The sequence below is a fragment of the Enterococcus sp. AZ119 genome (assembly GCF_050546175.1).
Taxonomy (GTDB): domain Bacteria; phylum Bacillota; class Bacilli; order Lactobacillales; family Enterococcaceae; genus Enterococcus; species Enterococcus faecalis.
The window spans coordinates 1,095,858-1,153,528 of the sequence record NZ_CP172951.1 but is presented as its reverse complement, the minus strand read 5'-3'; the positions used below and the strand labels follow the sequence as shown (position 1 = coordinate 1,153,528).

General features: G+C 37.8%; 50 protein-coding genes and 1 riboswitch (2 of these 51 cut by a window edge). Of the genes, 14 read left to right on the top strand and 36 right to left on the bottom strand.

The window, feature by feature from the left end; all coding sequences use genetic code 11:
• From IGL37_RS05625 to IGL37_RS05560, 14 genes are all read right to left on the bottom strand, one after another.
• Nucleotides 1-266, bottom strand: partial view of a complex I 51 kDa subunit family protein gene (locus IGL37_RS05625; protein ID WP_002371208.1) — the start only. 1,033 nt of this gene lie to the left of the window's left edge; the window shows 266 of its 1,299 coding nt (coding positions 1-266); its start codon is at nt 264-266; its stop codon lies off the left edge, out of view.
• Nucleotides 267-277: 11 nt separating this feature from the next.
• The gene (locus IGL37_RS05620) at nt 278-766 is read right to left on the bottom strand and encodes an NAD(P)H-dependent oxidoreductase subunit E (protein WP_002357722.1); all 489 of its coding nucleotides are present in this window, start codon (nt 764-766) and stop codon (nt 278-280) included.
• On the bottom strand, nt 754-1,335 hold the full coding sequence (locus IGL37_RS05615; RefSeq protein ID WP_002357724.1) for a hypothetical protein: 582 nt from the start codon (nt 1,333-1,335) through the stop codon (nt 754-756). The genes IGL37_RS05620 and IGL37_RS05615 overlap by 13 nt, the downstream gene beginning before the upstream one ends.
• Nucleotides 1,325-2,149, bottom strand: a complete 825-nt coding sequence (locus tag IGL37_RS05610) for a formate/nitrite transporter family protein (RefSeq protein WP_002360424.1) — start codon at nt 2,147-2,149, stop codon at nt 1,325-1,327. Before IGL37_RS05610 ends, IGL37_RS05615 begins: the two co-directional genes overlap by 11 nt.
• 15 nt (nt 2,150-2,164) lie before the next feature.
• Entirely contained in the window at nt 2,165-2,740 is a 576-nt protein-coding gene (mobA, locus tag IGL37_RS05605) for a molybdenum cofactor guanylyltransferase (protein WP_002361748.1), read from the bottom strand.
• 139 nt (nt 2,741-2,879) lie between these two features.
• Nucleotides 2,880-3,908 (bottom strand): lysylphosphatidylglycerol synthase transmembrane domain-containing protein, encoded by a 1,029-nt coding sequence (locus IGL37_RS05600; protein WP_002360426.1) that lies wholly within the window; start codon nt 3,906-3,908, stop codon nt 2,880-2,882.
• A 19-nt stretch (nt 3,909-3,927) separates the two neighbouring features.
• Entirely contained in the window at nt 3,928-4,194 is a 267-nt protein-coding gene (locus IGL37_RS05595; protein ID WP_002360427.1) for a DUF1294 domain-containing protein, read from the bottom strand.
• A 145-nt stretch (nt 4,195-4,339) separates the two neighbouring features.
• A complete protein-coding gene (gene pepT / locus IGL37_RS05590; RefSeq protein WP_002357731.1) occupies nt 4,340-5,569 on the bottom strand; it encodes a peptidase T in 1,230 nt (409 codons plus the stop codon).
• 29 nt (nt 5,570-5,598) lie between these two features.
• A complete protein-coding gene (locus IGL37_RS05585; RefSeq protein WP_002397248.1) occupies nt 5,599-6,717 on the bottom strand; it encodes a Nif3-like dinuclear metal center hexameric protein in 1,119 nt (372 codons plus the stop codon).
• The gene (locus IGL37_RS05580; protein WP_033918072.1) at nt 6,701-7,417 is read right to left on the bottom strand and encodes a tRNA (adenine(22)-N(1))-methyltransferase; all 717 of its coding nucleotides are present in this window, start codon (nt 7,415-7,417) and stop codon (nt 6,701-6,703) included. The genes IGL37_RS05585 and IGL37_RS05580 overlap by 17 nt, the downstream gene beginning before the upstream one ends.
• 202 nt (nt 7,418-7,619) lie before the next feature.
• On the bottom strand, nt 7,620-10,262 hold the full coding sequence (gene alaS / locus IGL37_RS05575; protein ID WP_033918071.1) for an alanine--tRNA ligase: 2,643 nt from the start codon (nt 10,260-10,262) through the stop codon (nt 7,620-7,622).
• 345 nt (nt 10,263-10,607) lie between these two features.
• Nucleotides 10,608-11,291: a helix-turn-helix domain-containing protein gene (locus tag IGL37_RS05570; RefSeq protein WP_002381934.1), complete on the bottom strand. Its 684-nt coding sequence runs from the start codon at nt 11,289-11,291 to the stop codon at nt 10,608-10,610.
• A 546-nt stretch (nt 11,292-11,837) separates the two neighbouring features.
• Complete coding sequence (locus IGL37_RS05565; protein WP_002385937.1) at nt 11,838-13,196, bottom strand: DEAD/DEAH box helicase; 1,359 nt, start codon at nt 13,194-13,196, stop codon at nt 11,838-11,840.
• Nucleotides 13,197-13,249: 53 nt separating this feature from the next.
• Entirely contained in the window at nt 13,250-14,431 is a 1,182-nt protein-coding gene (locus IGL37_RS05560; RefSeq protein ID WP_002377637.1) for a VanZ family protein, read from the bottom strand.
• Between the two features lie 55 nt (nt 14,432-14,486).
• Between IGL37_RS05560 and IGL37_RS05555 the strand changes: the two genes are divergently transcribed.
• Nucleotides 14,487-14,885, top strand: a complete 399-nt coding sequence (locus IGL37_RS05555) for a hypothetical protein (protein WP_002403193.1) — start codon at nt 14,487-14,489, stop codon at nt 14,883-14,885.
• 60 nt (nt 14,886-14,945) lie between these two features.
• Here IGL37_RS05555 and IGL37_RS05550 read toward each other — a convergent pair whose 3' ends face one another.
• The 5 genes from IGL37_RS05550 to IGL37_RS05530 form a co-directional block, all read right to left on the bottom strand.
• Nucleotides 14,946-15,284 carry a zinc ribbon domain-containing protein YjdM gene (locus IGL37_RS05550; protein WP_002357741.1) on the bottom strand — a complete coding sequence of 113 codons (339 nt, stop codon included), beginning with the start codon at nt 15,282-15,284 and terminating at the stop codon, nt 14,946-14,948.
• A gap of 113 nt (nt 15,285-15,397) precedes the next feature.
• On the bottom strand, nt 15,398-16,351 hold the full coding sequence (locus IGL37_RS05545; RefSeq protein WP_002357742.1) for a DHH family phosphoesterase: 954 nt from the start codon (nt 16,349-16,351) through the stop codon (nt 15,398-15,400).
• Between the two features lie 13 nt (nt 16,352-16,364).
• Complete coding sequence (locus IGL37_RS05540; RefSeq protein ID WP_002357743.1) at nt 16,365-17,684, bottom strand: DRTGG domain-containing protein; 1,320 nt, start codon at nt 17,682-17,684, stop codon at nt 16,365-16,367.
• 9 nt (nt 17,685-17,693) lie between these two features.
• Entirely contained in the window at nt 17,694-18,368 is a 675-nt protein-coding gene (locus IGL37_RS05535; protein ID WP_002377640.1) for a metal-dependent hydrolase, read from the bottom strand.
• A 204-nt stretch (nt 18,369-18,572) separates the two neighbouring features.
• Nucleotides 18,573-20,006 carry an MFS transporter gene (locus tag IGL37_RS05530; protein ID WP_002357746.1) on the bottom strand — a complete coding sequence of 478 codons (1,434 nt, stop codon included), beginning with the start codon at nt 20,004-20,006 and terminating at the stop codon, nt 18,573-18,575.
• Between the two features lie 191 nt (nt 20,007-20,197).
• Between IGL37_RS05530 and IGL37_RS05525 the strand changes: the two genes are divergently transcribed.
• From IGL37_RS05525 to IGL37_RS05505, 5 genes are all read left to right on the top strand, one after another.
• Nucleotides 20,198-20,548: a helix-turn-helix domain-containing protein gene (locus tag IGL37_RS05525; RefSeq protein ID WP_002365589.1), complete on the top strand. Its 351-nt coding sequence runs from the start codon at nt 20,198-20,200 to the stop codon at nt 20,546-20,548.
• Between the two features lie 336 nt (nt 20,549-20,884).
• Complete coding sequence (locus tag IGL37_RS05520) at nt 20,885-22,006, top strand: hypothetical protein (protein WP_002365588.1); 1,122 nt, start codon at nt 20,885-20,887, stop codon at nt 22,004-22,006.
• Nucleotides 22,007-22,303: 297 nt separating this feature from the next.
• Nucleotides 22,304-22,504: a cold-shock protein gene (locus IGL37_RS05515; protein WP_002357750.1), complete on the top strand. Its 201-nt coding sequence runs from the start codon at nt 22,304-22,306 to the stop codon at nt 22,502-22,504.
• Nucleotides 22,505-22,659: 155 nt separating this feature from the next.
• Entirely contained in the window at nt 22,660-23,865 is a 1,206-nt protein-coding gene (locus tag IGL37_RS05510; RefSeq protein WP_002382277.1) for a YdcF family protein, read from the top strand.
• 16 nt (nt 23,866-23,881) lie between these two features.
• A complete protein-coding gene (locus IGL37_RS05505) occupies nt 23,882-24,934 on the top strand; it encodes an AI-2E family transporter (RefSeq protein ID WP_002357754.1) in 1,053 nt (350 codons plus the stop codon).
• 19 nt (nt 24,935-24,953) lie between these two features.
• On the opposite strand, the gene IGL37_RS05500 is transcribed toward IGL37_RS05505, so the two are convergent.
• Nucleotides 24,954-27,365: a hydroxymethylglutaryl-CoA reductase, degradative gene (locus IGL37_RS05500; RefSeq protein ID WP_002393211.1), complete on the bottom strand. Its 2,412-nt coding sequence runs from the start codon at nt 27,363-27,365 to the stop codon at nt 24,954-24,956.
• Between the two features lie 185 nt (nt 27,366-27,550).
• Here IGL37_RS05500 and IGL37_RS05495 point away from each other — a divergent pair, with 185 nt between their 5' ends.
• Entirely contained in the window at nt 27,551-28,702 is a 1,152-nt protein-coding gene (locus IGL37_RS05495) for a hydroxymethylglutaryl-CoA synthase (protein WP_033918070.1), read from the top strand.
• Nucleotides 28,703-28,774: 72 nt separating this feature from the next.
• On the opposite strand, the gene IGL37_RS05490 is transcribed toward IGL37_RS05495, so the two are convergent.
• The 5 genes from IGL37_RS05490 to IGL37_RS05470 all read right to left on the bottom strand — a co-directional run bounded on the left by IGL37_RS05490 (nt 28,775) and on the right by IGL37_RS05470 (nt 32,830).
• Nucleotides 28,775-29,557, bottom strand: coding sequence for a hypothetical protein (locus tag IGL37_RS05490; RefSeq protein WP_002397245.1), 783 nt, complete (start codon nt 29,555-29,557; stop codon nt 28,775-28,777).
• A 123-nt stretch (nt 29,558-29,680) separates the two neighbouring features.
• Entirely contained in the window at nt 29,681-30,283 is a 603-nt protein-coding gene (gene dhaL, locus IGL37_RS05485; RefSeq protein WP_010819369.1) for a dihydroxyacetone kinase subunit DhaL, read from the bottom strand.
• Nucleotides 30,284-30,295: 12 nt separating this feature from the next.
• A complete protein-coding gene (gene dhaK / locus IGL37_RS05480) occupies nt 30,296-31,279 on the bottom strand; it encodes a dihydroxyacetone kinase subunit DhaK (RefSeq protein ID WP_002363860.1) in 984 nt (327 codons plus the stop codon).
• Nucleotides 31,280-31,678, bottom strand: coding sequence for a dihydroxyacetone kinase phosphoryl donor subunit DhaM (gene dhaM, locus IGL37_RS05475; RefSeq protein ID WP_010819368.1), 399 nt, complete (start codon nt 31,676-31,678; stop codon nt 31,280-31,282).
• Between the two features lie 12 nt (nt 31,679-31,690).
• A complete protein-coding gene (locus IGL37_RS05470) occupies nt 31,691-32,830 on the bottom strand; it encodes a glycerol dehydrogenase (protein ID WP_033918069.1) in 1,140 nt (379 codons plus the stop codon).
• A gap of 160 nt (nt 32,831-32,990) precedes the next feature.
• Here IGL37_RS05470 and IGL37_RS05465 point away from each other — a divergent pair, with 160 nt between their 5' ends.
• Nucleotides 32,991-33,977 (top strand): PocR ligand-binding domain-containing protein, encoded by a 987-nt coding sequence (locus IGL37_RS05465; protein WP_002382271.1) that lies wholly within the window; start codon nt 32,991-32,993, stop codon nt 33,975-33,977.
• Between the two features lie 112 nt (nt 33,978-34,089).
• On the opposite strand, the gene lpdA is transcribed toward IGL37_RS05465, so the two are convergent.
• The 9 genes from lpdA to IGL37_RS05420 form a co-directional block, all read right to left on the bottom strand.
• Nucleotides 34,090-35,496, bottom strand: a complete 1,407-nt coding sequence (lpdA, locus tag IGL37_RS05460) for a dihydrolipoyl dehydrogenase (protein WP_002357765.1) — start codon at nt 35,494-35,496, stop codon at nt 34,090-34,092.
• A 7-nt stretch (nt 35,497-35,503) separates the two neighbouring features.
• Nucleotides 35,504-37,123, bottom strand: coding sequence for a dihydrolipoyllysine-residue acetyltransferase (locus IGL37_RS05455; RefSeq protein ID WP_002357766.1), 1,620 nt, complete (start codon nt 37,121-37,123; stop codon nt 35,504-35,506).
• A 142-nt stretch (nt 37,124-37,265) separates the two neighbouring features.
• Entirely contained in the window at nt 37,266-38,243 is a 978-nt protein-coding gene (locus IGL37_RS05450) for an alpha-ketoacid dehydrogenase subunit beta (RefSeq protein ID WP_002357767.1), read from the bottom strand.
• A gap of 2 nt (nt 38,244-38,245) precedes the next feature.
• A complete protein-coding gene (gene pdhA / locus IGL37_RS05445) occupies nt 38,246-39,361 on the bottom strand; it encodes a pyruvate dehydrogenase (acetyl-transferring) E1 component subunit alpha (RefSeq protein ID WP_002357768.1) in 1,116 nt (371 codons plus the stop codon).
• Between the two features lie 598 nt (nt 39,362-39,959).
• Nucleotides 39,960-42,572 (bottom strand): magnesium-translocating P-type ATPase, encoded by a 2,613-nt coding sequence (mgtA, locus tag IGL37_RS05440; RefSeq protein ID WP_002388982.1) that lies wholly within the window; start codon nt 42,570-42,572, stop codon nt 39,960-39,962.
• Between the two features lie 223 nt (nt 42,573-42,795).
• Nucleotides 42,796-42,963: riboswitch (M-box (ykoK) riboswitch) on the bottom strand.
• An 81-nt stretch (nt 42,964-43,044) separates the two neighbouring features.
• Nucleotides 43,045-43,626: a TMEM175 family protein gene (locus IGL37_RS05435; RefSeq protein WP_002407466.1), complete on the bottom strand. Its 582-nt coding sequence runs from the start codon at nt 43,624-43,626 to the stop codon at nt 43,045-43,047.
• 170 nt (nt 43,627-43,796) lie between these two features.
• Nucleotides 43,797-45,410 (bottom strand): glycoside hydrolase family 13 protein, encoded by a 1,614-nt coding sequence (locus IGL37_RS05430; protein ID WP_033918068.1) that lies wholly within the window; start codon nt 45,408-45,410, stop codon nt 43,797-43,799.
• 1 nt (nt 45,411) lies between these two features.
• Nucleotides 45,412-47,037, bottom strand: a complete 1,626-nt coding sequence (locus IGL37_RS05425) for a glycoside hydrolase family 13 protein (protein WP_002357772.1) — start codon at nt 47,035-47,037, stop codon at nt 45,412-45,414.
• A 27-nt stretch (nt 47,038-47,064) separates the two neighbouring features.
• Nucleotides 47,065-48,831, bottom strand: coding sequence for a glycoside hydrolase family 13 protein (locus IGL37_RS05420; protein WP_002357773.1), 1,767 nt, complete (start codon nt 48,829-48,831; stop codon nt 47,065-47,067).
• Between the two features lie 259 nt (nt 48,832-49,090).
• Here IGL37_RS05420 and IGL37_RS05415 point away from each other — a divergent pair, with 259 nt between their 5' ends.
• The 3 genes from IGL37_RS05415 to IGL37_RS05405 all read left to right on the top strand — a co-directional run bounded on the left by IGL37_RS05415 (nt 49,091) and on the right by IGL37_RS05405 (nt 52,637).
• On the top strand, nt 49,091-50,341 hold the full coding sequence (locus IGL37_RS05415) for an extracellular solute-binding protein (RefSeq protein WP_002382263.1): 1,251 nt from the start codon (nt 49,091-49,093) through the stop codon (nt 50,339-50,341).
• 85 nt (nt 50,342-50,426) lie between these two features.
• On the top strand, nt 50,427-51,770 hold the full coding sequence (locus IGL37_RS05410) for a carbohydrate ABC transporter permease (protein WP_002357775.1): 1,344 nt from the start codon (nt 50,427-50,429) through the stop codon (nt 51,768-51,770).
• A gap of 3 nt (nt 51,771-51,773) precedes the next feature.
• On the top strand, nt 51,774-52,637 hold the full coding sequence (locus IGL37_RS05405) for a sugar ABC transporter permease (protein ID WP_002360454.1): 864 nt from the start codon (nt 51,774-51,776) through the stop codon (nt 52,635-52,637).
• A gap of 37 nt (nt 52,638-52,674) precedes the next feature.
• On the opposite strand, the gene IGL37_RS05400 is transcribed toward IGL37_RS05405, so the two are convergent.
• Nucleotides 52,675-53,184 carry a MarR family winged helix-turn-helix transcriptional regulator gene (locus tag IGL37_RS05400; RefSeq protein WP_002365578.1) on the bottom strand — a complete coding sequence of 170 codons (510 nt, stop codon included), beginning with the start codon at nt 53,182-53,184 and terminating at the stop codon, nt 52,675-52,677.
• Between the two features lie 124 nt (nt 53,185-53,308).
• Between IGL37_RS05400 and IGL37_RS05395 the strand changes: the two genes are divergently transcribed.
• From IGL37_RS05395 to IGL37_RS05385, 3 genes are all read left to right on the top strand, one after another.
• Complete coding sequence (locus IGL37_RS05395; RefSeq protein WP_002360456.1) at nt 53,309-55,648, top strand: ATP-binding cassette domain-containing protein; 2,340 nt, start codon at nt 53,309-53,311, stop codon at nt 55,646-55,648.
• A gap of 118 nt (nt 55,649-55,766) precedes the next feature.
• The gene (gene camE, locus IGL37_RS05390; protein ID WP_002358931.1) at nt 55,767-56,267 is read left to right on the top strand and encodes a plasmid sex pheromone cAM373 precursor; all 501 of its coding nucleotides are present in this window, start codon (nt 55,767-55,769) and stop codon (nt 56,265-56,267) included.
• A gap of 196 nt (nt 56,268-56,463) precedes the next feature.
• Nucleotides 56,464-56,925 carry a hypothetical protein gene (locus tag IGL37_RS05385; RefSeq protein ID WP_002355960.1) on the top strand — a complete coding sequence of 154 codons (462 nt, stop codon included), beginning with the start codon at nt 56,464-56,466 and terminating at the stop codon, nt 56,923-56,925.
• A 42-nt stretch (nt 56,926-56,967) separates the two neighbouring features.
• Here the strand turns inward: IGL37_RS05385 and trxB are convergent, their stop codons facing one another.
• On the bottom strand, nt 56,968-57,671 hold the 3' portion of the coding sequence (gene trxB, locus IGL37_RS05380) for a thioredoxin-disulfide reductase (RefSeq protein WP_002357780.1). 211 nt of this gene lie beyond the right edge of the window; 704 of the gene's 915 nt are visible here — the last part of the coding sequence; its start codon lies off the right edge, out of view — the gene reads right to left on this strand; the stop codon is at nt 56,968-56,970.

Sequence of the window (57,671 nt, the reverse complement as noted above, 5' to 3'; positions counted from 1 at the left end):
TCGCCTTCATCAGCATTACAAACAATGTACTTTGTGGTTCCTTTTGCATGATAAAGATGGCGCCATTTTTTTCCTAAAGGATAGGCTGCTCCACCGCGACCTCTTAAGTGCGCAATATCCAGTTCGTTTAAAATTTCTTCATCCGATAGTGAAATTGCTCTTTTTAAACCATCAAATCCATCGTATTTACAATATTCAGCAACATCGGTCGCAGATTGCATTTTTCCCATTCTCTCTAATAACATTGGTTGGTTTCTCTTAAGCATTGACTCACCTCCTACAGTCCTTCATAGCAATCATTTTGTAAATGTTGAATTAATTGATAAATTTTCTCTTCTGTTAGTTGACTAAAAACGGTGTCCTTAATTTTAATTACTGGACCTAAATCACAAGCCCCGATACAAGGAATACTGTGATACATAAATAAGCCATCTGGTGTCGGCTGATTCTCTGGCACTTCTAAAATGGTTTCTAAAACTTCGGCAACCATCGCCCCACCAGTATAATGACACGGTGTGCTGTTACAAATCTTCAAGACATACTTCGCTTGCGGTTCCGTCTTTAAAATGGCATAAAAACTGACGATTTCATAGACTCGCGCTTCCGTTAAATGTAGATGCTCTGCAACTAATTGAGCTGTCTCCTGATCGATATACCCTTCTTCTGAAGCAAATTGTAATTCAATTAAAATATTTAAAATTCGTTGTGGATCAGCATCGTTTTCTAGAATAATCGCTTCTTTTTCAATTAAGCTTAATGCACACATTCCTTTTTATTCCCCCTTTTTAGTGAAACTTGAAGTTGTTCTCCTTGATAATAGATACGCAATTCTTTTGGTATTTCAGCAGATAGTAAACAAAAATCGGCTTTATCTATAACTTTTTTTGCTGATTCTTTTTGGCGATTCTGGTTATTCATCATAAGAAATAGTCCTGGCTGCACAACATTACGTAATGAATTTGATTCACAAATGATTAATGCTTGGGCCGGCACAGCTTTCAGAAATTGCTGAATGGCTTCCGCCAAATTTTCTTGAAAAACTTTCAATAGAAAAACTTTTTGACAACCTGCAGCTAATAATTTCATGGTATCTTTATTGCCAATCGTCTCTTGCTCTTCTACTAATTCATAACCAGCTGTAATACTGGTACAAATTCCGCATCCTTTTGTGCCTCGTTGACACACCCCTCGTTGACCACTAATCGTAATAATCTTCAAGCCATAAATTGGATAGACTTCTTGGTACTGTTTAATAAGGGCTTCGGCTAATGTCGTTTTGCCACTATTCCGACCAGTAGAACCAATTTGAATCATGTTTGGTATCTCAATTGCCATAGAGCTCCTCCGTCTGAATCGTTTTCTCAACTCTTGGTTTGACAGTTGCTGGTTTTGTCATAAAGATCAATGGTACGGCCATAAAAAGACTGCCCCCTACTGCATTGCCTAAAAATACCCATAATGTATTCTGCAAATAATCCCACCAACTGATTGTGGTACTTTGTGAAAAAATTGCCGCTGGAATAATAAATGCATTGGCGACCACGTGTTGAAACCCACAAACAACGAAAACCATGACAGGAAACCATAAGCCAAACATTTTACCTAAATATGATTTTGCCAACGCTCCGAGATAAACCGCTAAACAAACAAAAATATTACAGCCAATCCCTGAAACAAAAGCAACTATCGGTGGATCAGCAATTTTCGCCTGAGCAACTGCGACTGTTTTATCCAGAAACGCACCTTCAGTTAACCCAACAATATGGCCAAATAAATACGCCACAAGAAATCCGCCTAGACAATTGGTCAATAAAACAACTAGCCAGTTATAACAAAGAGCGCCCACTCGAACCTTTTTCTGTAATACGCCTAATGTCATTACCATCATATTGCCTGTTGCTAACTCACCACCAACAAAAGTAAGCGCTATCAATCCAACTGGAAATAAAGCTCCACCCAGAAAGTTGTTAAAACTTCCCCATTCTGTGGGGGCAGTTCCAGTGATACGAATAAACGCCAAGTAACCCAGTGCAATACAAAAACCAGCCATGATGCCTAAAATACAGAGTCGAACAAACGATAATTTCCCTTTCATTTCTGCCTTATCACCTAAGCTTGCAACTATTTCTTCACTACTGAAAAAATCCATTACGATTCCTCCTTTTTATCGATACCACTGAGACAATTCTTCTTTTCGATTGACATTTTTAAGTTGATTCTCTTTTGATAGTTGCACCGTTTTTACAGATAGATGCTCAAATTCTTGCCGAATCTGATAGTTATTTTGCGCAAGCTGTTTTTGAAATGTTGGTAAACAAGAACATCGATAAAAGCCAAATAATGGTTCTTGACGACCTTCAAAGTCAAAGATTGTTACTTGATTTTGTCCACGCTTAGAGGCTAACTGATACACAAGTTTAGGAGAAAAAGTTGGTATATCACAGGCAATTACAAACACTTCAGCTTTCTGAGTATAGTTCATTGCTGTCACAATCCCACCTAATGGCCCCTTTCCAAGATACATATCTTGAATGATTGTGCATTTTCTAAACGCCTTAGGAAATTTTTGACTATCATTCGTTACTAAAATAACCTCTTCGAACAGTTCCATTAACTTTTCAGCTGTTTGCAAGATCACGTATTGGCCTTGAATTTTCAATAATGCTTTATCAAATCCCATCCGTGAACTTTTCCCGCCGCATAACAGCACTGCTGTACAATCAGCAATAATTTTCGCCACCCCTTTACCATAATTTTTATTAGTTCAAAAAAATATTTTTTAGTCATGTATTAAGTCTATTATAAGACATCCCTCGTACAAGTCAATTCCTTTTAAAAAAAAGAACGAGAAAAAGAGTCGCTCTTTTTCTCGTTCTACCTTATTCATCTGTTTGACGTTTTATTTCTTCAATCTCAATGCGTAATGATTTTCGTTTCTCAATGGCGACATAAACCAAGCCAATCAAAAAGGGTAACACAAAGCTACCAAATCGATACAGTAAAACAGATGCTACAGCATCAACATTGCCGACCAATGGTTTAAACAACAATAAGTAAACAAATTCAAATGGACCAATGCCAGCAGGTGTCGGAATAACTCCTGAAAGAATAACAGCAAAACTGGTAAAGGACATCACTAATAATAAATCAATATTCGGGTGATTTTCTACTAAAACAATGTAAGGAATAATGTACCAAAATAATAATTTAAATACATTCCATGAAAAGATTCGAAGCAACGCTGAGCGATCTTGTGTAATTGTTTGGACAGCTGCCCGCAAGGAATAGATTTGTAAATTACAATTATCCACCCAATCTCTTAGTTTTGGTCGTTTAAACCAACGATTGGCAAACTTAACCAATAAAACTTGCAACTTTAAGCTACTAGATAAAATAAGTAATGCTGCAATTATTACTAATGTTAAAATAACACCTGCTAAAATGAATGGAATCATCTTAGGCGCATTTTCATAAAACAGGGAAAATTGAATAATCAAACCAATAATTGCTAAAAAAATCACGGCTGCTTTGTACATAATCATATGTAATGCCGTTATCCCTACACTTTTAGAAACAGGAATTCCCTTTTTCTTATAAAAATAAATTTCTGAAAGCAAGGTTCCCGTGCCAAATGAAATAATCCGATAAAATGCTACATAACAAGAAGTAAAAAAACCATCCACTGTTGTAAAGTCTTTGTTAAAATAACGAGCTATTTCCTTGATTGAGCGCCCTTCTGCAAATTGATAAACTACACCAAAAAAAATAACAGCAATCAGCACCAGCCAACTTGTTTCCATCAGTTGAGCAAAAATATCACTTAATGAATTATCCATGACATAAAAGATTACGCCTAAAACGATAATCATTAACAACATATTTAAGCCAATTTTTACTTTTCCTTTCATCGCTTCTCCTTTTTTGTTCTTACTTAAACGTTAGATAGATGCAACTAATCATCGCGATTACGCCAATTGAATAACACAATGCAAAAACTGGTTTTTGGGTTTTATGATGAAATTTCTTTTGTCCCATTAGCCCACCTAGACCGCCACCGACAAGTCCTATCGTCAATAAGCGGCGTTCTGGAATACGCCAGTTCCCACGTTTTGCTTGTTTTTTATCATAACCCATCATACTAAACAATACTAAATTAATGACGAGGAAATAAATGATTACTATCCACTGAAGCATTCTTTCTGGCCTCCTAACTAGTTACTGTACTAGGATACCTTGTTCTGATTCTAATTGCAAAAAATTTTTCAATGACTCATGAAACTACAACAGGAAAGTAAGTTCTCGGTTGCCCGTTTTCTTACTTTCCTATTGAGTGCCTCATTTATTTTGCATTTAATTCAGCAATTTTAATAATCACATTGGTCGCTTTTTCCATGGCTTGTAATGAAACAAATTCAAAACGGCCATGCATATTTTCGCCACCAGCAAAGATATTTGGTGTTGGAATCCCTAAATAAGAAATTTTTGAGCCATCCGTTCCACCGCGAACAGGTTCAATAATTGGAAGAATTGACAATTCTTCCATTGCTTGTTTAGCAATTTCGACAATGGACATATCTTTTTCAATCACTTCTCGCATATTATAGTATTGATCAAATAAATCAACTTTGATTCGTTCTTCATCAAATGGTGCATTCAATGTTTGCTGAATTTCTTTAATTTTAGCTTTACGTGCTTCAAAAATCTCGCGATTGTGATCGCGAATAATATACGTCATTGTAGCTTCTTCTGGCGTTCCAGCAAACGCTGCTAAATGATAAAAGCCTTCTTCACCTGCTGTTTTTTCTGGAACTTCGTCAGCAGGTAAGGCATTATGGAAATCAATTCCTAATTGTAACGCATTAATCATTGTATTTTTTGCTGTTCCTGGATGAACGTTTTTCCCTTGAATTGTAATTTCTGCTTGCGCCGCATTAAACGTTTCAAATTGTAATTCACCTACTGGTCCGCCATCCATTGTATAAGCAAAATCCACGTTAAATTGAGCGACATCAAATTTGTCGGCACCTACACCAATTTCTTCGTCAGGACCGAAAGCCACACGAATGGTGCCATGTTTAATTTCTGGGTGATTAATTAAATATTCCATGGCTGTCATTATTTCCGCAATACCTGATTTATCATCAGCTCCTAATAAAGTGGTACCATCGGTTGTGATAAGTGTTTCACCACGATAATTTTTTAAGTTAGGAAAGTCTTTCGTATTTAAAGTGAATTTGCCTTCTTTATCTAAAGGAATCGTTGATTCTCCGTCATAGTTCTCAACAATTTGCGGAGAAACATTCACTGCATTAAAATCAGCGGTATCCATATGGGCAATAAAGCCGATTGAACGAACGTCTTTCTCCACGTTACTAGGTAACGTAGCAATCACAAAACCATTTGTTTCGTTATAAATAACATCGCTCATCCCTAATTCTTCTAATTCTTTTTTTAAGGTTTGTGCAAAGGCTACTTGCGTTTGTGTTGATGGTGTCGTTGTGCTTGTTGCATCTGAGCGTGTTTCTGTTTTCACATAGCGTAAAAAACGAGGTAATAGATTTTCATACATAAAAGAACACTCCTTTAATCTTCATTTTTTTATTTAAAACGAAATGGGTTGGTATTCGCTTCTGATTCAAAAATGGATACAGCCCACTCATTTTCTTGTTTCCATTGATTCATTAATTCCACAAGTTTTGGCTTACAAAGCGCTTCAATGTAATGACCAGGATCGATGACTGGTAAATCTTCAGCAATCATGTCATGTGCCGTATGATAATACACATCACCAGTAATATAGACATCGGCTTGTTTACGTAATGCATCATGATAGAACTTTTCACCACTTCCACCACAAATGGCTACCCGTTGAATCATTTTAGTATCATCTTTTGCAATGACCCGCAAGCCGTCCAATTGGAAAGCTTCCTTGACTTGCTGTACAAAATCAGAGAGTCTCACAGGCTTGTCTAATACTCCAACCCGACCTAAACCAAATTCTTTTGATTGATTTTCAATGGTATAAACATCATACGCCGGTTCTTCATAAGGATGCGCCTGTAACATAGCTTCAAGAACTTGTTCTTGCTTAGTTTCAGGGAAAATCACTTCGATTTTTGCTTCTTGGACGACACTTTCTTGACCAATTTCGCCAATCGTGGGATTTGCTCCTTGTGTTGGTGTAAAACGTCCTGTTCCAATTAAAGAGTAACTTGTTTTAGAATAATCACCTTGAGCTCCAGCGCCAGCTAGACCTAAAGCTTCTCTCATTTGCTGAGCTTCATCAATTGGCACAAAAACGGCTAATTTTTTATAAGGAACAGTATGTGTTTTAGTTAAAAAGGTGGTCTGTTTAATTCCCAATAATTCACAAAACCAATCATTTAGCCCATTGTCAATAATATCCATGTTAGTATGCGCTGCGTAAACAGCAATATCGTGTTTTAATAAATCAGCGTACATTTTTTCTTGAAAATTATCTGTGGTTAATCGCTTAACTGGGCGGAAAATAGGTGGGTGTTTCGCAATAATTAAATCAACCTGCTTCTCAATTGCTTCTGCAACGACCTCAGGACGAACATCTAAGGTAACCATCACATTTTCAATTGGTTTATCTAACGTACCAATGTGCAAGCCCACAGGATCTCCCGTTTCAGCTAGCCACTCGGGACAATAGTCATTGAAGCGTCGAATCAAAGTCTTACCGTTCACAGCCATTGGCCAGCACCTCCTCAATTAATTGTTGGTCTTGCTGTAGTTTCGCTTGTTTTTCAATATGGTCTTCACTTGCCTTTGCTAGTTGTGCAAGAACAGTTTTGCGCTGTTTTAATTCTCGTTGCCATTTTTTGGTAAAAACGGGTCCTTGTTTTTTAATTAAAACTGGCCCAAATAGTAATTCTTGGTCCGTATAAGAAACGGATTGCTCTGTTTTTTCGGCTACGATAATTTCATACAACTTACGGTTTTCTTCCACGATTGTTTCATCAATAATACTGTAGTCGTTTGCCATTAACCAGCGGCGTAAAGTTGGTTCACCAATATTCGGTTGTAAAACAAGGCGTTCCTTCCCTGTTAAACGATTTTTTTTGCGTCCAGCTTCTAAAATATCTCGGATTAATGTGCCGCCCATTCCACAAATACTAATGACGTCTATTTGATCTTCAGGTTCAATTGCATCTAGCCCGTTCGCTAAACGTACGATAATTTTATCCGTCAAATTGGATTTACTGACTTGGGTTTTGGCAGATTGATAAGGGCCTTCTACCACTTCCCCAGCCACAGCAAAAGACAGTTTATTTTCTAACATTAAAGCAACTGGTAAATAAGCATGGTCTGAACCAATGTCTGCTAAGCGACTTCCTCTAGGGATTAAATCACCAACCGTTGCGAGACGTTTTGATAATTGATTTTCATTCATATTTTTGATTCCTCCGTTGCTTATTATACCATTGTCAATTGAAGATGAAAACTTACACATTCGTGCAATCTACTGTTTCCTCTCCTTAATCATTTAAAAAAAAGAACCCCCTTCAAAATCAATTTCATAACTTTGAAGAGGGCTGTCATTATTGCTATAAAGAGCATTCTCCTTATATTAATAATAGGGAAAACATTTTTAATTAGGCATTTGCCAACCAGTTTTCAACTTCTGCTAAGGCATCCGCAATCCCTGCTGGATTTTTCCCACCAGCTTGAGCCATATCAGGACGACCACCGCCGCCACCGCCAACTTTTGGCGCAATTGCTTTGATTAAGTCACCGGCTTTTAAGCCTTTTCCGTTCATGTCTTTTGTCATAGCCGCTAACAAGCTTACTTTTTCATCTTGTGCAGTTGCCAGAACTAGTACATCAGACAATTCTTTTTGTTTCCATTGGTCAGCCAATTGGCGTAATTGATTCATGTCTTTAACATTGACTTGAGCGGCAATATAACGAACACCGTTGACGTCTTTGACATCTTTAAAAATGTCACCAGCTTGTTGATTCGCTAATTTGCCTGCCAATTGTTCGTTTTCTTTTTGTAGATCACGTAATTGTTGTTGCAATTGCTCTGTTTTCGTAACCACTTCTTTTAATTGAGGTGATTTAACTAATGTAGCAATCTCTTTCAATTGACGTTCTTCTTCTTGTAAAAGTTGATACGCTTCTTTACTCGTCACTGCTTCAATACGGCGTACTCCTGCACCAATTCCAGATTCAGAAACAATTTTGAAAATCCCGATATCTTCTGTATTAGCAACGTGTGTTCCACCACATAATTCGATAGAGTAATCCCCAATATTAACTACACGGACTTCTTTGCCATATTTTTCGCCAAATAACGCCATTGCGCCCATGTTTTTCGCTGTATCAATATCTGTTTCAATTGTGACAACAGGAATAGCTTCCCAGATTTTTTCGTTAACGATGGCTTCCATCCGCGCTAGTTCTTCTGATGTAACTTGCCCAAAATGAGTAAAGTCAAAACGTAGATGTCCTGGTGCAACTAATGAGCCTGCTTGGTTGGCATGCTCCCCTAACACATCTTTTAAAGCACGATGCAATAAATGGGTTGCCGTATGGTTTTTCAAAATACGTGTCCGCATCCGTTCGTCCACTTGCAATTGATAAATTTGACCTTCTGCTAATGGGGCCAAAACTTCTACTTTGTGTAAAAATTGACCGTTTGGTGCTTTTTTCACATCCACCACGTTGGCAACGACTTCCCCTGCGGTATTTTTTACATAGCCGCGGTCAGCAATTTGTCCACCCATTTCAGCATAAAATGGTGTTTCAGCAAAAATTAATTCGGCTGTTCCTGCAGATGCTTCATTTACTAGTGCGTCACCTTGAATAATAACAAATAATTCACTATCATGTGTTAATTCTGTATAGCCAACAAATTTACTTTCTACTTTAATATCTGTTAATAAAGCAGATTGAACACCCATTGAAGTTTCTTTACTGCGGGCAGAACGAGCACGTTCACGCTGTGCTTCCATTTCTGTTTCAAACCCAGCATGGTCGACTTTCAAGCCTTCATCTTCTGCAACTTCTTCCGTTAATTCTACGGGGAAGCCAAAAGTATCATAAAGTTTGAAGATAATTTTTCCATCTAATGTATCGCCTTTTGCATCTTTAACTTCTTTAATAACCTCATTTAACATGCTTAAACCTTCATTGATGGTTTCATGGAAACGTTCTTCCTCTGTCCGAACCACTTTTTCGATGAAGTCTTTTTGTTGTAATACTTCTGGATAGTAGCTTACCATGATTTCGCCAACAACAGGCACTAATTTGTATAAAAAGGCTTCATTAATGCCTAATTTTTTCCCGTGCATTACCGCACGACGTAATAAACGACGTAACACATAGCCACGACCTTCATTTGAAGGAAGCGCACCATCACCAATTGCAAAGGATAAAGCACGAATATGGTCAGCAATCACTTTAAAGGAAACATCCGTTTGTGGTGCATCTCCATATTCCACGTTGGTTCCTAAAGCTTCTACCGCATGAATGATTGGCATAAATAAATCAGTTTCAAAATTTGTTGGTGCATCTTGAATGATAGATACAACACGTTCCAAGCCCATGCCCGTATCAATGTTTTTATGTGGTAATGGTTCGTACGTATCTTCTGGTGTATGGTTAAATTCAGAGAACACTAAGTTCCAAATTTCTAAATAGCGTTCATTTTCGCCACCAGGATAATTTTCTGGATCATCTTCTGGAATATCTAAAAATTCTTCGCCGCGATCATAAAAGATTTCCGTATCCGGACCACTTGGACCAGCACCGATATCCCAGAAGTTATCTTCTACATCAATAATATGGTCTTCAGATAAACCAACTTCATCACGCCAAATGCGTTTTGCTTCTGTATCTTTCGGATAAACAGTCACATATAATTTTTCTGGGTCAAAAGCAAGCCATTCAGCACCAGTTAAGAATTCCCAAGCCCAGTGAATCGCTTCATTTTTAAAATAATCTCCAATTGAGAAGTTCCCTAACATTTCAAACATTGTATGATGACGAGCCGTTTTCCCAACATTCTCAATATCATTTGTACGAATAGATTTTTGAGCATTCGTAATTCTTGGATTTTCTGGCACAACAGAGCCATCAAAATATTTTTTCAAGGTTGCAACACCAGAGTTAATCCATAATAATGTTGGATCGTTTACTGGTACTAAAGAAGCACTTGGTTCTACTGAATGTCCTTTAGACTTAAAGAAGTCTAAATACATTTGACGAACTTGACTACTTGTTAATTCTTTCATTGATTTTCCTACTTTCTATTAATAATTAACTATTTATGTTTTGTACCCTCTTAAGCGGCAGACTGTGAACACAAAAAACACCATTGCAGTCAAGGACGATTGCTCGCGGTACCACCTTGATTGCAATGATGTTGGATCATTACCTCTTAAGCTCTATAACGCAGAGTCGCGTTGATATTTCTATCAAGTCCATCTAAAGGGAGCAAGTAAATTTATCTGATGCCCTTCTCTCAGCAATGAACGGCTTTCTGTGATCAAAATAAGATTCCTCATATCCTTTAGCTTATAGTCAAAAGTATAAGAAAGATCTGCTAAAAAGTCAATTGTTTTCGTAGGAATCTTTCCTTACTGAGCTGTTTCAAATAACGTTTGCTCTAAATAAGGCAAAATTTGTTCATTTATTTGATACCCTTTTCCCCAAGAGGTTGTAATAATCTCTTCGTTCATACCTGCATCACTAAATTTTTGTTTCACTCGTTTACATACGAAAGACAGCTGCGATTTTGTAGAAGCATCTGGTTCTTTCTGCCAAAGTAAGCGACAAATTTGATCACGATCCAACCCTTCGTGGGCATGCTGATACAAGATTTTTAAAAAGCGTTGCTCGTTTTTTGTAAAGCGAATCTTTTTTACTTGGTCATCAAGTAGCTCGGCTGTTACTTCGGCAAAACTTTGATCGACAGTGTCAATTTTTTCACGAATATCTTCCAATGAATCTTTGAGGCCTAACCACCGGATAATACCTCTTTCCTGCCAAATCTCTGCTTCACGTTTATTACACATCGATTGTGAACGTCGATAAATCGGCTTCTCTAACGATGAAAGACTTCCTAATAATCTCAAGCAATCGTTCTGAGAAAGTGTTTCGCTTAATACAATTGCATCAAAATAATTAAAAAAAGTTAACTCATGTTCTATAGTTTCTTCACAGCAGTTCGTACAAAAGACTTCATAATTTAAATGTTGTAATTGCTGCTGAAATGTTTGCTCAACTAAAATGTTCTTTGTTAATACCAAAATCCTTCTCATTTCTTCTTTCCTCCTAGAACTCTTTCTGCTACCAATAACTAAACGCACCAATCAAACTACGTTACCAAATCGCATGTTTTCTCCATCGATTGGTTAATAAACACCTTTTTATCTTCATCTCTCTTCGCTCCTTTATTCTTTATTTTGGTGGTTATTTATATTATATTAGAAAATGATTTTTTTTGTGTGTAAAATTTTTTTATCCTCCGTAAAAAAAAATGAATTTCCTTTAATATCAACTAATAAAGCTGATTTTTTAACAAAAAAAGTGCCGAAACTTCCTACTTTTTGCTAAAACACGCCAAAAATTCTGTAATTTTATTATTTTTTTCTCGAGAAAACATCAAAATGTTGATGTTTAACACTAACATTTTGATGTTTTCGACAAAAATCTTTACAATTAATCGGTAATTTTCTCTACTTTTAACGATAACTACTTTTAAAAAAGAGTTATTTTAAAAGTGACTTAAATATTTATCATATAAAAAGTAAGGGACTAAAATCTTTACGATTCTAGTCCCTTACTTTTTATAATCCACAACGTTTTTAGTTAGAAGAATTCTTTTTTGCTTTCCTAGCAGAACGATCTTTTTGACGACGTTCAATTTTACGTTTTTTCTTATTGCTGTCTTCAATTGCCCAATTAATTTTTTTCTTGTATCCTGGTTTAATTTTTTTCTTTTTCTTTTTCACTAAACCAATTAACGTTGGGTCTAATTCTTCTCGAGATTTTTCTCGTTTTGTTCGACGATTACGATCATACGTCTCTACAATCTCACCATTTTTAATTTCTTTTGGTTTGAAAGAAACACCTAACTGCTCAATCTGAGTAATCGCTTCATCATCTGCTGGTGAATATAATGTTATGGCAGTCCCATTCAATCCATTACGTCCTGTGCGGCCAACCCGATGGATAAAGAAGTCCAATTCATGTGGAACTTCTGCATTGATGACATGTGAAACCCCTTCAATATCAATCCCACGTGCGGCTAAATCAGTAGCTACTACATATTGGTAGTCAAGATTTTGAACTTGACGCATCACACGTTTTCTTTCGCGTGGTGTAATGTCTCCATGAATTTTGGCAACTTTTAGGCCCTGATCTTTTAAGTAATCGGTGATTTCATCAACTCTTTGTTTAGTATTTGCAAAAACAATCGCTAAATAAGGATGCCCGATAGTCAATAATTGATAAATTATTTGATTGCTGTTTTTTCCTTTGGTGGAAATCAACCAATTGTCAATTGTTTCTGAAATAACTGCTTTTGGTTTGATATGTTCAATCACTGGATTTTCTAAATATTTTTTTAAAAATGGTCGTAATTTTTCTGGAATGGTTGCAGAAAAAACGAGCATTTGTAATTTTTCTGGCAAACGACCAGCAATTTGATCGACTTCTGCTAAAAAGCCCATATCTAATGTCATGTCTGCTTCATCGACAACAAAGGCAAAAGCCGTATGCACTTTCAAGGCTTGTTCATTCATCATATCTAAAATCCGCCCTGGTGTACCAATCACCACATGAGGTTGCTGATGCTTTAATTTATTTAATTGACGTTGTTTATCTGTTCCGCCAACAAAATTTGACACTCGAATTTCTGGTTGACTGAAACGAGCCAATTGCTGCGCTTCTTGATAAATTTGATTGGCTAATTCACGACTAGGCGCAGTAATCACAATTTGTACTTCGTCGATAGTTGGCTTAACTTTATCCATTAATGGAAGTAAAAAAGTATGCGTCTTTCCACTTCCTGTTTGCGATTGTCCAATGACACTTTTCCCTTTCTTAATGATTGGGATTAATTTTTCTTGGACTTCTGTTGGTTCTTCAAACCCTTTTTCTGCGAGTGCTTCGTTGATAAAAGGTTGAAATTGAAATTGTTTAAATGAAGGCACTTGCCTCACCTCTTCTCGTTAAATTCTTTATGCACTTTGGCATTATAACACAAAAACAACTTTTACTCACCTGCTGATTCCTTTGTTTTCGCAACTTCTAATGTACTGACTGTATAAGTATGGCTGGCTTTTTCATAAAACAAACGCCGTTTTTTACGAATCAAGGTTAACAAAACGTTGATCAAAAACAGTAAATATAAAATTAAACAGAACAAATACAGAAGCAGTGACACCATTTGCAACATCCGATTAGAAGAATTCAATAAATCAGTGGCATTGGCTAGATAAATACTAATTAAACCATACACAAAATACAAATAACCGTAGCGAACAAACAAGGCTTTTAAACGAATTTTTTCATGTCCTGTTTCAACCACCCGAATGCGAACAACTTTTTTCCCTAACGTTTGACCATTTGTCAGTTTCATCATGACGATAAAGACCGCAAACACCATGATAAAGAACCACATCCGATCTGAAAAAATCGGATAATTGGTTGCCCAATTTTTATAAGCTGGAATGAAATTTAGTCCAAAAACGAGCAGGCCTTGCACAAAGCCAATCACCAACCAATCAATCCCCCATGCAAAGAAACGTCTTAACAGGCTAACTGTCTGCCCTTTTTCATAAGAGGTGGCATCAATTTCTTCTCGTGTTGGCAATAAAAAGGTAAAGAGTGGCGTCAACCAATAACCGACCATGCCTCCGACGGTATTATTAATTAAATCATTGACATCCGCCAAGCGATACGAACGTGGATAAATAAAATAAAGGCCAGATAACTGTGTTAATTCAAAAAATAATGACAATAAAAAACTCGCAAGAACTGTTTTTAAAAATGAACATTTGAAATAATACCGTAAATACACACCAAAAGGTAAAACTAATAAAACATTAAACAGTGGTTCTAAAACGGCATGCTGTTTTAATGCTGGCAAATACGTACTAGGATCTTTGAGCGAAAAAACAGTTTCGTTTAAAATCCCTGAAATAAAATGAAAAGGCCGCAGTTCCATTGTCGGTCCTGTGTATTGAGCCACTTCTGCCCGAGATGGCAACGGTAAAATTACCAAGAAATAGGCACATAATAAATAAAAAACAAATGAATACAAAATCATTGCTCGTGTCCAAACAAATGAACCATATTTGCGGTATTCATAGATTAATAATGCCCCAGAAATAAAAAATGCTAGAAACGGGAAAATAATGATTGCCCATTTAATTGGTTCGCTATATACTGCCATAAAAATTCCTCCAAGATAAACAATTTCAAGTATGAATGCCTCAATAACACTATACTTGTTTCTAAAAAAATGTACCAACAATAAATTTTATTTTGCAAATCCTCTCCTTTGCAGTATCATTAAGAAAAAGGAGGACGTTCTCATGTTACAGCCATATTTTGCGTTTGGAGTGCCGCTATTTTTACTTGTGCTCTACTTACTCTTTGCACTGATTCACCGTCAAACAACGATTCATTATTTACGGTTTATTTTGTTACTTATTTCAACATTTCTCATGATTTTTAGTTTCCAAGTATTGCAAGAATCATGGACCATCAACCCTGAAACGTTAAAAGATGCCGCTTATTCTCCGCAATGGTTATGGATTCCTTTAGGTATCGGGTTAATCCTCACACTTTACAACGCTTGGCACGGCCTTCGTACAATGATAAAATACAAGACCGATAAACATTAGTAAGAGTCTAGGACGATGGTTGTGTCCTAGACTCTTACTGTCTCATCATTCAAATGAAATTTAATTTTTCTTAACAAACTCTGATTTTAACTTCATTGGACCAAAGCCATCTACCTTACAATCGATGTTATGATCACCTTCCACTAAACGAATGTTTTTCACTTTTGTGCCTTGTTTAATTGCGCCACTGGCACCTTTAACTTTCAAATCTTTGATTACAGTAACACTGTCACCATCCGCTAAAAGATTGCCATTTGAGTCCTTGACTACTAAGCCTTCTTCTGCAACTTCTTCTGTTGGTGACCATTCATGACCGCATTCTGGACAAATAAATAATCCGCGATCTTCATAGGCATATGCCGACCCACATTCAGGGCAGTTTGGTAATTGCTCTGTCATTAACGTTCTCCTTTGTAAAAAATAATTCTTTTTCATTTTACCTTATTTTCTAGTGAATGAAAAGTAGTCCTAATGATTTATCAACGTCCGATAACTACTTTCTAATTACTTATTTATTTTTGAGCCCACTCTTGGCAAGCTGCTTGGATTTCTTGGTAAATCACTTCAATTTCAGCTGCATCACGGGCATTAGCGCCACTTGCCAAAGGATGGCCACCGCCATGATGTTTTTTAGCAATTGTATTAATGATTGGCCCTTTGGAACGTAACCGAACGCGATAATAACCTTCCGGCTGTTCAACAAAGATTGCCCATGAGAGAACATCTTCAATTTTTCCTGGCATTGAAACAATGGCTGCCGTTTCAGAATCGACAATATCATAACTGTTTAAAATACTTTGTGGTAAAACGACACGAGCAGCGCCATTTGCGTCGATTTCTAAATTTTGATAAATATAACCCGCTAATTTAGCAACCTTTAAAGGCATTTGGTCTAACTCACGATTTAAGTCTGCGGCATTAAAGTTAAACGTACGCAATTGCGCAGCGACAGCGAGTGTATGCGCCGAAGTGGAAGGATAAAGAAAACGTCCTGTATCCCCCACAATCCCAGCATACAATAAACGAGCTGCATTATCTGTCATCGTTAATTCTGCTAAATGCTGTTGCCAAAAATCAACAATAATTTCACTACAACTACTTGCATTTGTATTCACCCAAACTAAATCTCCATAAGGTTCATCATTCGGATGATGATCGATTTTAATTAATTGATCGCCTAAAGAAAAACGCGCATCACTAATTCGTGGAGCATTTGCAGTATCTGTTACAATGACTAATGCACCTCGATAGACATCGTCAGTAATAACGTCCATTTCAGCTAAAAACTCTAAGCCTTCCACTGGTCCGCCTACTTGATAAATATTTTTTTCAGGAAAGCTCGCTCTTAAGAGTTCTGCTAACCCAACCTGTGAGCCAATTGCATCTGGATCGGGCCTTTGATGTCTATGAATAATAATTGTTTCATATTGTTTAATTGCTGCCATAATTTCTTTTACTACGTCCATTCTTTGTAGCCTCCTACGTTCTCTCCATCACTTGGCAAACAACAATTGCTTTTGCCACAATGACATTTTCTAAATAAACTTCAATATCTAATTTTGCAGAGCGACGACCAATTTCTAAAATTCGTGGACGAATGTCCAATTCACTTTCCAACTGGATTAGCCGCAAATAATGTAGATTCACTTGTTCAATTAGTACATTTCTTTTTTGATTCATCAACATTGTTCGTTGTGTCACGTTAGAAATAATTTCACTTAGGACACCGAACGAGATAGTACCAACACTGTTAACCATTTGGGGCGCAACCGAAAAACGAAAACGGGTTGTTTCTTTGCCATTTTCTTCAACAGGCATCACTTCCCCGGAAATTTGATCTGAAATTGTATCTGCAATTTGTGGTTGTCGTTGCACCAATTGCATAGCTTTCATCACATCTTGGCGAGAAACAATCCCAACAAGCGCTAAATCATCTTCCACCACCGGCATGACTTCTAGACCATCCCAAATCATTTGATGACTGACACTCGCTACACTCATCATCTTTTTCACAACATTGGGGTCCTTTGTCATGACTTTATCCACGGTTAAATGTTCACTTTTACCAATGACATCTTTGGCTGTGACAATCCCCACTAAACGTAATTTCTTATTTACTACTGGGAAACGAGAATGATGGGTACTTTCAGATAATGCCTGATAATCTGCAATCGTTTGAGTTGTCAACAAATAATTGGTTTTTTCAAGCGCTGTATAAATATCACTGACGAGTAAAATGTCTTTTTTAATCAGCTGATCACTTAAAGCACGGTTAATCATAGTAGCCACAGTAAATGTATCATATGTGGTTCTCAAGACAGGCATACCCAGACGATCTGCTAACTGCGCAATCTCTTCAGATGTTTCAAATCCACCTGTAATTAAAACGGCTGCCCCATTTTCTAAAGCAAGCTTTTGCACACCTTGGCGGTTACCAACAATCATTAAGGATCCGGGAGTAATATATCGCGTCATCGCGGTTTCTGTCATCGCACCAATTACAAATTTATTAAGGACTTTGTCTAGACCAGAGCTACCGCCTAACACATCCCCTTCAATAATCCGGACCACTTCACCAAATGTTAATTTTTCAATATGTTTTTTTAACTTCCGCTCAATTCGTATCGTACCAACACGTTGAATGGTGGAAACAAGCCCAATATTTTCTGCATCTTTGATGGCCCGATAGGCTGTTCCTTCACTAACACTTAAACTTTTGGCAATGCTTCGAACAGAGATTCGATCGCCAATTGGTAATTCTTCAATATGTTTTAAAATTTGATCATGTTTCGTCGCCATAATTTCCTCCTAAACTAGGATCGTCTCTCCTGGGTTTAATACTTTCCCGCCAACCACTTGCTCTACAAATATTGCTGGATTTTGTTGGATAACAGGAAAGGTATTGTAATGAATTGGAATGGTTATTTTGGGATTTAAGTAAGAGACTGCTTCTAGCGCATCCTCTGGTCCCATCGTGTAATTATCACCAATTGGTAAGAACGCTACATCAATGGATTTGTCTTTTGCAAAAAGGCGCATATCTGAAAACAACGCCGTATCACCAGCGTGATAAATTTTTTTATCTTCTGCTTCTAAAATAATCCCACTTGCTTCGCCCATGTAGGTCATTACGCCGTCTATTTCATAACCGGAACTATGCAAAGCTGGCACAAATTTAACCGAACCAAAAGGAAAGACATAACGCCCACCTAGATTCATTCCATGCGCTTTTACCCCTTGCGACTGTGCATACGTAGCCACTTCAGCTATCGCAATAATCGTTGCCTTGTTGGCTTGAGCAATTGCTAGCATATCGCCAATATGATCGCTGTGTCCGTGGGTGATTAAGATGTAATCAGGGTGTAAATCTTCAAGTGAAACGTCCGCTAAAGGGTTGCCATTAATAAAAGGATCAAATAAAAGGTTCGTGCCGTCGTTTAGACGAATTTCAATACATGAATGTCCATGTCCTATCAGTTCCATTTGTATTCCTCCTACGGTATTTTCTACACACTCTTATGATAATTAATCGTCAAATTCATTCTTAAAAGTAGTACAGTTTAGTACAGTTTACTTTCTTTATTGTAACAGAGAATTAGAAATATACAATCGCATTTGCTTATTTTCTTAGCTAGTAAAGAAACAGACGAGAAAAATCATGAATCTTTCTCGTCTGCTTCTTTTTACTTATTTGGTTGTTTTCCGAAAACGTAAAATCGTTAATATAAAGGCCGCCACACATAATAGAAAGGCGACAAAAAAGGTTTCACGCATTCCCACAATAAATATATCTGGGCGATTAGCCAGATACGTGGTTACTCGTTCACCATAGGCTTCGCTCATACCACGATATAAAATGGTCGTTGACAACGCAATCCCAATGACCATCCCTAAGTTTCTAGCAAAAGAATTCATACTTCCTGCTACACCTAAATCTTGCTTTTCAACACTGCTCATAACCATTGTATTGTTTGGAGACTGGAAAAGTGCATTTCCCAAGCCCATAATGGCTGTTGCAATCACATAATACCAGATAGGCGAATTCATATCTAAAAACATATACATTAACGACGTACAGCACAAGAGCAACAATCCGCCAAATGTTAAAATACCTGGGCCAATTTTATCCGTCAAATAGCCACTCAGAGGAGCCCCAACCACCATTAATAACGGAAATACCATCATTAATAGACCAGCATAACTAGCACTTAGTTTGCGTGCATCCTGCAAATAAAATGGAATGACAACATTTACAAAAAAGTTTGAGGCAAAAATTAAAACGGCGGACAATAAACTTAAAGTAAAAATTTTGTTTTTAAAAATTGCGAACTTAATAAGTGGGCTTTTTCTTTTCCGTTCAACCATTATAAATAATCCTAGTGCGATTACTGCAATAATGAACAATAAATAGGATTGTAACGAGCCAAACCCGCTCTCTTGTCCGAGGAAAATCCCGCCGAAGAACGTCATAATCGCAATGGCAATACAAGCAAATCCTGAAAAATCGATTTTTTCTTTTGTTTTTGTAATATCTTTTGGTAGAAACTTTTCGCCAATTAAAATTGTAACTAGCCCCACAGGAACATTAATCCAAAAAATATACGACCAAGAAAAGTTTGATAAGATCAATCCACCAATCCCAGGACCAGCAATCGCGCCTAAAGAGACAAAGGCACCTACTGCACCAAGCGCCCGCCCTCTTTCATTTAAAGGGAATACTTCCGTAATAATTCCTGAATTGGTCGCCATGGTCATGCTAGCACCAATACTTTGAACGACTCGCGCAAATAATAGAAAGCTCAGCGATTGATTAAAGCCACAAAGTAACGAACCAATCGTAAAAATAACCGTGCCAATTCGATAAACTTTTATTTTTCCAAAACTGTCGCCAATTTTTCCAAATAATAATAAACAAGCACAGACAACCATTAAATAAATAGATACGACCCATTCCGCTTGATTCATGGGTACGGACATTTCTTTTGAAATAGTCGGTAAAGCAATATTTACAATGCTGGAATCTAATGTAGACATGAAGGTAAACATAGCCACAGAAACTAAGATCCACCAACGATTTTTCTGCACTTCAGAATCCTCTTGGTAACTTTTAATTTTCTCCATTGATTCATCCCCTCTCGCTCCAAAACAGTTTACTTACTAATAATAACTCTATTTCTTCTTTTTTTCATCGGAAATTTTCTAAAAAATCACTCATGAGATGTTCACCTTCTTATTACACGCTCGCAATTGACAACCATTCGCTTTTACGCTAATTTAAAATTAGCAAACGGAAAACACAAGGAGGACTTGAAATGACCTTAATTTCTCGCATTAAACAATTAGCTCAGTCAAGGCAACTAACCCTCGCCCAATTAGAAAGAAACGTCGGCATTTCCAATGGACAAATTCGTCGTTGGGATACCTCTTCGCCTAAAGTAGAGAATCTTTTAAAAATAGCAGACTATTTTTCTGTCTCCTTGGACTATTTAATGGGTCGCACCCAACAAACAGAGATTAATCATCAGGCACCTATGACAAGCACACAAAAAGAGTTACATATTCACATTACTACGGAAGAGTTAACAGAAGAAGAAATTACTCAGTTAGAGGAAGAAGCAAATCGTTTCTTGCGGTTCCGTAAATTTGAAATGACAAATTCTTAAAGAACGTTCACTTCTCCTAGTCAATTGATAGCAAAAACTAGAACCTAAACAAAAAAAACCACCACGACCGTCGTCTGTGGTGGAAATGAAGGTTGTTATTTACTCTTGGTAGGAGTAAGTATGAAAAAACCAATTCGGGATAATTGGCATAACGTAAGTATAGTAGTTTGTGCCTTTTTTATCATGAGTTTCAGCTATATTTTTTATAAAACTTTTATTAGAACACCATTAACAGTCCTTTATTTAAATTCTTTAAAGCGTTTTCTTTTATTGAACATATTGTTTTAAACATTCGATTTCCTGTGCTACACTTACTTTTAGAAGGGGGATTTTATTATGGCAAATCAAAAAAAAGATAGCTTATCAACATTATTTTCTGAAGAAGTTCATGGACCGTTTGTTACTTTCTTGTTTAACACCCATGTCGCTCATCAAAACGTAGAAAAAGATTCGCTTGTTTTGAAAAATTTTGCAAAAGCGGCAAAAACACGCTTTGAAAAAAAATTTCCTGAGGAAAAATGGTCTGTTTTCCAAGAAAAAATTGACGCACTTCTAGCTGATGCTTCCTTCTGGCGCAACGGCACAGCAAGTGTTTCAATCATCTTATCTCCAGAAAACACCTTTGTTCAACGATTAGATGTGCCCGTTGACGATCAATATTACGTGGACACGATTCCTTATTTACTTGGACTAGTCAAAGACAAACAATTTAACTACCATTATTACCTACTTGCTCTAAATCGCGATTCAATGAAACTTTACAAGGTTGATCATACGACTGTGACTCCTGTTGAATTGCCTAAAGACGCGCCAACAGACGTGGTCACAGCTTTAGGTGATGAATTAACGGGTGGTAATTTAAACTTTTCAACTCAAGGTAGTTCTAACGGTTCTAAAGAAGGTGTCGCTTATCATAGCATCAATACTAAAGATAAAGAAGTTGAAATTGATTGGGTGAACTACTATCAAGCAGTCGATACTTTCTTAAAAGATCAACTGGATAATCCTGAAAAATTACCGCTTTATCTTTATGCTTTACCAGAAAACCAAACACTCTTTAAAAAGATTGCTAAAAATCCTTATTATGATTGCTCAATTTCAGTTGCTGCTTCACCTGCACAAGCAACCATTCAAGATATCCGCAGCGCTAGTGAAAAAATAGCTGCAGAGTTAACAGAAAAAGAAACAGCTTCTTATAACAAATTACTAGATCGTAAATTCTTAGATCAATTTACAGATATTTCGCCAGCGGCAGCTGACGGCAAAATTTCCCATCTTTTTATTGCAACATCACTCTTTGTTACTGAAAACAATGAAATGTCATCTGAAGAGTATGATCGTCGCAAACTTTTAAACACCATTGCTTACCAAGTCATTCAAAACGGCGGTCAAGTTTTTGTTTTAGACCAAAAAGCTGCACCAGATGAAAAATCTTTAGCGGCTATCCTCCGTTATTAAAAACAGGCAAAAAGCCCATTGTAAGAAAGCGCCTTACAATGGGCTTTTTTTCTGAGCCTTATTGAAACAGCACTATAACAGCCTTATCTTCACTTTCTAGTTTTTAAAAAACATCCGATAAAAAAGAAAATAAGGTTATCGCTATACAAAAACCAGTTAGTATGCTATAGTAATAGATGTAGTTTTTGTTCGGTAATATGGGTAGCTGTTTCAAATAAACATCTTCCACATTTTTCACCTTTCAAGTAATTGCAAAATATGAATGTGTTATAACACACATCTAGGAGGATATTTATTATGGAAACAGGTACAGTAAAATGGTTTAACTCAGACAAAGGCTTTGGCTTCATCACTGCAGAAAACGGAAACGATGTATTCGTACATTTCTCAGCTATCCAAGGTGACGGCTTCAAAACTTTAGAAGAAGGTCAAGCAGTAACTTTCGAAATCGAAGAAGGTCAACGTGGCCCTCAAGCAACTAACGTTACTAAAGCTTAATTAAACAATACTGACTCAAAAACCTGACGTTAATCGTCAGGTTTTTTTTATAAAAAAAAGAACAAGAAAACTTTCTGAAACTAAGTGCTTCCTCTATTTTTTTTGAAGAGTTTTCGTTATACTGAAGAGGAAAAATGTTTTAAAGGAGTTTATTTATGCAATTTTATGGTGATTTAACCTTTTTAGGTGTTTATTTATTGGGTCTCTTTTTCATTCCCTCGTGGCGGAAAAAGAAAAAAGAACACGATTGGTTGCCGTGGATGTTTGGCTGGACTGTCTTTATGTTCTTCTCATATGTTTTATATTTAGAAATCATTCGTGGCACAGCCTTCTTTTTAATTCCCATTGCTTTTTTTGGCTTGTTTGCGCTCTTCTACTTCAAAGAAAAAAGGCGTTTACTGAATGGAACATTATTTAATATTTTTCTTGTGGTTCTAGCGACTTATTTAGGGATTACTGCGATTCGTACAAACAACTACTTTCTAATCACCTTAGCAATTATTGCCCTGCTGGCAATTTTTATCGCTTTGGCTTTAGGACTCTATGCCTTAATTATTTTCCTCTATTGGAATGCGGTCGTTGTTATGAGAAAAGAAGGTCGGTCTCTAGGGAACTTGTTGACGTTGTTGCTGGCAATTGGCTTAACATTACTATTAATTTATAATTTCTTTTTTCAATCGTTGTTACCAACGTGGCTCTCCTTACCATTAACTATTGCGCCATTTATTTTGACTTATTTCGCGTTTGTTTTTTATAATTTTTTAACTGTTTCTACGTTGTATCAATTTAATCAGCCAAAATATACACAGGATTATATTGTTGTGTTAGGTTCGGGGTTAATCAATGGTGAGATTGTGCCGCCGTTATTGCAAGCCCGCATCAACAAAGCCATTCAATTTTACAAGGCTCAAAATCGCGCAACGTTAAACCCACCAAAAATCGTCATGTCTGGTGGCCAAGGCCCTGATGAATTACTTCCTGAAAGTGTCGCGATGAAAATGTATGCTTTGACACAAGGTATTCCTGATGATGATATTTTAGTAGAAGCTCATTCAAAAAACACACTAGAAAATATGCGTTTTTCCAAAGAAACAATGATTGAGGATTTTGGAAATGCTAATTTCCAAGCCATTTTTACTACAAACAATTATCACCTTTTCCGAGCGGGTCTTTTCGCTCGAATGGCTGGCTTAAAAGCTGATGGCATTGGTGCAAAAACCGCTTTTTATTTTTTACCTAACGCGTTTATTCGAGAGTTCATCGCCATTGTAGTGATGTACAAACGCCGCCATATTATTGTTTGCGGCCTAGCTGCCATCGGTATGGTTATGTTATTCTTAACAGGATTGATTATTCAGTAAAGAAGGAGTTTCCCCTATGAGTTTGTATCAAAAATTTATTCAAAATGAACGTTTGCGACGTTTTTGCGTCCTTGCTTTGATTATTTTTGTGCTTTATTTATCCAGAAGCATGATTACAACAATTCTTTTAACATTTATCTTTACCTATTTAGCTGTTCGTTTGGTCCATTTTGTTCAACGCTATATGAAAATCCCGACGATTGTCATCGTTCTCTTAACCTATGCATTGGTTGTTTTTCTAATCTATTTAGCGATTACTAAATATGTTCCCGTTCTAGTTAACCAAACGACTCAAATGATTAATTCTGTAGTTGATTTTTATCAAAGTCCACATACAGATACAAATCAAGTATTGCAATTTATTGATCAATACTTGGAAAAATCTAACTTACTCTCTCAACTCCAGAATGGCGCTTCAATGATTTTACGCTACATTCAAGATATTGGCGCTGTCGGCTTATCATTTGTCATGTCCTTTATTTTAAGTTTCTTCTTTATGATTGAGAAGAAGCAAATGGCTGATTTTTCTAAGTTATTTTTAAAAAGTGATTTTGATTGGTTTTTTCAGGATATCTATTATTTTGCCAACAAGTTCGTCAACACATTTGGTGTCGTAATGGAAGCTCAGTTTTTCATTGCTGTGGTGAATACAGTCATTACTACCTTGGCCTTGGCGATAATCGGCTTTACTCAGTTACCTAGTTTAGCCATTATGATCTTCATTTTGAGCTTAGTCCCAGTTGCTGGTGTGATTATTTCCTGCATTCCGCTAAGTTTCATCGCTTATTCCCAAGGTGGCTTGAACGATGTGATTTATATCTTAGCTTTAATTACAATCGTTCATTTATTTGAATCTTACGTGCTAAATCCTAAATTCATGTCTAGTAAAACAGAGTTACCAATCTTTTATACGTTTGTCATTTTATTAGTTAGTGAGCGTCTCTTTGGTGTATGGGGACTTATTGTAGGAATCCCTGTGTTCACTTTCTTCTTAGATGTCTTAAAAGTAAAACCAATTCGTGGCCTGAAACGTCTACCTAATGTGAAAAAAAATAGTTCAGCAGAATAATTTCTGCTGAACTGTTTTTTTATTGTTTTCTTAAATCATTTAAAATAGCCAAGGCTCGGTCTTGGTTCATCGTTTTTTGACGTTTTAATTGTTGAGCGACTGCCTCAACTTCTTTACCAGTAGCTCCGACCGTCATCGCTAAAGAACGTGCTTGTAGAGCCATGTGTCCTTTTTGAATTCCTTCAGAGACTAAGGCCCGTAACGCCGCTAAATTTTGTGCCAAACCAACAGCCGCTACTACTCGACTTAGTTCTTTTGCATCCGTCACTGCTAACAAATCAGCAGCTGCTTGAGATTTAGGTAAGACTTTTGTGGCACCGCCAACCGTGGCTAACGCAAGCGGAACTGAAATTTCACCAATTAGTTGTTCGCCATCCAGCGTCCAACTAGTCAAACCTTGGTAGCGACCTTCCTTCACCGCAAAAGCATGACAAGAAGCGCTAACAGCGCGTGTATCATTTCCTGTAGCTAAAACGACAGCTTCAATGCCATTCATGATCCCTTTGTTATGCGTGACTGCCCGATAAGGATCTAATGAAGCATAGCGTGAAGCTAAAACAATTTTTTCAGCAATTTCCCGGCCATTGCTCCCCTTACTTAAACGTGAAACTGGAATAGCCGTTTTCATCGTAACAACCGACTCCGTTGCGTAATTGCTTAAAATACTGAATAAAATCTTTTGCTCCGCAAACCATTCACGGAACAACTCGGCCACACCTTCCAACATAGCATTAACGATATTTGCCCCCATTGCATCCTTAACATCTACTAAAAAGTCGACAGATATAAATGATTCATCAAAAGCACGATACTGCAAATCTCTTAAGCCGCCGCCCCGTTTTACGATAGATGGATAACTTAACTCTGCTTGTTGAAAAATTTCCGCTTCTCTTACTTGTAGTTTATCAATCAATGACTCGGGATCTGCAACATCGTAAAAAACGATTTGTCCACGCATTAAGCGTTGTTGATTCACTGTTTTAAATCCTTGTGCTATTTTTGCACCATTACTCAAAGCCGCAATAACTGAGGGCTCTTCTGTCGCCATTGGTACCAAATAATCAGTTTCGTCCACTGTTAAATGTAAGCCAACGCCCATCGGCACTTCTGTTTCACTGATTTGATTTTCAATCATATGATTGGCAATCTGCGAAGATAAAGCCGTATTTTCAAATTCTTTTTTTGTATCAGCAGAAATCTGGCCTTCATTAAGAAGAGAAGCCAGGCGTTCCTCAGGACTCATTTGATAAAATCGGCTGTTTTTTTTTTGCTGAGGTCTCTCTAGTAGCATAGCGAGTCCTAAGCCACCGCCGATACATAAAGAAGCCACTCCATATTTCTTTTCTTTTTGATTTAATTGATAACTTAAACTCGTTAATAAACGAGCACCTGTGGCACCAATCGCATGACCTAATGAAATACCGCCACCATAAATGTTGACCTTTTCCTCTGGTAAAGCCAGTTCTCTTTGGACCACGATTGAAGTTGCTGCAAATGCTTCGTTGATTTCATACAGATCAATTTCTTCCGTAGTAAGTTGATTGCGCGCTAACAGTTTTTGAATGGCTTTAATCGGCGAAATTCCCATATAGGCTGGATCAATACCGACTTCCACACTGTCTCGAATAATAGCTAAATAAGGAAGACCGTGTGCTTCGGCATATTCTTGTGAAGCAATAATCAAAGCAGAAGCCCCATCATTAATGGTTGATGCATTCCCTGCTGTTACAGTACCGTCTTCTTTAAAAACTGTTTTAAGCGTTCCTAGCTTCTCAACGCTCGAATTAGGGCGAATCCCTTCATCTTTCTCCACAAGCGTTCCTGATACTTCTAATGGGGCTATTTCGTCAGCGAATATCCCTTCTGCTTGTGCTTGAGCTGCTTTTAATTGTGAATGTACAGAAAATTGATCTTGCTCTTCTCTAGTTACATGATACTTTTCGGCCACATTTTCAGCAGTTAAGCCCATTGCCTGACCACTAAAGGCATCCGTTAACCCATCGTACATCATACTAGAAAAAGGCGCATCATAGCTTTCTGTTTCGTAATTAAATCGTTGTAATTTAGGTGCTTGGGACATATTCTCAATCCCGCCAGCAATTAAAACTTCCGCTTCTCCTAATTGAATCAATTGTTTCGCCAAAATAACGGCCTTCATTCCTGATCCGCAGACCTCATTAACCGTCATTGCGGGAATTTCATGAGACAAACCGCTATTTATTGCTATTTGTCGTGCGGGATTTTGGCCATTTCCAGCTTGTAAAACATTTCCAAAGATTACTTGATCAATTTCTTCAGAAATAGTGGAATGTCTTTTTAAAAGTTGTGTTGTAACATGTGTTCCTAAGTCTACGGCACTTACTTGACTTAAGCTGCCTTTATATTTTCCAATTGGTGTTCGTAATGCATCAATAATAACTACTGTTTTCAACTAAATGCACCTCCATCTTGAAATATATCATAAAATCCCAGAATCACAAGTGCCAATTACTGAATGTTAACAGACTTATAAGATATTTTTTAATAATCTATGAAGTTAATACAAAAATTCCCCATTTTGGTTCATTTCGTGCTATTTTATATAATGAATCTATTTATCGTAAAGGAGTTAAAGAAATGACAATTGGGATTGATAAAATTAGTTTTTTTGTGCCCCCTTATTATATTGATATGACGGCACTGGCTGAAGCCAGAAATGTAGACCCTAGAAAATTTCATATTGGTATTGGGCAAGACCAAATGGCGGTGAACCCAATCAGCCAAGATATTGTGACATTTGCAGCCAATGCCGCAGAAGCGATCTTGACCAAAGAAGATAAAGAGGCCATTGATATGGTGATTGTCGGGACTGAGTCCAGTATCGATGAGTCAAAAGCGGCCGCAGTTGTCTTACATCGTTTAATGGGGATTCAACCTTTCGCTCGCTCTTTCGAAATCAAGGAAGCTTGTTACGGAGCAACAGCAGGCTTACAGTTAGCTAAGAATCACGTAGCCTTACATCCAGATAAAAAAGTCTTGGTCGTAGCGGCAGATATTGCAAAATATGGCTTAAATTCTGGCGGTGAGCCTACACAAGGAGCTGGGGCGGTTGCAATGTTAGTTGCTAGTGAACCGCGCATTTTGGCTTTAAAAGAGGATAATGTGATGCTGACGCAAGATATCTATGACTTTTGGCGTCCAACAGGCCACCCGTATCCTATGGTCGATGGTCCTTTGTCAAACGAAACCTACATCCAATCTTTTGCCCAAGTCTGGGATGAACATAAAAAACGAACCGGTCTTGATTTTGCAGATTATGATGCTTTAGCGTTCCATATTCCTTACACAAAAATGGGCAAAAAAGCCTTATTAGCAAAAATCTCCGACCAAACTGAAGCAGAACAGGAACGAATTTTAGCCCGTTATGAAGAAAGCATCATCTATAGTCGTCGCGTAGGAAACTTGTATACGGGTTCACTTTATCTGGGACTCATTTCCCTTTTAGAAAATGCAACGACTTTAACCGCAGGCAATCAAATTGGGTTATTCAGTTATGGTTCTGGTGCTGTCGCTGAATTTTTCACTGGTGAATTAGTAGCTGGTTATCAAAATCATTTACAAAAAGAAACTCATTTAGCACTGCTAGATAATCGGACAGAACTTTCTATCGCTGAATATGAAGCCATGTTTGCAGAAACTTTAGACACAGACATTGATCAAACGTTAGAAGATGAATTAAAATATAGTATTTCTGCTATTAATAATACCGTTCGTTCTTATCGAAACTAAGTATTTAAATCCCCCGATTCAATCAACAAAAGAGCTAGACATTCAAGCAAAAACTTGAATGTCTAGCTCTTTTTATGAAAGCCAAACTTCTTTGACCCCGTCTGTCACGGCGATACCATCTGTCAAAGCTAAACGTTGTGAATAAGAAACGTAGCCATAATAAACATCAACACCGCCGCCATTGTTCCAAGTAACAGTGATTTTAACATTTGGAGTAATCGATTTTGTAGCTGGTTGGGTCGTCGGGCGATAACTAGTCGTATCATAACTTAAAATAGTGCCCGAAGCTCCACTTATTTCGGCTTTTCCTGTGTAAATTTCGCCATTCGTATTCGTCTGCGTGACCGCTCCATTCGCTTCAATGATTAAACCCGCTTGCTTTTGATCTCCTCGTGGATAATAAAAAAGATACGTGGTTGCCCATTTAGCAAATTCATCTGGAATTGGTTTAAGTGATTCCGTTGGAGCCGGACTCGACTTCGTTTGCTTTTCAACTGCGACTTCTTCTTGTCTTTTTAAGCCTTCATTATTTTGATTATTTAGTTTCTCAACCGTTTCTTTAACGATTGAATAGTGAGGTTTCCCTAAATCGCTAACAGGGATCGTAGCTAATTTTTCTTCTGATTCTTTATATTGCCCCTCTGCCGTTAACTTTTTAGCTTCTGTAATAATGGCATCATACTTGGTTTGGTCTACAGAAGAGGATGTGCTTTGTCCCGTAGCTTCGACTTGTTTTGTGACACTGGTTTTTTCTGTGGTCACGTCTGATGAATTTCCACAAGCACTTACAAACATTGTGCTAACGATTAATAAACATCCCACAATCACATGCTTTTTCATTTTTAAATCCCCCATTTGTCTATCTTTGTTATTTTTTGTTACTTAAATTATCCCATAGATGAACAAAAGAAACCATTATTTATAAAAAAGCTTAGCAAGCGCTTCAAGAGAGGCACTTGCTAAACTTTTTTCTCACTGTTATTGATTGATTACTTTGACTAGTTCTTCAAATAATAATGCACTAGATGCTGCTCCTGGATCAATATGACCAATTGCTCGTTCCCCTAAATAAGAGGCACGTCCTTTTTTCGCCACCCAATCTTTTGTTGCTTCAGCAAATTGTTCAATTTTTTCTTCATTAAATTGTTCCGTTCCAATTACTTCAGCAACAGGTGCCCAGACATCAACCATCGTTTTATCTCCTGGTTCAGCTTTGCCGCGCATCTGAATCCCAGCTAGACCTTGCTGAACAATTTCTTTTAATTGCTCTGGCGAACTGATGGTTTCCAAATCTTTTGTCGCTTTAGTCATATTCATAAACGCAGTACCATATAAAGGACCAGAAGCTCCGCCAACTTTTGAAATCAAAGCCATGGATAGGACTTTAAATGTCTCCGTGATTGTTGTTGGTACTTTTTTGTCAAACGCAATTTTGTATTCAGCCATACCACGAGCCATGTTGTTACCGTGATCCCCATCACCAATCGGCGTGTCTAATTCACTTAGATAGTCTTTTTCTTCTTCAATAACTTTTGAATAATTGTCTAACCATGTTTGAATGTCTTTTACTGTTAATTCCATCTTTTATCACCCTTACCAAGAAATTGTTGTTACATTGCTTTCTAGCGCTGTTTGCCAGTCTTTTGTCGCCAAGTCAATCATCGTTAAAGATAATCCTTGCATGTCAATAGACGTCATATAGTTACCCACCTTATGGAAGGTCACTTGAACACCTTTATCTTCTAACAATGTTAGCACGTCGTTCATAAATACAAATTGTTCCATTAATGGCGTGCCACCCATGCCATTGACAAGTACCCCTACTGTTTGTGGTTGTTGCTCATAGCTACTTAATGTTTTTTCAACTAATTCTTTCGCTAACTCTTTCGATGGTTGGATTTTTTCACGACGATAGCCTGGTTCTCCGTGAATCCCTACGCCAAATTCAATTTCATCTTCTGGTAAAGTAAAACCTGGTTTGCCAACTTCAGGCACAGTGGCTGCTTTTAAAGCCACTCCAATTGTTTTCGTGGCTGATACAATCTTTTCTCCTAAAGAAACGAGCTCTTCTAAAGAAGCACCTTGGCGGGCATGGTGTCCTAAAATTTTATGGACAAGAACAGTCCCGGCAACGCCGCGTTTTCCAGCGGTATAGGTGCTATCTTCGACAGCAATATCGTCATCGACAACGACCATTTCTACATGAATGTCTTCCATATCAGCCATATCTTTGGCCATTTCAAAGTTCAAAATATCGCCTGTATAATTTTTTACGATTAACAGAACACCGGCCCCTTGGTCTGCCGCTTGGATCCCTGTTAAAATTTGATCTGGTGTTGGTGAAGTAAAGACATCACCTAAAACTGCGGCATTTAACATTCCATCACCAACAAACCCAGCATGTGCAGGCTCATGACCACTTCCGCCACCAGATACTAACCCAACTTGTTTGTTTGAGTCGTTGCGAGCAATCACGCGAGAATCTTCGACTTGATGAACAAGGTTTCCATAGCTTTTCACAATTCCTTGGAGCATTTCTTCGACAATTTTACCAGGTTCATTAATAATTTTTTTCATTTAGTTCCACCCTTTCTTACCAGCATTTTGAGCTTCTGCTAAAATTTGCGTCAAATCATCTGAGACACCTGCAGTAATTGCTGCCGCAAAGGCACCTTCAACCAATGGTGCATCGACTAAATGATAATGTTTCTGTTGGTCTTCTTCTAGCATATCAAAAGCTAATTCTGAACTTAAAACGGCACTGCCTAAATCGGCAAAAATTAAAAATTCTCGGTCAGAGTCCACTTCGTTAATCGTGTCAATGATTTTCATTGGATCTGAACCTAATGAACCATCTGATGTGCCACCAAGTGAATGAATCGTAATTTCTTCACTGGCATTCATCTGTTCAATCATCTCTTTAATACCATCTGTAATCATTTTGCTATGTGAAACGAGTAAAATATCTGCTTTCATGTGGACACTTCCTTAATCTAATTTATGTCTTGTTTTATATTCTTGTCCGACTTTATCTGCAACAATGATTGCATTCGCTACTTCTTCAACGACAATTGGGAATGGCATTGAATGAATTGATTCTTCTGGAATGCAAGCAATTTTGGCTACTTCCAATGCTTCTTCATAAGTGATTTCATCGACACCAATGTCTGAAAGCGTTAATGGTAAACCTACAGAAGCGCTAAAGTCTAAAACAGCTTCTAATTCGTCTTTTGCTGCATCTTCTAATACAAGTTGTGCAATCGTTGCAAAAGCTACTTTTTCACCATGTAAATAACTGTGCGCACCAGGTAAGACTGTCATACCGTTATGAATCGCATGCGCTGCAGCTAAACCACCACTTTCAAAACCTAATCCTGAAAGTAAGATATTTGTTTCAATGATCTTATTCAATGATTCAGTAACCACATTTGCATCACAAGCTAATTTCGCTTTTAACCCATCTTCCTGGAGGTTTTCCCAGCAAAGTTTTGCCATGGCCAAAGCTGCATATGTGCCGCTAGCAACGGGCGTTAAGCCTTCTCTTGAACCCATTGGCAAACTAGCATTAACCCGAGAATATGAATTGTGTGTTGCGCGTGCTTCAAAATATGTGGATAAGGCATCCCCCATTCCAGCAACTAAAAATCTAGTTGGCGCTTTGGCAACCACTTTTGTATCAACCATAACGACGCTTGGACTTTGTTTAAAGTAAGCATAATCATCAAATGAGCCATCTTCATGATATAGTACAGCTGAATGCGAAGTTGGTGCATCTTGAGCCGCAATCGTTGGTACAATAATTAAGTTTTCACCTTCTGCTACGACTTTTGAAGCATCGATTGCTTTACCGCCACCTAAACCAATGATACAGTCTGCTTGTTCTTTTTGTCCAACGTTTTGCAAGCGCTTTGTTTCTTCACGCGTTACTTCTCCACTAAAGCCACCCTCTACGAAGGTAATGTCAAACTTTTTCGCTGTTTCTTCCAATTGTGGACGTACACGATCAACGTCAGCAGGATTTGCAATTAGTAACGCTTTTTTTCCAAAAGTTGAAACGAAGTAACCTAAGTTTAGTAATTCATCTTCCCCTTGAACATATTTCGTTGGTAAAATCAATGCTTTTCTCATGTTGATAGCCTCCTATATTTTGTTTACATACATAGTATAAAACGCTTTCATCCAAAAAGCATTGAACTTTTGGTATCGTTTTCTTGCAAAAAATGATAGAATTATTTTGTGAAATAATAAAATATTATGATTTTTAAACTTTAGATTGAAGGATTGCCTTATGACTGTAGAATTAAAAAATATTTTAGATTTAGAAAAGTGGGAAAAATTGCAAGAATCATTGGCCTTAAGCACTCGTTTAGCCATTATTTTAGTCGATTATAAAGGTCGTCCTGTGACGAAACATAGTCAAGTTCAACCCTTTTGCCAACTGGTACGTCACTCCCCTGAGCTCTCGAAACTTTGTGAAAAATGTGATGCTCGTGGTGGCTTGGAAGCTGTTCGCACTGGTCAGCCTTTTATCTACCGTTGTCACTTTAACATCGTTGATATGGCCATCCCCATTATTGTTGATGACCAGTATGTAGGAGCCATTATGGCTGGTGAAGTTTTGCTCGAAGATCACCAAGAAGAGTTAGAACAGGTTTTAACCATGAATGATGCCTTCATTCAAGAATTTTTAGTAACACACCAAGAGCTGTATCAACAATACCCTGTTTTAGAACTAGCAGACTTAGAAAAGAGCGCGACATTAATCGCTGATCTAAGCCAATATATTATTTCTGAAGCCATCAAAAAAGATTATTTAATCAATACGTACAAACAATCCTTACAGATTAGTTCGCGAAAAGAAGAGCTGGAGCCATTGAATATGATCCAAAAAGATATTCAACAAACTTTATTAACTGCTCAATTAACTCCTTCAAGTGCCTATCAAACTAAAAATAAGCAATTACAACCGGTTTTAGATGCCCTTTGGGAAAACAAATCGCTGCGTTTAAATTTACAAGAACTGGCAGACCTTGTTCATTTGACACCGACGTATTTAAGTCGTTTATTAAAAGAGGAGTTTGGTATTCCCTTTAGTCAATTTTATCGACAATTAAAAATCACATGGGCTAAACAGCTTCTTTTGGAGACAGATAAAACAATTGCCCAAATCAGTGAAGATTTAGGGTTTGTTGAAGATAGCTATTTTGTCCGGATCTTTAAACAAGAAACGGGTGAAACACCCCTTAAATACCGTAAAAGAAAGAACAGAGCATAAAAAAACAACGACTCCTAGAAGTCGTTGTTTTTTTACACCTTTTGCTCTTGCTGTGGCTAATGCAACAAGTGCAAAAGGCGCATTATATCTGTCGTGCGACAAAGTGATACTATTATATATGAATTGGTAAACCTAAAGCCAATTCAGCTGTATCCATAGTAATTTCGCCCAATGATGGGTGTGGGTGGATTGTTAAAGCAATGTCTTCTGCATTCATGCCAGATTCAATAGCTAAAGCTAATTCAGAAATCATGTCACTTGCACCGACACCGGCAATTTGTGCACCGATGATGACATTGTCTTCTACAGTTGTAACTAAACGCATGAATCCTTCAGTTTTATCTAAAGAGATTGCACGGCCGTTACCAGCAAATGGGAATTTGTAGCCTTTTGCTTCGATTCCCGCTTCTTTTGCTTCTGCAACAGTCATACCAACGCTTGCCAATTCTGGATCAGTAAAGGCAACAGCTGGCATTGCTTTGTAATCAACTGCAACTTTCTTACCAGAAATTGCTTCAGCAGCAATTTTTGCTTCGTAGCTTGCTTTATGCGCTAACGCAGCACCTGGTACGATGTCGCCGATTGCGAAGATGTTTTTCACGTTAGTACGTCCTTGGTTGTCAACTGGGATTAAACCACGTTCGCCAATTTCAACGCCCGCTTGTTCTAAGCCTAAGTCGTCTGTGTTTGGACGACGTCCAACAGTGACCATTACGTAATCTGCTTCAACACTTTCTTCTTTTCCGTTAACTTCATATTTAACAGTGACGCTATCGCCATTGTCAACAGCTTCTTTAGCCATTGCAGAAGTCACGATTGTTACGTTTTTCTTCTTGAAGTCGTCTGTGACAACTTTAACCATATCTTTTTCATAAGTTGGTAAAATTGATGGGCTACCTTCTAAAATTGTTACTTCTGAACCTAAGTTAGCATAAGCGCCACCTAATTCAGCACCGATGACACCGCCACCGATAATAACGAATTTTTTAGGAACTTCTTTTAAGTTTAAACCGCCTGTAGAATCTAACACGCGTCCGCCAAATTTGAATCCTGGGATTTCAATTGGACGAGAACCTGTTGCTACAATAGCATTATTGAATGAGTAAGTTTGTGCTGAGTCTGGGTGAATAACACGCAATGTATTTTCGTCAACGAAGAATGCTTCGCCTTCAATAATTTCCACTTTGTGTTTTTTCAATAACATGCCAACGCCGCCTGTTAATGATTTTACAACTGTGTTATCTTTCCAGTCTTGTGTTTTTGCAAAGTCTAATTCGACTCCTTTAGCTGTTACACCAAAAGTTGAAGAATCTTGTGCTTCTTGGTAATGATGTCCAGCAGCAATTAAAGCTTTTGAAGGAATACATCCAACGTTTAAACAAACGCCTCCGATGTATTCACGTTCGATAATCGCAACTTTTTGACCCATTTCTGCGGCACGAATTGCAGCAACGTATCCTCCAGGACCAGCTCCGATTACGACTGTATCTAGTTCAATGGCGAAATCTCCTACTACCATTTGTTAATCATCCTTCCATTAATAGTAATTCTGGATCAGCTAATAAGCGTTTAATGTTGTTCATTGCTTTTTGAGCAGTTGCGCCGTCAACGATACGGTGGTCAAAGCTTAATGATAATTTCATCATGCGTCCCACAACGATTTCGCCGTCTGCATTAACAACTGGTTCTTGTGCAATTGTACCAACGCCTAAAATAGCAACTTCAGGGTAGTTGATTACTGGTGTAAACCAGCCGCCACCGACTGAACCAATGTTACTAATTGTGATTGTACCATCACGCATATCTTGTGCAGTTAATTTGCCTTCGATAGCCAATGCTGCTTTTTCGTTGATTTCATCAGCGATAGCAAACATGCTCTTCGTATTAGCATTTTTAACATTTGGTACATATAAGCCATGATCTGTATCAGTAGCGATACCAATGTTAAAGTAATTTTTGTAAACAATTTCTTGTGCTGCGTCATCAATTGATGCATTCAAGATTGGGAATTTTTGAACAGTTGAAGTCAATGCTTTTACAACGTATGGTAAGAATGTTAATTTTGTACCATTTGCAGCAGCAACATCTTTAAATTTCTTACGGTGATCCCATAATTTAGAAACTTCTACTTCATCATGTAATGTTACGTGAGGAGCAGTGTGTTTGCTGTTAACCATTGCTTTAGCAATTGCTTTACGTGTTGGTGTCATTTTTTCACGTGTTTCCATTTCGCCTAAATCAGAAGTAAAGGCTTTTGGCGCTGCTTTAGGTGCAGCTGCTTCCGCTTTAGGTGCTGCTTCTGTTGCGGCAGCTTCAGTAGCTGGTGCTGCTTGAGAGCCACCAGAAACAAAGGCATCAATATCCGCTTTAATGACACGGCCACCTTTACCAGTTGCAGTTACTTGTGTAATATCAACGTCTTTTTCACGCGCATACTGACGAACAGATGGCATTGCTAAAACGCGTTTGTTTGGATCAGCGGCTGCAACTACGCCTGTTGAAGCGGCTGGAGCTGATGCTTCCGCTTTAGGAGCGTCAGTAGCTGGTGCTGCGGCTGCCGGTGCTGCTGAATTATGACCAGGTGCGTCAATTTCAACTAACACGTCACCCACATTGGCAACTGTTCCTTCTGGTACAACGATATTTTTTACAGTACCTGTTACTGGTGATGGAATTTCTTCTACTGATTTGTCATTTTGTACTTCTAATAATGAATCATCTTCATTAATTGTGTCGCCCGCTTTAACGAACCATTTAACGATTTCGCCTTCGGCAATTCCTTCACCGATGTCTGGTAATTTGAATTGGAAAAATCCGCCAGCTGCTTCGGTTGTTGGTACAGCAGCAGGTTGTGCTGGTGTTTGTTCTTGTGCAGGAGCTGCTGGTGCTGCATCGTTATCTTCGTGACCAGGTGCGTCGATTTCGATTAACACGTCACCAACGTTTGCAACTGTTCCTTCTGGTACAACGATATTTTTTACAGTACCTGTTACTGGTGATGGAATTTCTTCCACTGATTTGTCATTTTGTACTTCTAATAACGTATCGTCTTCGTTGATTGTATCGCCAGGTTTCACAAACCATTTAACGATTTCGCCTTCGGCAATCCCTTCACCGATATCCGGTAATTTAAACTGATAAGCCATTTTTTAAGTCTTCCCTTCTTCGTTGGATCTGTCTATTTTCTTAGGAGCAAAACGCGGGGAAACGACTATAGTAGCTGAACATTTCATGCCTATAGCCGTAATCCACCTGTTTAATTCTTCGTTTATCTACTTCGAATAACTATTAAAATTCGACGATTTCTCTAGCTTTTGCTTCGATATCTTTCGCATTTGGTAACCAGATATTTTCTGCTTGTCCGAATGGGAAGATTGTATCTGGAGCAGATACACGTCCGATTGGTGCTTCTAATGATAATACGGCACGTTCAGAAATTTCAGAAACAACCATAGCGCCAACGCCAGCTTGTTTTTGTGCTTCTTGAACGACAACCACACGGCCAGTTTTTTCAACAGAGTTAATAATTGTTTCCACATCTAAAGGAGCCACTGTACGTAAGTCAATGATTTCTGCTGAAATATTGTCTTTCGCTAAGCTATCAGCTGCTTTAATCGCTTCACGAACCATAGCACCGTAAGTGATGATTGATACGTCTGTTCCTTCACGAGTTACAGCCGCTTTATCTAAAGGCACTTCATAAGCTTCGTCTGGCACTTCCTCACGGAATGAACGGTATAATTTCATGTGCTCTAAGTAAACAACTGGATCGTTGCTACGAATAGATGAAATTAATAGTCCTTTTGCATCGTAAGGGTTTGATGGAATAACAACACGAACACCTGGTGATTGTGCGATTAATCCTTCTAAGTTATCTGAGTGAAGTTCTGGTGTATGAACACCACCACCAAATGGGGCACGAACAGTAATTGGCATATTACGAGTTCCACCCATACGGTAACGCGTACGAGCCATTTGACCAACGATTTCGTCAAATACTTCAAAAACGAAACCAAAGAATTGGATTTCAGGAACTGGACGGTAACCTTGCAAGGCAAGACCGAAAGCCAATCCACCGATACCAGATTCAGCTAAAGGTGTATCGAAGACGCGGTCTTCACCAAATTTTTCTTGTAAACCTTCAGTTGCACGGAAAACCCCACCGTTGTTACCAACGTCTTCACCGAAGATTAAGACATTTTCGTCTTTCTCTAATTCAAGAGCTAAGGCATCTGTAATTGCTTGGATCATAGTTTTTTGTGCCATTTTTATTTCGACTCCTTCGCTTCATAAAATGCAATTTGTTCTTTAATTGTTTGAGGTTGAACTTCAAACATATTTTTCAAGAAATCAGAAACTTTTTGTTTTGGCGCTTTATCCGCTTCTGCAATCGCTACTTTGATTTCTTCTTTTGTTTTTTCAATAATTTCTTCTTCTTTTGCTTCAGACCATAAGCCTTTATCTGTTAGATATTTACGGAAACGAGTCAATGGATCTTTTTGTACCCATTCGTCATCCATTTCTTTTGAACGGTAACGTGTTGGATCGTCTCCAGATAAAGTATGTGGACCATAACGATAAGTTAATGTTTCAATTAAAACTGGACCATTTCCTGCAGCTGACCAATCACGTGCTTCTTTTGCAATTGCGTAAACTGCTAATGGATCCATACCATCAACTTGAATACCAGGAATTCCTGCTGCAACAGCTTTTTGAGCTAAAGTTTTAGCCGCTGTTTGTTTTTCACGAGGTGTAGAAATCGCAAAACCATTGTTTTGGATAATGAAGACACCGTTTGCTTGGTAAGCACCAGCAAAGTTAATTGCTTCATAGAAGTCCCCTTGTGAAGAACCGCCGTCACCAGTATAAGTGAAGACAACATTTTCTTTTCCACGTTTTTTCAATCCTAAAGCAACACCAGCTGCTTGGATGTATTGAGCACCAATGATAATTTGTGGTGGTAATGCATTTAAATCTTCCGCGTAGTAGTTCCCTGCTACGTGACCACGAGACCATAAGAAAGCTTCTCTTAATGGTAAACCATGTTGTACTAATTGAGGTACATCACGGTAACCTGGTAGTAAGTAGTCTTCTTTTTCCATTGCAAATTGACTTGCCAATTGGCTTGCTTCTTGTCCAGCTGTTGGCGCGAAGAATCCTAAGCGTCCTTGACGGTTTAATGCAGTAGAACGTTGGTCTAACACACGAGACCAAACCATGCGTGTCATTAATTCAACTAATTCCTCATCCGATAAATCAGGTACTAAATCTTCATTCACAATTTTTCCATCTTGATCCAAGATTTGGAAAGTTGGGAAATCAGCGTCGACTTTAGCCATTAGCTCTTTAAAGTCAATAGGTTTTTGTTTCTTAGCCTTTGCCATTTTGTCACACAATCCTCTCTATTACGTTTCTTTAATTTCGATAAAAGTAAAACAGAGTGCGAAACTGTATTACTTTTTATCGACTACACTTAACAAATTATCACTAAATTCGAAAAAGCGCAAGAAAAAAACTCTAATTTCTTCATTTTTTCACAAAAGAGCAAAACCGCATGTTTTTGCGGTTTAGTGATAATTTTCACAAACAAGAAAACGGTTTCTGTTCCACACTTCTTCTGTACTATTTTTCTCCTAACTGTTATATTCTATTTTGAAAATATTATATAACAGTTCTATTAATTCGAGCCCCCTCATCCCCGAGCTGGCTAGTAATCTGATTTCCGAACTTTGCGTTTTCATGAAAATTATCTTGAAAAAACCAAAAAATAAAAACCGTCAGCCGAGTAACCTACTCAGCATGCGGTTTTTTATTTTTTAGAGAACAAAGTTTTTTTCGTTAATTTTTATTTTTTTTGGCTCGTTTTTTTGCCAAATACTTTGCCTTAGGTTTTATCACGAACATTCATTGCTTAAAATCACCAAATTTTCGCAAAACGAGTAATACAGCTTAGCAATTTCTTTTCTCTTTCAGTAGATTTTACTAAATCCATTCCTTAGTAATTTTAATATATAAACGTTTAGCTACTTCAACAGTTAACATGTACGCAATGATGATTCCAAAGAACCATGGCCAGTAGTTAGCCGGAAGTTTCACAAAGTCAAAAACCTCTCTTATAGGCGTTGCTACAATCAGGAAACCGAGTAAAATTGCGCCTAAACTACTTAACATCACAGGCATTGACGCACGACTTTGAATGAATGGTATTTTCCGCGTCCGGACCATATGAACAACTAACGTTTGACTAACAAGTCCCACCATAAACCAACCTGTTTGGAATAAATGTTGAGTTGCCAAACTATTGGCGCTAAACACAAACCACATGACAAGATACGTTAGAATATCGAAAATACTACTTACCGGGCCAATACATACTGTAAATTTCGCTAGTCCGTTCGTTTCCCACCGAACAGGGCTTAATAACTCTTCTTCATCGACATTATCCCAAGGAATTGTCAACTGAGCCACATCATAAATCAAATTTTGAATCAAGAGTTGTAAGGAAAGCATTGGTAGAAATGGTAAAAAGGCACTGGCTACTAAAATTGAAAAGACATTCCCAAAATTGGAGCTGATGGTAATTTTAATATATTTCATCATATTGCTAAATACTTTTCGTCCTTCAATCACACCAGATTCCAGTACATTTAAACTTTTTTCCAGTAAAATAATCGAGCTAGCATCTTTAGTAATATCAGCTGCAGTATCTACTGAAATGCCCACATCAGCTTTTCGTAATGCCGGTGCATCATTAATGCCATCCCCCATAAAACCAACCGTATGACCTTTTGCTTGTAGCAATTCAATGATTTTAGATTTTTGCATCGGATTTAATTTGGCAAATAAATTAGTTTCTTCTACTTGCGCCCGCAACTCTTCATCTGTCATTGCTTCAATTTGAGAACCTAATAACACATGGGAAACTTCAATACCTACATCTTTACAGACTTTTTTGGCGACAATGTCATTATCGCCCGTTAGCACTTTCACGTTGACACCATGTTCATGTAAGGAGCGGATAGCGCTGACGGCTGACTCTTTTGCTGGATCAAGAAAACCCATAAACCCAATCAATGTCATCTCTTTTTCATCTTCAACTGAATAAACTGCTTCTTTATGGACATCTTTTTTTACAGCTACCGCTAACACACGCATCCCTTGTTTGTTCATTTGAACATTCACTCGGCGTAGTTCTTCTCGTACAGCAGTGCTTAATGGTACAATTTCGCCATTAATTTGCGCATGCGTACACACTTCTTCCATTTCTTCCACGGCGCCTTTCGTAATCATCAATTGATGATCATCTGCATTTACGACAACCGTTAAGCGGCGTCTGGAAAAATCAAAAGGAATTTCATCAATTTTAGTGACATTTTTAAACGGCGTTTTCCATTGATGCTCTTCATAAAAATTAATAACGGCAATATCCATTAAATTTTTCCAACCTGTTTGATAAGAAGAATTTAAGTAGGCTAAATTTAGAACCTCGTCACTCAAATCACCTAATGGATTCAAATGTTGAACCAAAACTACACGATCTTCGGTAATCGTTCCAGTTTTATCTGTACAGAGCACATCCATACCACCCAAATTTTGGATAGCCGCTAATTCTTTAACAATGACTTTATGTTTCGATAAGGATAATGCACCCTTGGCTAAGTTACTCGTAACAATCATTGGCAACATTTCTGGTGTCAAACCAACTGCAACGGCAATCGCGAAGAAAAACGCTTCGCCCCAAGCACCTTTAGTTAAACCATTAATCAAGAAAACGATTGGAAACAAAATCATTACCATTCGTAATAAAAACTTACTGACTTTTGCTAAGCCTAAGTCAAAACTAGTTTTTCCTCGTTGTGTTGTAGCATTTTTAGCAATATCACCAAAAAATGTATGTTGCCCAGTTTTTAAAATAATCGCTTTTCCTTGTCCACTCAAGACATCTGTGCCCATAAACACTAGGTCTTGCATATCTAATGCAGAAACCTCTGTTTGTTGACGATCCACACCTGCATCCACAAATTTTTCGACAGGCATGGATTCGCCTGTTAGCGACGATTGATTAACGAATAAATCTTTGGTCCAAATCAACACGGCATCTGCAGGAATCATGTCTCCTGTAGCTAAAGTTACAATGTCTCCTGGAACAATTTCGTCCATTGGAATTTCTTTCGTAATCCCTTCCCGTGTCACTGCAGCGGTATTTTCAATTAATTCTTTTAAATCCAAACTCGCTTTTTGAGAACGATACTCTTGTATAAAAGCAATCAAGACACTGGCTAAAATCATCACGCCCATCACGATAGCGGCTTCGAAATCTTTCGTTAAAGTTGAAACGACCATCAATAAGGCTAAGACATAGACAAACGGATCTTTGAATGCACTTAAAAATAAAATAATTGCTGGGGTTGGCTTTTGTGCAGAAACTTCGTTTGGTCCAAATTCCTCTAATCTTTTTTCGGCATCTTCATTCGAGAGTCCTTTTTCAGATGTCCGTAATTCCATCATTAATTCCCGTTCAGAAAGCAAAGCCAATTTACGTAATTCTTGATCTTTGGTTGCTTTTCTCATATCCATTGTTTTTTTGTTCATCATTTTCTTTTCCTCCAAGGTTGTGGTCACCTGCCGAAAAGAGCGCTAAAATCTTCTCCTTTCGTTGGTGACTGTATTTTGTTTCTCTGTTCACTTCCAGGGTCTTCCATGACAGTCATCCTTTCTTTTTCTTATTTATACTTCCAGTGAATAATTGCTTTTTTGCCAAACACACAAAAAAGGACCTACTCAACAATAGAGTACGTCCCAAAATACCATCTTTAAATAAGATTCTCTATCGTTGAGCTTTAGCACTATAGGGCGTAGATAACATGTATCAGCTACATTATGAATAACCTTCACGATTATTCCTGTTCAACCAACTAAGGGTCTCTCGATCCTTTCGCGGCAGCAGCATTTGTCCAAATAGGAGCCTCACCTAACAATTATTCAGTTTTTATCCACTTCTTATAATAGAGGAGTTTGACATTCTTGTCAAAAGATTTATGACTTTTTTGTTATAAATAAAAAATGACTACTTTAAAATTTCCTTTATTTCTGCTTTTCGCTCAGGAATAAACCACATGACTAAAACAATCGTATCAATAATCAGGACAGCGATTGGTGCTACCAGTTTACCCACAATCAACGCAATAATATTCAACACAATCGAAAGCGTTAATTTTGGATAGTGGCCAAACAAACGTTGTACTTCGGATTTGGGCCCATTTGCCTGAATCAATGCCCGCACCACTAGATAATAAGCAACATCAGCTCCTAATACTACTAAGCCATACAAAGCTTGTGGCGGCCAAGAAAACGGATGTTCACCTACCCAACCAGTAACAAACGGGAAAAACGTCAACGTCAAAATTAGAAAATTATTCATCCAAAGGACACGTCCATCAATTTTACGGACACTTTGAAATAAATGATGATGATTGTTCCAGTAAATTAATAAAGTAACAAAACTAATTAAATAAATAATGATTTTGTGTCCAGATTGAGTCAGAGCAGACCAATCTGCTTTTTCAGGAATTTTTAATTCTAAAATTAATAACGTTAAAATAATCGCAATCACTGCATCTGTAAATGCTTCTACACGTGTTTTCGGCATCATTTCCCCCTACTTTCATAAAAATTAAATAACTTACTCAAAGTAAGTATAACGCATTTCTGTAAAAATTCAATTATTTACGAAGTCTCTCGGTTGTTGAAGTTCCTAAAAACGAGTGCAAGAGCCCCACTTAAAAGTAAGCCTCTTGCACTCGTTATAGAACAAATCAGTTATTGGAATACGCCTGCCTGATAAGGTGCTAACTGCATCCGTTTCTTCACCGTAAAATCTTGATTCCCTAATAATTGTTGCCACTTTCTGCCTAGTAATTTATTCGGCAAGTCAAATTGGCACTTTTCTCCACTTAAATTGACAATCACTAACGCTGTTGCCTCAGTTGTTTTTCTTAAAAAAGCAAAAACAGACGGATGATTGGGCGCTAATAGTTCAAACTGTCCATCTGTAAAGACTGGATTTTCTTTCCGCAGCGCAATTAACTTTTTATAATAATTCAACACGGATTGTGCATCCGTTTCTTGGTCAGCCACATTTATTTCTTTGAAATTGGGATGAATTGCTAACCACGGATGCCCCGAGGTGAATGAACTTGCCTCTTGACTCGTCCACTGCATAGGCGTACGCGAATGGTCCCGCGTCCAATGCGCCACTTCTTTCAATGCTTGTTTCGCATCGTAGCCACTTTCTATAAGCAAACGATAATGGTTATGAGAATCTTTAGCATCTAACTCGTCAATCTGTTGAAACGGATAATTAACCATGCCGATTTCCTGTCCTTGATAAATAAACGGCGTTCCTCGCAAGAGCAAGGCGATTGTTCCAATCGCCTTAGCAGAATGAGAGGTTTCATTGCCTAAAATTGAATTGATTCTGGGATTATCATGATTTTCTACATATAATGCATTCCAGCCTTCTGTCCCTAAATGCTTTTGCCAGCGATCCATTACTTTTTTATAGCCTAAAATATTTAACCGTTCTTCTCCTGGCTTTCCTTCTCGAACATTGTGCTCTAATTCAAAAATCATATTCAGATAGCCCGCATCATTGGTCCATTTCACCGCTTTTTTACTTGAAACGCCGCTAGCTTCCCCCACTGTCATGATGTCATACTCAGCAAAAATAGCTTTCAAATCCAGCATATAGTCTTCAATGCCTTTTACATTCATAAAGGGAGCCCACGGATTCGTGGTAATTTTAAAATCCCAAGGTTCTTTTTGGATATGACTAATCGCATCCAATCGGAAACCATCAATTCCCAAATCTAACCACCAGCGAATCATCGCATAAATCTCTTCACGAACTTTAGGATTTTTCCAGTTCAAATCAGGTTGCTCTTTTGCAAACACATGAAAATATGCTTGCTTTGTACCCGCGTCATACGTCCAAGTCGAGCCACCAAAAAAGCTTTGCCATTCATTCGGCATACGATCTGGTGTCGCATCGGCCCATAAATAATACTCACGATACGGATTATCTAAACTTTTTTTTGCTTCAACAAACCACGGATGTTGATCACTGGTATGATTGACTACCAGATCAAGAATAATCTTCAAACCTAATTGATGCGCTTGGTCCAAAAGTTCTTGAAAATCTTCCATCGTACCAAATTCTGGCTGAATCCCTTGATAATCCGCAATATCATAACCATTGTCAACGTTTGGCGAAGTGTAAATCGGATTTAACCATAAAAAATCGACCCCTAGTTCTTTTAAATACGGTAATTTCTCAATAATTCCCTGCAAATCACCAATACCATCCCCGTTGCTATCTTTAAAACTCCGAGGATAAATTTGATAACCGACAGCATTTTTCCACCATTGGTCCATCTTATTGACTCACTTTCACAACAAATGCTTGCCAAGGCGCTAACGAATAGTCTGCTAAAGCAGTGACATCTGTCGGCATATTTTCAATCATTACTTGTTCTACATGAACGTCTGCAGAAAATGGCTGAACTTTGTCAGAAAAGTTCGTTACAACAAGCCAGCGTTCCTCACCATAGGTACGATAAAAACTGATCACTTCGTCCACTGTTTCTAGCAATTCAAAGTTGCCCCAAACAATTAAAGGATGTTCTTTTCTCAAACGAATCATTTCTTGGTACGTATAGAATAGTGAATTTTTATCTGCCAAAGCAGCAGCGACGTTAATCGTTTGATAATTGGGATTAACATCAATCCAAGGTGTACCCGTCGTAAAGCCAGCATTTTTTTCAGCGGTCCACTGCATAGGCCGGCGTGCATTATCACGACCTTTAGTATTAATTTTCAGCAAAATTTCTTCTTTAGAATATCCTTTTTCTAGATACTCATGGTACATGTTAATCGTTTCGATGTCCCGCGCTTCACGAATATCTGTAATCGGCGTATTGGTCATACCAATTTCTTCCCCTTGATAAATATAAGGTGTGCCTTTCATCATGTGCAGTAAAATAGCGAATAACTTACTACTTTCCAACCAATATTCCTGATCATTTCCCCAACGTGAAATCATTCTCGGTAAATCATGGTTATTCCAAAACAAAGAATTCCAGCCATCATTTCCTAATTCTGTTTGCCATTTTGCAAAAACCTGTTTCAACTTGGCAACTTCCATTGGCTGAAGGTCCCATTTTTCTTTACCTGGTTGTTGATCTAAGCTCATATGTTCAAACTGAAAAATCATAGATAATTCATGACGCTCTGGACTAGAGTACATTTTTGCAATCTCAGGTGTGGCCCCCCATGTTTCACCTACAGTTAACAGCTCTTTGCCGCCAAATGTCGCGGCGTTCATTTCTTGTAAATAACGATGTAAATGAGGCCCATTCGCGGTGATCTCTTCTCCTGGAATTTTACCCACTAAGTCAATTACATCTAAACGGAAACCGCCAATTCCTTTATCAATCCAAAAATTCATCATCTCGTAAACCGACTGACGCATTTGTTGGTTTTCCCAATTTAAATCTGGTTGTTTTTTACTAAACAAATGCAAATAGTATTGCCCACTCGCTTCATCAAACGTCCACGCCGAACCCGAAAAGGCAGATTTCAATCGGTTAGGCGCACCGCCATCTGAAGCAGGATCAGCCCATACATAATAGTCTCGGTAGGGGTTCTCCTTGCTTTTTTTCGCTTCAATAAACCAACGATGTTCATCTGACGTATGGTTAACCACTAAGTCCATAATAATTTCAATCTTTCGCTTTTTCGCTTCCTCAATTAGACGATCCATATCCGCCATCGTCCCAAACTCTGTCATAATCGCTTCATAATCAGAAATGTCATAACCATTGTCATCATTGGGTGATTGATAAACTGGTGATAACCAAATAGCCCCAATGCCTAACGTTTCCAAATAATCCAATTTTTCAATAATTCCTGGTAAATCTCCAATGCCATCTCCATTGCTATCCTTAAAACTGCGAGGATAAATCTGATAAACCACGACTTCTTGCCACCAATGTTTTTCCATTCTTCTTCACATTCCTTTGCTTAATTATTATGCTTGATATAAAAGAAAACCTTTTGGTAAAACCATTATCTGTTCTGAAGCAATTTCGATAGAAGAACTTAGCAAAACTTCTCGATCAGTTCTATCGACAAATTGTGTCTCTTGGCCAGTATTAAAAATCCCATAAATCGTCTGTTCCTCCAAACGACAAGCGAGTCTAATCAACCCCGTTTCAAAAGAAGTTCCTGTCCAATCGATTGTTCCACCAGAAAAAACAGCCGCATACTTTTTGCGAAGGGCAATCAATGATTTTACAAATTCCTTCAAATCCAAATCTTGCTGATTTTCCTCCCAAACCATACAACGACGACAATCAGGATCCATATCACCTGTCATACCAATTTCATCACCATAGTAAAGACAAGGGACACCTGGTTGAATATACGTAAACGCTAATACTTGGCGCATCAGCTCTTTATCCTCTTTCGTTTCATGCAATAAGCGTGGTGTATCGTGGGAATCTAAAACATTAAACTGCATTTGATTCGTTTGTTGTCGATAGAGCATTAACTGGTTGTTCATTTCAGAAAGCATCTTTTCCAAGGACAGTTCTTGCTTGACAAAGTAGCCCATAATCGCATCTGTGTATGCATAATTCATCACTGCATGAAATTCGTCTCCTTGGAGCCAGCTTTGCGACGAGTGCCAAATTTCTCCTAAAATATAAAAATCTTCTTTTGCGTCATCACATGTTTGCCGGAATTTTTTCCAGAACGCATGATCCACTTCGTTTGCCACATCTAAACGCCAGGCGTCAATATCATATTCCTCAATCCAATAACGAGCAATTTCTAAAAGATAGGCTTGCACTTCTGGATTTGCTGTATTTAATTTAGGCATATGCGGAGTGAATGCAAAAGTATCATAGGTAATGTTGCTTGCTTCTTCAAAATCAGCACTTTCTTCATAGCTAGCTGGAAACTCATTTACGTGGAACCAATCGGCATAAATTGAGTCCTGGCCATTTTTTAACACATCTTGCCATTGAGGCGAAGTGTCCCCCATATGGTTAAAAACGGCGTCCAACATAATCTTGATGCCCCGTCGATGACACTCTTCGACTAAACGCTTAAAGGTAGCGCCATCACCAAAAGCTGGGTCAATTTTTAAATAATCAATCGTATCATATTTGTGATTAGAAAACGCTTCAAAAATTGGGCAAAAATATAAGCCGTTAACACCTAAATCTTCAATGTAATCAAGATGATCTAGCACCCCTTGCAAATCCCCACCAAAAAAATCTTGTCGATCTGGTCTTTTAGATTCCCACGGCAACGTCCCTTCAGGATCATTGGCGGGATCACCATTTGCAAAACGCTCTGGAAATATTTGATACCAAACCGTTTCTTTTACCCATTCAGGTGCTTTAAAACGATCGATTTCATGAAAATACGGCATCCGAAAATAATTATTCGCCATCGCTAAATACTTTTCTTCTAAAGGATAAATGCCGTGTTCGCCATAAAACGCCGTCAAGCCATCCGTCCCTACTAAAGTAAAAGCATATGAAAGGCGTTTAAATTTTGCACTTAATGCAATAAACCAGTAATCATATAACTCCGTAGATACTAACTTCTTCATAGTTAACGACTGTTGGTACCACTTTTCTTTCCCTAAAAGATAAGGATCTCCTTGCACTAATTGGACAGAGGCAATGTCGCCTTTTGCCGTACGCAAACGAATATGCATGGTTTCTTCTGTATAAAGATAAGCAAATTCACTTTCTGGACGATGGTAGATTGCAGCAGTGTTCATTTAATTCTCTCCTTTAATTGTCGCTTTTCGTGTATTTTCTAATACTCGAACACATTTTAGCGCAAACGATTGCATTTGTATACCCTTTTTTATTTTTTTATTTAAAATGCTTAATTAGTGGTATACACCACTTTAAACAAACAGTATGTTATTTATAACAAAAAAACTTTTTTAACTTTCTTGATGAAAAACACTTGATTATTTCCGCAATCGGTTGCATAATAAGACTTGTAAAAAATAATTTTTGGAGGGTTCAAAAATGAAAGCGAATTGGAAAAAGATTTTAATGGGCGGTATCCTTTTAAGTGCTTCTGCGGTTTTACTTACTGCCTGTGGTGGCGCAGAAAAAACGAAAGCTGAAAATGAAAGCGGTTCAGCAAACAAAGCAGCTGGTGACGTAAAATTATGGGTTGATACTGAATATATGGGCGTCTTTAAAAAAGTTGTCGCCGATTTTGAAAAAGAAAACCCCGATATTAAAGTTAACTTAACTGCTGGAAATTCGGCAGATGCTAAAAAAGACATTGCAAAAGATCCTAAAGCTGCCGCAGATGTTTTCATGATGCCACATGATCAAATTGGTCAAATGGCAGAAGCTGGTCTGATTTACCCTAACACAAAATATGAAAAAGAAGTCAAAGAAAATAATATTGACTCGGCAGTCGCAGGGGTCACTTGGAAAGACAAAGTCTATGCCTACCCTTATGCCGTAGAGTCACAAGTTCTTTATTATAACAAAGATACGTATTCTCCAGAGGAAATCAAAACTTGGAAGTCTTTAACTGAAAAAGGCAAAATCGGTACCAATTTTGGCGAAGATGGCGCAAATTATATCTTCGGTCCTCTATTTATGAGTAACGGCGATTACTTATATGGTGAAAATGGCGAAGATCCAAAAGGTACCAACTTTAACAACCAACAAGGTATAGAAGTATTACAATGGATTGCCGATCAAAAAAATAATCCTGGTGTGATCCAATCAAATACAGAAGCATTGTCTAATCTAGGTTCTGGCAAAACGGATGCCTTCCTTTCTGGCCCTTGGTCTAAAAACGATGTAGAAAAAGCTCTTGGCGACAAAATGGGGGCTGCTGCCTATCCAACCATTGATTTTGGCAATGGAGAAAAACAAATGAAAGCTTTCTTGGGCGTTCGTAGTTTTGCTGTCAACCAACAAACACAAGCACCATTGGCCGCAATGACATTAGCAAACTATTTAACCAGCGAAAAAGCACAAATGACTTACTTTAAAGAAATCGGCTTTGTCCCTTCAAACAAAAAATTACAAACAAACGAAGAAATTACACAAGATACTGTTGCAAAAGCTATCTTAGAAATGGCGCAACCAACCCACTCTGTGGTAATGCCAAAAATCCCAGAAATCGTTTCATTCTGGCCTGCGATGGATGCAGTGATCAATGATACGTACAAAGGCAATATCAAACCTGCGGATTATCAAGCAAAATTAGATAAATTAGTCCAAGACACATCAAAAGAAGCAAAAGAATAAAAAGAGTAAAGAAATGGGACGAGCTTCAATCTGCTGTCCCATTTCCTCTATCTTTTTTATTTAAGTAGAAAGTGAGTGAACGAAGATGTTCAAGAAAAAGAAAGCCCAGACGTCATTTCGAGAGGTCTTTAAAAAAGGCGACTTCGCTACAAAACTATCTTTTTTAGTTATGGGTGCTGCAAACTTCGCCAACAAGCAGTGGTTAAAGGGAATCATCTTTTTAACAGCTGAAATTGGCTTTATCTATTGGTTAATCCGTAATGGTTTCCACGCATTAATGATGCTAGGAACACTAGGGACCCAACAGCAAGGGTTAGTATATGATGATTCTTTAGGGATTGAAGTTCTAAAAGAAGGCGATAATTCAATGCTCTTATTATTATTCGGAATTGCAGCAATTTTAGTCTGTTTATCGCTAATCATTTTATATGTAATCAATTTAAAAAGCGCCCGTCACCTATATGAATTAAAGACAGCCGGCAAAAAAATTCCAACAACTATGGATGATTTACGCAGCTTGTTAAACGAACGTTTCCATGCAACTTTAATGACGATCCCCTTACTAGGCGTTCTTTTCTTTACCATCTTGCCGTTGTTATATATGATTTCAATTGCTTTTACCAACTACGACCATAACCATTTACCACCGAAAAACCTTTTTACTTGGGTTGGATTGGCAAATCTAGGTAATGTAATCACAGGCGATATGGCTTCAACGTTCTTTCCAGTACTTGGCTGGACCTTGATTTGGGCTGTTTTCGCAACCGCAACTTGTTTCTTTTTTGGAATCATTTTAGCCTTGCTTATCAATACAAAAGGCTTAAAATATAAAGCGTTTTGGCGGACTATTTTTGTTATCACGATGGCCGTACCTCCGTTTGTTTCACTTTTAATTATGCGAAACCTCTTAAATGGTTCTGGACCTATCAATGCTCTGTTGTTAAATTGGGGCTTAATCGATTCTTCTATCCCCTTCTTAACAGATCCGAATTGGGCAAAATTAACCATTATTGTTGTCAATATGTGGATTGGTATTCCTGCTACGATGTTAATCTCTACAGGGATTATCCAAAATCTCCCTGAAGATCAAATCGAAGCTGCTAGAATTGACGGCGCCAATAAATGGCAAATTTTTAAAAGTATTACGTTTCCACAAATTCTATTTGTGATGACCCCGGCGCTAATTCAACAGTTTATCGGCAACATCAATAACTTCAATGTCATTTATCTATTAACAGGTGGTGGGCCAGCCAATTCTAACTTCTACGGTGCAGGCTCAACTGACCTTTTAGTTACCTGGTTATACAAATTAACTGTCGATACAATGGATTACAATTTAGCCTCTGTGATTGGTATTTTAATCTTCATTCTCTCCGCAGTCTTCAGTTTAATTGCCTATACACGGACGAATTCATTTAAGGAGGCGTAACTTATGGCTAAAGCAAAAAGTTACCAGAAAAAACAACGCACTGCACTTACCAGCGTTTACATCATTCTAACCATTTTAGCAGTTTTTTGGATGTTCCCCATTGTGTGGATTATCTTAACAAGTTTTCGTGGCGAAGGCGGTGCATTTGTTCCCTATATCATTCCCAAAACATTCACTTTAGAAAATTATAAAGTATTATTAACAAATCAGACTGGCAACTTCCCCTTTGTCCGTTGGTTTTTGAACACCTTGTTCGTCTCCATCGCAAGCTGTCTGTTATCAACTTTTATTACAATCGCAATGGCTTATGCGCTGTCACGGTTGCGTTTCCGCTTAAGAAAACCATTTTTAAAAGTGGCGCTCGTTTTAAATATGTTCCCTGGTTTTATGAGCATGATTGCCGTTTACTATATTTTAAAAGCCTTAAATTTAACTGAAAGTTTATTCGCTTTAATTCTGGTTTACTCTGCAGGCTCGGCGCTAGGTTTTTACATCGCCAAAGGGTTCTTCGATACCATTCCGATGGCTTTAGACGAATCGGCTATGATTGACGGTGCCAACAAGTGGCAAATTTTCACAAAAATTACGTTGCCATTGTCGAAACCAATTATTGTCTATACTTCTTTAACCGCCTTCATGGGCCCTTGGATGGATTTTATTTTCGCAAAAGTTATTATGGGTGATAAAGTTGAAAATTACACCGTTGCGATTGGTCTCTTTTCGATGATGACCAAATCAACAGCCAATTCACTATTCATGGCTTTTACAGCAGGATGTGTGCTAATTGCCATTCCAATTACTATTTTATTTATATTAATGCAACGTTTCTATGTAGAAGGCGTGACTTCTGGCTCTGTCAAAGGCTAGAAAAAACATCGTTTGGTTTATAGCCAAACGATGTTTTTTATTTTTTGGCGTTGTTTTCCTTACACGTTTTTCTTCGTAGCGCTTGATAATTGGACAAAATTTTCATGACCGCCAAAAAGTGTTGATTGACCTCTTGATAATCCTCTAAGGAAAGAACACTAAGCGTTTCAGATAGTTGCTGTTTTACTTGATTTTCTTTTTGCTTAAAGAGCTTCTCGCCTTCTTTTGTCGTATAAACATTAACCACGCGGCGATTTTCTTGATTATGGCGACGTTGAACAATCGCTCGTTCTTCTAACCCCGCAATAGAGCGACTCACTTGAACTTTCGACGTTCCTACTTGGTTGGCTAACTCCGTCATACTAATTCCTTCATTTGTTGCCACAATTAATAAAATTAACATGTCTAACTTGGTTAATTTTAGATCCTCCAAGTCTAGGTCTTTAAAAAGCAATTGGCTCATATATGAAAAAATTTCAGTAAAGACACTAATATCTAAATTTGATGAATGCTTCTCTTTATCCATATGTTCTCCCTCGTTTCCCACCTAGTGTATACTAAATTCACTTGATTATCAAATGGTAATGATTGATTTTTGTTAACTATTATGTTACGTTATACACTAACTTAAGGTTGTATTGTTGATAAATTGGAAGAAGGATGCGAAAAATATGCTAGAACTCAAAGAGATAAAAAAATATTATACTGTCGGCGGAACGACCACTAAAGCTTTAGATGGCGTCTCTGTCGCTTTTCGAAAACAAGAATTTGTAGCCATTCTGGGTCCCAGCGGCTCTGGTAAAACGACGATGTTGAATGTGATTGGCGGATTGGACAATTACGATTCTGGTGACTTAATCATTAACGGCAAATCAACAAAAAATTTTAAAGAAGCCGACTGGGATGCTTATCGGAATAACTCAATTGGTTTTATTTTTCAAAGTTACAACTTAATTAGTCATCAAGGGATTTTGGATAATGTCGAGCTTGGTATGACACTGAGTGGTATTTCAAAAGCAGAAAGACGCCAAAAAGCCGAAGATGCACTCATCCGTGTCGGTTTGAAGGACCATATCCATAAAAAACCTTCCCAATTATCTGGCGGTCAAATGCAACGGGTTGCCATTGCTCGCGCTTTAGCTAATGATCCCGATATTTTACTTTGTGATGAACCAACTGGTGCATTGGATTCAGAAACCAGTCTGCAAATTATGGCACTTATCCAAGAACTTTCGAAAGAAAAATTAGTTATTATGGTGACCCACAATCCTGAATTAGCTCACGAATACGCTGATCGAATTATTGAATTTTCAGATGGCCAAATTCGTCATGACTCGCGTCCTCATATTGAACATGAAAAAAAAGAACCTTTCGAATTGAAACGCACCAAAATGAAATTCACGACTGCGCTGCGTTTATCTTTTAATAATATCCGCACTAAAAAAGGGCGAACTTTTTTAACCGCCTTTGCTTCAAGTATCGGAATTATCAGTATTGCGATTGTCCTTTCTCTTTCAACAGGATTCCAGAAACAAATTGATAAAACTCAGTCGGAAACGTTAGCGCAATTTCCGATTACCATTTCTAAAATAGCGACCGATCAAGATCCAGAAAGTTTCAATAATCAGGACAAAAAAGGCACCTTCCCGAAAGAAAAAGAAGTGACTGCTAAAATTAGCGATGCGGACCGTGCGCAACACACGAATTTAATTGATCAAAAGTTTATTGACTATGTCAATCACATTGATCCTGAATTAAGTAATAATATCGGCTATACTCGTCTAGTCAATATGAACTTATTAAGAGAAATCAACGGGAAAGCACAAGCTGTCAAATTTTCAAACGATGCACCCGACGGCCAATCAAACGCGATGGCTTCTATGATGGCTGCCCAAACTGGTGTCGGCGTTTCTGCTTTTCCTAAACAACTAGAAAATGGAAAAAACAATTTCTTAAAAGACAATTACTCGTTGCTTGAAGGAAATTATCCAGAAAAAGAAACCGATGTCGTTTTAATCGTCGATAGTAACAATACCACCAATATTAATGCTTTAAAAAATCTTGGCTTTGACGTGAAAGATAATCAAAAGATTGCCTTTTCAGACATTGTTGGCACAAAAATGAAATTAGCCAATAATAATGCATTTTACACCAAATTACCGACAGGCAACTTCATTCCTAACCAAGATTTGCAAGCTGTTTACGATAACCCAGAAAATACTGAATTAACAATTTCAGGGATTTTGCGAATTAAAGATTCTTCAACAATGAATCTATTAGCACCTGGAATTGCTTATAGCGATGCACTTTCAACTAATATGATTGCCAAAAACAAAACCTCTGACATTGTTAAAGCGCAAGAAGCCAGCAACACTAACGTTATGACTAACGAAACATTAGATGCTTCCGCGAAAGAAAACCTGTTGTCTTATTTAGGAGCGAACGAAATCCCTTCAAGTATTATGATTTATCCAAACGATTTCAAATCAAAAGATAAAATTCTTGATTATTTAGATGCTTATAACAAAGGAAAAGATAAAAAAGACCAAATCATCTATTCTGATTTAGCTGGAACAATGACCCGCTTAACAGGTGGTTTAATGGATGCCATCACCTATGTGCTGATTGCATTTGCTGGGATTTCCCTTGTTACAAGTATGATTATGATTGGGATTATCACCTATACTTCTGTCATTGAGCGGACCAAAGAAATCGGTATCCTGAAAGCGTTAGGAGCTCGTAAAAAAGATATTACCCGGGTGTTCGATGCCGAAACTGCTATTTTAGGCGTTGCCTCTGGTATTCTTGGTGTTGTGATTGCCTTTCTCGCAACATTTCCGATCAATGCAGTGCTCTATAACCTGACTGATTTAGAAAATGTTGCCACCTTAAATCCAATTCACGGGATTATTTTGATTGTAATTAGCACAATCTTAACCATGATTGGTGGCCATATCCCTGCCCGAATGGCAGCGAAAAAAGATGCGGCAGTTGCTTTACGTGCAGAATAAATAACAAAAAATAATCCTTTAATTTCTCTTAAAGGATTATTTTTTGTTTGTAATTTTTATAAAACCACCGTATACTAAATGATTGTGAATGCTTAATAAAAAGAAACGAGGTAATTTCATGTTAAAAAAACCATTTTTACTATTTTTTTCACTTTTAGGAGCTATTTTTATTTTAGCTAGTTGTGGCATAGGAAAAGATGCTGTCACAGATACTAAGTACAAAGTTAGTTTGCAGCAAGCTGCTGAAATCTATGAAAAAGAAGCTGGCAACAGCAAACCATTAGTAAATGTCCAATTTGATACAGAACCAGCAAGTGACTACAGCTATATCTTTACTAACGATACAGAAACACTTTACGTGAATCCTGAAACAGGAAAAGTCACCAAAAATACTGAAGCAAATCAACTTGGCGAAAACGAGACAGCCTTTTCAGCTGCTGAAGTCAAAGAATTAGGCGCTGTTAACGACGTTTTAGCCAAAGCAAAAAAAGAAGTTGGAGGACTTTCTCCACGTATTTTGACTTGGAAGTTAACCAAAAATAACAATAAACTTGTTTATACAGTAGATGTTAAAACGACTACGGCAGATGAAAAAGTTACCTTAGATGCCAATAAATAAGCACAAGCGTATAACTTATCACGAAATAACCAAATCTTAAAATACTCTTTGGGACAGAACGATCGGCTTCGGAAACCTTAACATTTTCCGAAGCCGATCGTTCTGTCCCAATTTCATTCTTTTAAGTAATAATAATTGTTCGTTACCCCTGCTACCGTTATACTTAGTTTAAAAGAAAAGATGGGAGTATCAATTCATGGTTTATACAGTTGATTTTAAAGAAGTAGCCACTATTGGTTTAGAAAGTTCACCAGTGGCACCTGCCCTTGCTGGACTAAGAGCGAATGAAGCTCGCTATTTTTGGAATAAATACAAACATCGCTTTACGACCGTCCCTGCCTCTGAAGCTCCAGAAACATTGGCCTGGATTGAAAAAATTTTATTAGAACGAGAATTACATTTCCCTTACAAGCCACTTGAAATTTCTTCTTTCACTTTAGATGGCATAAAAATGGCCTATGTATTTTATGAAAACGGCTTAGCAGTTAACGTGATGTACACATTAGCTGAGGAAGGCAAACGCGCCGTTGGGTTTAAACTTTCAGATGGTATGGCAATCCCTGCAGAATTTGAAGGAAAATTCAAATTTGCTCGTCAAAAATCAAAATTAGCTGGAACCATTCGCGGCTCTTATTTTGTCATTAAAGGAACCTATTAAAAAAATGCTTTTGCCCTTATTATTAAAGGCAAAAGCATTTTTTTATTTTAATTCTTCAATATAGTTAAATACTTGTTGTCCAGCAATACCGCCTTCACCGACCGCTGTCGTGATTTGACGCAATGTTTTTTCACGGACATCACCAATGGCATAAACACCAGGAATTTTTGTTCTCATTTCTTGGTCTGTTTCAATCCAACCAGCCTCATTCGTAATACCAGCTTTTTTAAATGGTTCTGTTAATGGATCTAGCCCCACGTAAATGAACACGCCGTTTGCTTCAATTTCAGAAACTTCATCTGTTTTGACATTCCGTGCTTTCACACCTGTCACGACCATTTCATTGCCAACAATTTCTTCGACAACTGTATCCCAAACAAAGGAAATCTTTTCATTTGCAAAGGCACGATCTTGAATGATTTTTTGCGCACGCAATTCATCACGACGGTGAACAATCACTACTTCAGAAGCAAATTGCGTTAAATAGATTGCTTCTTCAACTGCAGAATCGCCGCCGCCAACGACTACTAAGCGTTTATTTTTAAAGAAAGCACCGTCACAAACAGCACAATAAGAAACACCACGGCCAGCAAATTCTTCTTCGCCTTTTACACCCAATTTTCGGTGTTCACAGCCTGTTGCAATAATTACCGCTTTAGCTTCATAAGATTTGTCATCACAAATCACTTCTTTATAGGATCCGTGGTCTTCAATGCCCATCACAATACCATACGCATTTTCCGTAC

What these genes read in the sequence shown, in the direction of transcription:
- IGL37_RS05395 (WP_002360456.1), top strand. Translation starts at nt 53,309, where the DNA reads ATGCTAGAACTCAAAGAGATAAAAAAATATTATACTGTCGGCGGAACG.
- IGL37_RS05425 (WP_002357772.1), bottom strand. Translation starts at nt 47,037, where the DNA reads ATGGAAAAACATTGGTGGCAAGAAGTCGTGGTTTATCAGATTTATCCT.
- IGL37_RS05405 (WP_002360454.1), top strand. Translation starts at nt 51,774, where the DNA reads ATGGCTAAAGCAAAAAGTTACCAGAAAAAACAACGCACTGCACTTACC.
- IGL37_RS05610 (WP_002360424.1), bottom strand. Translation starts at nt 2,149, where the DNA reads ATGGATTTTTTCAGTAGTGAAGAAATAGTTGCAAGCTTAGGTGATAAG.
- IGL37_RS05595 (WP_002360427.1), bottom strand. Translation starts at nt 4,194, where the DNA reads ATGCTTCAGTGGATAGTAATCATTTATTTCCTCGTCATTAATTTAGTA.
- IGL37_RS05545 (WP_002357742.1), bottom strand. Translation starts at nt 16,351, where the DNA reads ATGGACGTAGTAAAAGAAATTATGGCAGCAATTAAACAATATGAAACA.
- IGL37_RS05600 (WP_002360426.1), bottom strand. Translation starts at nt 3,908, where the DNA reads ATGAAAGGAAAAGTAAAAATTGGCTTAAATATGTTGTTAATGATTATC.
- IGL37_RS05415 (WP_002382263.1), top strand. Translation starts at nt 49,091, where the DNA reads ATGAAAGCGAATTGGAAAAAGATTTTAATGGGCGGTATCCTTTTAAGT.
- IGL37_RS05420 (WP_002357773.1), bottom strand. Translation starts at nt 48,831, where the DNA reads ATGAACACTGCTGCAATCTACCATCGTCCAGAAAGTGAATTTGCTTAT.
- IGL37_RS05520 (WP_002365588.1), top strand. Translation starts at nt 20,885, where the DNA reads ATGGCAAATCAAAAAAAAGATAGCTTATCAACATTATTTTCTGAAGAA.
- IGL37_RS05470 (WP_033918069.1), bottom strand. Translation starts at nt 32,830, where the DNA reads ATGAGAAAAGCATTGATTTTACCAACGAAATATGTTCAAGGGGAAGAT.
- alaS (WP_033918071.1), bottom strand. Translation starts at nt 10,262, where the DNA reads ATGAAAGAATTAACAAGTAGTCAAGTTCGTCAAATGTATTTAGACTTC.
- IGL37_RS05450 (WP_002357767.1), bottom strand. Translation starts at nt 38,243, where the DNA reads ATGGCACAAAAAACTATGATCCAAGCAATTACAGATGCCTTAGCTCTT.
- pdhA (WP_002357768.1), bottom strand. Translation starts at nt 39,361, where the DNA reads ATGGCAAAGGCTAAGAAACAAAAACCTATTGACTTTAAAGAGCTAATG.
- dhaL (WP_010819369.1), bottom strand. Translation starts at nt 30,283, where the DNA reads ATGGAATTAACAGTAAAAGACATTCAAACATGGTTAGACAATTATTCA.
- IGL37_RS05570 (WP_002381934.1), bottom strand. Translation starts at nt 11,291, where the DNA reads ATGAGAAGGATTTTGGTATTAACAAAGAACATTTTAGTTGAGCAAACA.
- IGL37_RS05465 (WP_002382271.1), top strand. Translation starts at nt 32,991, where the DNA reads ATGACTGTAGAATTAAAAAATATTTTAGATTTAGAAAAGTGGGAAAAA.
- dhaK (WP_002363860.1), bottom strand. Translation starts at nt 31,279, where the DNA reads ATGAAAAAAATTATTAATGAACCTGGTAAAATTGTCGAAGAAATGCTC.
- IGL37_RS05410 (WP_002357775.1), top strand. Translation starts at nt 50,427, where the DNA reads ATGTTCAAGAAAAAGAAAGCCCAGACGTCATTTCGAGAGGTCTTTAAA.
- camE (WP_002358931.1), top strand. Translation starts at nt 55,767, where the DNA reads ATGTTAAAAAAACCATTTTTACTATTTTTTTCACTTTTAGGAGCTATT.
- IGL37_RS05495 (WP_033918070.1), top strand. Translation starts at nt 27,551, where the DNA reads ATGACAATTGGGATTGATAAAATTAGTTTTTTTGTGCCCCCTTATTAT.
- lpdA (WP_002357765.1), bottom strand. Translation starts at nt 35,496, where the DNA reads ATGGTAGTAGGAGATTTCGCCATTGAACTAGATACAGTCGTAATCGGA.
- IGL37_RS05540 (WP_002357743.1), bottom strand. Translation starts at nt 17,684, where the DNA reads ATGGCGACGAAACATGATCAAATTTTAAAACATATTGAAGAATTACCA.
- IGL37_RS05620 (WP_002357722.1), bottom strand. Translation starts at nt 766, where the DNA reads ATGTGTGCATTAAGCTTAATTGAAAAAGAAGCGATTATTCTAGAAAAC.
- IGL37_RS05525 (WP_002365589.1), top strand. Translation starts at nt 20,198, where the DNA reads ATGACCTTAATTTCTCGCATTAAACAATTAGCTCAGTCAAGGCAACTA.
- IGL37_RS05510 (WP_002382277.1), top strand. Translation starts at nt 22,660, where the DNA reads ATGCAATTTTATGGTGATTTAACCTTTTTAGGTGTTTATTTATTGGGT.
- IGL37_RS05505 (WP_002357754.1), top strand. Translation starts at nt 23,882, where the DNA reads ATGAGTTTGTATCAAAAATTTATTCAAAATGAACGTTTGCGACGTTTT.
- IGL37_RS05430 (WP_033918068.1), bottom strand. Translation starts at nt 45,410, where the DNA reads ATGGACCAATGGTGGAAAAATGCTGTCGGTTATCAAATTTATCCTCGG.
- IGL37_RS05385 (WP_002355960.1), top strand. Translation starts at nt 56,464, where the DNA reads ATGGTTTATACAGTTGATTTTAAAGAAGTAGCCACTATTGGTTTAGAA.
- dhaM (WP_010819368.1), bottom strand. Translation starts at nt 31,678, where the DNA reads ATGAAAGCAGATATTTTACTCGTTTCACATAGCAAAATGATTACAGAT.
- IGL37_RS05580 (WP_033918072.1), bottom strand. Translation starts at nt 7,417, where the DNA reads ATGAATGAAAATCAATTATCAAAACGTCTCGCAACGGTTGGTGATTTA.
- IGL37_RS05455 (WP_002357766.1), bottom strand. Translation starts at nt 37,123, where the DNA reads ATGGCTTATCAGTTTAAATTACCGGATATCGGTGAAGGGATTGCCGAA.
- IGL37_RS05615 (WP_002357724.1), bottom strand. Translation starts at nt 1,335, where the DNA reads ATGGCAATTGAGATACCAAACATGATTCAAATTGGTTCTACTGGTCGG.
- mgtA (WP_002388982.1), bottom strand. Translation starts at nt 42,572, where the DNA reads ATGATGAACAAAAAAACAATGGATATGAGAAAAGCAACCAAAGATCAA.
- IGL37_RS05530 (WP_002357746.1), bottom strand. Translation starts at nt 20,006, where the DNA reads ATGGAGAAAATTAAAAGTTACCAAGAGGATTCTGAAGTGCAGAAAAAT.
- IGL37_RS05560 (WP_002377637.1), bottom strand. Translation starts at nt 14,431, where the DNA reads ATGGCAGTATATAGCGAACCAATTAAATGGGCAATCATTATTTTCCCG.
- IGL37_RS05550 (WP_002357741.1), bottom strand. Translation starts at nt 15,284, where the DNA reads ATGACAGAGCAATTACCAAACTGCCCTGAATGTGGGTCGGCATATGCC.
- IGL37_RS05585 (WP_002397248.1), bottom strand. Translation starts at nt 6,717, where the DNA reads ATGGCTGTGAACGGTAAGACTTTGATTCGACGCTTCAATGACTATTGT.
- IGL37_RS05490 (WP_002397245.1), bottom strand. Translation starts at nt 29,557, where the DNA reads ATGGGGGATTTAAAAATGAAAAAGCATGTGATTGTGGGATGTTTATTA.
- IGL37_RS05535 (WP_002377640.1), bottom strand. Translation starts at nt 18,368, where the DNA reads ATGGAACTGATAGGACATGGACATTCATGTATTGAAATTCGTCTAAAC.
- IGL37_RS05515 (WP_002357750.1), top strand. Translation starts at nt 22,304, where the DNA reads ATGGAAACAGGTACAGTAAAATGGTTTAACTCAGACAAAGGCTTTGGC.
- pepT (WP_002357731.1), bottom strand. Translation starts at nt 5,569, where the DNA reads ATGTATGAAAATCTATTACCTCGTTTTTTACGCTATGTGAAAACAGAA.
- IGL37_RS05435 (WP_002407466.1), bottom strand. Translation starts at nt 43,626, where the DNA reads ATGCCGAAAACACGTGTAGAAGCATTTACAGATGCAGTGATTGCGATT.